The sequence below is a fragment of the Rheinheimera sp. genome, from assembly GCF_036782235.1.
Lineage (GTDB): Bacteria > Pseudomonadota > Gammaproteobacteria > Enterobacterales > Alteromonadaceae > Pararheinheimera.
In genome coordinates, this window is sequence record NZ_DAIPZL010000001.1 from 351,504 (window position 1) to 409,174 (window position 57,671).

The 57,671-nt window shown below is 49.9% G+C and carries 49 protein-coding genes (1 of these 49 only partly in view); 13 read left to right on the top strand and 36 right to left on the bottom strand.

Annotated features, from left to right (window positions below):
* Together V7P87_RS01495 and rnk are read left to right on the top strand one after the other, a co-directional pair.
* On the top strand, window positions 1–642 hold the 3' end of the coding sequence (locus V7P87_RS01495) for a methyl-accepting chemotaxis protein (protein ID WP_333795844.1). The gene continues 1,059 nt to the left of window position 1, outside the view; only the last 642 of its 1,701 coding nucleotides appear in the window; its start codon lies off the left edge, out of view; its stop codon occupies window positions 640–642.
* A gap of 409 nt (window positions 643–1,051) precedes the next feature.
* Window positions 1,052–1,462, top strand: a complete 411-nt coding sequence (gene rnk, locus V7P87_RS01500; protein ID WP_333795845.1) for a nucleoside diphosphate kinase regulator — start codon at window positions 1,052–1,054, stop codon at window positions 1,460–1,462.
* A gap of 70 nt (window positions 1,463–1,532) precedes the next feature.
* On the opposite strand, the gene V7P87_RS01505 is transcribed toward rnk, so the two are convergent.
* From V7P87_RS01505 to V7P87_RS01520, 4 genes are all read right to left on the bottom strand, one after another.
* Window positions 1,533–2,435: a prenyltransferase gene (locus V7P87_RS01505; protein ID WP_333795846.1), complete on the bottom strand. Its 903-nt coding sequence runs from the start codon at window positions 2,433–2,435 to the stop codon at window positions 1,533–1,535.
* Between the two features lie 209 nt (window positions 2,436–2,644).
* Complete coding sequence (locus tag V7P87_RS01510; RefSeq protein ID WP_333795847.1) at window positions 2,645–4,462, bottom strand: S8 family serine peptidase; 1,818 nt, start codon at window positions 4,460–4,462, stop codon at window positions 2,645–2,647.
* Window positions 4,463–4,786: 324 nt separating this feature from the next.
* Window positions 4,787–5,563: a hypothetical protein gene (locus tag V7P87_RS01515; RefSeq protein ID WP_333795848.1), complete on the bottom strand. Its 777-nt coding sequence runs from the start codon at window positions 5,561–5,563 to the stop codon at window positions 4,787–4,789.
* 464 nt (window positions 5,564–6,027) lie between these two features.
* Window positions 6,028–7,209: an NAD(P)/FAD-dependent oxidoreductase gene (locus tag V7P87_RS01520; protein WP_333795969.1), complete on the bottom strand. Its 1,182-nt coding sequence runs from the start codon at window positions 7,207–7,209 to the stop codon at window positions 6,028–6,030.
* A 519-nt stretch (window positions 7,210–7,728) separates the two neighbouring features.
* Here V7P87_RS01520 and V7P87_RS01525 point away from each other — a divergent pair.
* On the top strand, window positions 7,729–9,402 hold the full coding sequence (locus tag V7P87_RS01525; RefSeq protein WP_333795849.1) for a S8 family peptidase: 1,674 nt from the start codon (window positions 7,729–7,731) through the stop codon (window positions 9,400–9,402).
* A gap of 67 nt (window positions 9,403–9,469) precedes the next feature.
* On the opposite strand, the gene waaA is transcribed toward V7P87_RS01525, so the two are convergent.
* From waaA to V7P87_RS01540, 3 genes are all read right to left on the bottom strand, one after another.
* A complete protein-coding gene (gene waaA, locus V7P87_RS01530) occupies window positions 9,470–11,521 on the bottom strand; it encodes a lipid IV(A) 3-deoxy-D-manno-octulosonic acid transferase (RefSeq protein ID WP_333795850.1) in 2,052 nt (683 codons plus the stop codon).
* A gap of 189 nt (window positions 11,522–11,710) precedes the next feature.
* Complete coding sequence (locus V7P87_RS01535; RefSeq protein WP_333795851.1) at window positions 11,711–12,469, bottom strand: glycosyltransferase family 25 protein; 759 nt, start codon at window positions 12,467–12,469, stop codon at window positions 11,711–11,713.
* Between the two features lie 16 nt (window positions 12,470–12,485).
* Window positions 12,486–13,229, bottom strand: coding sequence for a hypothetical protein (locus V7P87_RS01540; RefSeq protein ID WP_296297829.1), 744 nt, complete (start codon window positions 13,227–13,229; stop codon window positions 12,486–12,488).
* Between the two features lie 285 nt (window positions 13,230–13,514).
* Between V7P87_RS01540 and V7P87_RS01545 the strand changes: the two genes are divergently transcribed.
* Complete coding sequence (locus V7P87_RS01545; RefSeq protein WP_333795852.1) at window positions 13,515–14,039, top strand: DUF1569 domain-containing protein; 525 nt, start codon at window positions 13,515–13,517, stop codon at window positions 14,037–14,039.
* A gap of 93 nt (window positions 14,040–14,132) precedes the next feature.
* Here the strand turns inward: V7P87_RS01545 and pmbA are convergent, their stop codons facing one another.
* Window positions 14,133–15,479 (bottom strand): metalloprotease PmbA, encoded by a 1,347-nt coding sequence (gene pmbA / locus V7P87_RS01550; protein ID WP_333795853.1) that lies wholly within the window; start codon window positions 15,477–15,479, stop codon window positions 14,133–14,135.
* Window positions 15,480–15,615: 136 nt separating this feature from the next.
* On the opposite strand from pmbA, the gene yjgA reads away from it, so the two are divergent.
* Window positions 15,616–16,143 (top strand): ribosome biogenesis factor YjgA, encoded by a 528-nt coding sequence (gene yjgA, locus V7P87_RS01555; protein ID WP_260655450.1) that lies wholly within the window; start codon window positions 15,616–15,618, stop codon window positions 16,141–16,143.
* A gap of 108 nt (window positions 16,144–16,251) precedes the next feature.
* On the opposite strand, the gene V7P87_RS01560 is transcribed toward yjgA, so the two are convergent.
* Window positions 16,252–17,058 (bottom strand): PhzF family phenazine biosynthesis protein, encoded by an 807-nt coding sequence (locus V7P87_RS01560; RefSeq protein ID WP_333795854.1) that lies wholly within the window; start codon window positions 17,056–17,058, stop codon window positions 16,252–16,254.
* A gap of 101 nt (window positions 17,059–17,159) precedes the next feature.
* On the bottom strand, window positions 17,160–18,506 hold the full coding sequence (pssA, locus tag V7P87_RS01565) for a CDP-diacylglycerol--serine O-phosphatidyltransferase (RefSeq protein ID WP_333795855.1): 1,347 nt from the start codon (window positions 18,504–18,506) through the stop codon (window positions 17,160–17,162).
* Between the two features lie 267 nt (window positions 18,507–18,773).
* Between pssA and V7P87_RS01570 the strand changes: the two genes are divergently transcribed.
* Window positions 18,774–19,250: a DUF4124 domain-containing protein gene (locus V7P87_RS01570; protein ID WP_333795856.1), complete on the top strand. Its 477-nt coding sequence runs from the start codon at window positions 18,774–18,776 to the stop codon at window positions 19,248–19,250.
* 119 nt (window positions 19,251–19,369) lie between these two features.
* Here V7P87_RS01570 and tldD read toward each other — a convergent pair whose 3' ends face one another.
* The 24 genes from tldD to V7P87_RS01690 form a co-directional block, all read right to left on the bottom strand.
* Window positions 19,370–20,809, bottom strand: a complete 1,440-nt coding sequence (gene tldD / locus V7P87_RS01575; protein ID WP_333795970.1) for a metalloprotease TldD — start codon at window positions 20,807–20,809, stop codon at window positions 19,370–19,372.
* A gap of 14 nt (window positions 20,810–20,823) precedes the next feature.
* Window positions 20,824–21,705, bottom strand: a complete 882-nt coding sequence (locus V7P87_RS01580; RefSeq protein WP_333795857.1) for a carbon-nitrogen hydrolase family protein — start codon at window positions 21,703–21,705, stop codon at window positions 20,824–20,826.
* Window positions 21,705–25,847, bottom strand: coding sequence for a YhdP family protein (locus tag V7P87_RS01585; protein WP_333795858.1), 4,143 nt, complete (start codon window positions 25,845–25,847; stop codon window positions 21,705–21,707). The genes V7P87_RS01580 and V7P87_RS01585 overlap by 1 nt, the downstream gene beginning before the upstream one ends.
* A complete protein-coding gene (gene rng / locus V7P87_RS01590; protein WP_333795859.1) occupies window positions 25,847–27,313 on the bottom strand; it encodes a ribonuclease G in 1,467 nt (488 codons plus the stop codon). Before rng ends, V7P87_RS01585 begins: the two co-directional genes overlap by 1 nt.
* A complete protein-coding gene (locus V7P87_RS01595) occupies window positions 27,313–27,885 on the bottom strand; it encodes a Maf family protein (RefSeq protein ID WP_333795860.1) in 573 nt (190 codons plus the stop codon). Before V7P87_RS01595 ends, rng begins: the two co-directional genes overlap by 1 nt.
* A gap of 1 nt (window position 27,886) precedes the next feature.
* Window positions 27,887–28,369, bottom strand: coding sequence for a rod shape-determining protein MreD (gene mreD, locus V7P87_RS01600; protein WP_333795861.1), 483 nt, complete (start codon window positions 28,367–28,369; stop codon window positions 27,887–27,889).
* Window positions 28,369–29,253 carry a rod shape-determining protein MreC gene (mreC, locus tag V7P87_RS01605; RefSeq protein WP_333795862.1) on the bottom strand — a complete coding sequence of 295 codons (885 nt, stop codon included), beginning with the start codon at window positions 29,251–29,253 and terminating at the stop codon, window positions 28,369–28,371. Before mreC ends, mreD begins: the two co-directional genes overlap by 1 nt.
* 25 nt (window positions 29,254–29,278) lie before the next feature.
* Window positions 29,279–30,322, bottom strand: a complete 1,044-nt coding sequence (locus V7P87_RS01610) for a rod shape-determining protein (protein ID WP_260655439.1) — start codon at window positions 30,320–30,322, stop codon at window positions 29,279–29,281.
* Between the two features lie 224 nt (window positions 30,323–30,546).
* Entirely contained in the window at window positions 30,547–33,153 is a 2,607-nt protein-coding gene (locus V7P87_RS01615) for a DUF6701 domain-containing protein (RefSeq protein WP_333795863.1), read from the bottom strand.
* The gene (locus V7P87_RS01620; protein WP_333795864.1) at window positions 33,153–33,554 is read right to left on the bottom strand and encodes a type II secretory pathway component; all 402 of its coding nucleotides are present in this window, start codon (window positions 33,552–33,554) and stop codon (window positions 33,153–33,155) included. Before V7P87_RS01620 ends, V7P87_RS01615 begins: the two co-directional genes overlap by 1 nt.
* A gap of 22 nt (window positions 33,555–33,576) precedes the next feature.
* Window positions 33,577–34,437: a PilW family protein gene (locus V7P87_RS01625; RefSeq protein ID WP_333795865.1), complete on the bottom strand. Its 861-nt coding sequence runs from the start codon at window positions 34,435–34,437 to the stop codon at window positions 33,577–33,579.
* Window positions 34,437–35,012 (bottom strand): type IV pilus modification PilV family protein, encoded by a 576-nt coding sequence (locus V7P87_RS01630; RefSeq protein ID WP_333795866.1) that lies wholly within the window; start codon window positions 35,010–35,012, stop codon window positions 34,437–34,439. Before V7P87_RS01630 ends, V7P87_RS01625 begins: the two co-directional genes overlap by 1 nt.
* Window positions 35,006–35,488: a prepilin-type N-terminal cleavage/methylation domain-containing protein gene (locus V7P87_RS01635; protein WP_333795867.1), complete on the bottom strand. Its 483-nt coding sequence runs from the start codon at window positions 35,486–35,488 to the stop codon at window positions 35,006–35,008. Before V7P87_RS01635 ends, V7P87_RS01630 begins: the two co-directional genes overlap by 7 nt.
* Before the next feature lie 27 nt (window positions 35,489–35,515).
* The gene (locus tag V7P87_RS01640; protein ID WP_333795868.1) at window positions 35,516–35,995 is read right to left on the bottom strand and encodes a prepilin-type N-terminal cleavage/methylation domain-containing protein; all 480 of its coding nucleotides are present in this window, start codon (window positions 35,993–35,995) and stop codon (window positions 35,516–35,518) included.
* 71 nt (window positions 35,996–36,066) lie between these two features.
* Window positions 36,067–36,621: a prepilin-type N-terminal cleavage/methylation domain-containing protein gene (locus V7P87_RS01645; protein ID WP_333795869.1), complete on the bottom strand. Its 555-nt coding sequence runs from the start codon at window positions 36,619–36,621 to the stop codon at window positions 36,067–36,069.
* 89 nt (window positions 36,622–36,710) lie between these two features.
* Window positions 36,711–37,934 (bottom strand): type II secretion system F family protein, encoded by a 1,224-nt coding sequence (locus V7P87_RS01650; protein ID WP_333795870.1) that lies wholly within the window; start codon window positions 37,932–37,934, stop codon window positions 36,711–36,713.
* Window positions 37,934–39,670 carry a GspE/PulE family protein gene (locus tag V7P87_RS01655; RefSeq protein ID WP_333795871.1) on the bottom strand — a complete coding sequence of 579 codons (1,737 nt, stop codon included), beginning with the start codon at window positions 39,668–39,670 and terminating at the stop codon, window positions 37,934–37,936. The genes V7P87_RS01650 and V7P87_RS01655 overlap by 1 nt, the downstream gene beginning before the upstream one ends.
* A gap of 4 nt (window positions 39,671–39,674) precedes the next feature.
* A complete protein-coding gene (locus V7P87_RS01660) occupies window positions 39,675–40,970 on the bottom strand; it encodes a hypothetical protein (RefSeq protein ID WP_333795872.1) in 1,296 nt (431 codons plus the stop codon).
* Window positions 40,967–41,869: an ExeA family protein gene (locus V7P87_RS01665; RefSeq protein WP_333795873.1), complete on the bottom strand. Its 903-nt coding sequence runs from the start codon at window positions 41,867–41,869 to the stop codon at window positions 40,967–40,969. Before V7P87_RS01665 ends, V7P87_RS01660 begins: the two co-directional genes overlap by 4 nt.
* Window positions 41,870–41,875: 6 nt before the next feature.
* On the bottom strand, window positions 41,876–43,531 hold the full coding sequence (mshL, locus tag V7P87_RS01670; RefSeq protein ID WP_333795874.1) for a pilus (MSHA type) biogenesis protein MshL: 1,656 nt from the start codon (window positions 43,529–43,531) through the stop codon (window positions 41,876–41,878).
* An 8-nt stretch (window positions 43,532–43,539) separates the two neighbouring features.
* Window positions 43,540–43,854, bottom strand: a complete 315-nt coding sequence (locus V7P87_RS01675; RefSeq protein ID WP_333795875.1) for a hypothetical protein — start codon at window positions 43,852–43,854, stop codon at window positions 43,540–43,542.
* Window positions 43,832–44,479 (bottom strand): type II secretion system protein GspM, encoded by a 648-nt coding sequence (gene gspM, locus V7P87_RS01680; RefSeq protein ID WP_333795876.1) that lies wholly within the window; start codon window positions 44,477–44,479, stop codon window positions 43,832–43,834. Before gspM ends, V7P87_RS01675 begins: the two co-directional genes overlap by 23 nt.
* Window positions 44,476–45,201, bottom strand: coding sequence for a PilN domain-containing protein (locus V7P87_RS01685; protein ID WP_333795877.1), 726 nt, complete (start codon window positions 45,199–45,201; stop codon window positions 44,476–44,478). The genes gspM and V7P87_RS01685 overlap by 4 nt, the downstream gene beginning before the upstream one ends.
* Complete coding sequence (locus V7P87_RS01690; RefSeq protein WP_333795878.1) at window positions 45,185–46,144, bottom strand: hypothetical protein; 960 nt, start codon at window positions 46,142–46,144, stop codon at window positions 45,185–45,187. The genes V7P87_RS01685 and V7P87_RS01690 overlap by 17 nt, the downstream gene beginning before the upstream one ends.
* Before the next feature lie 55 nt (window positions 46,145–46,199).
* On the opposite strand from V7P87_RS01690, the gene V7P87_RS01695 reads away from it, so the two are divergent.
* Window positions 46,200–47,150 carry a 1-aminocyclopropane-1-carboxylate deaminase/D-cysteine desulfhydrase gene (locus V7P87_RS01695; protein ID WP_333795879.1) on the top strand — a complete coding sequence of 317 codons (951 nt, stop codon included), beginning with the start codon at window positions 46,200–46,202 and terminating at the stop codon, window positions 47,148–47,150.
* Here V7P87_RS01695 and V7P87_RS01700 read toward each other — a convergent pair.
* Together V7P87_RS01700 and V7P87_RS01705 are read right to left on the bottom strand one after the other, a co-directional pair.
* Window positions 47,125–48,756: an EAL domain-containing protein gene (locus V7P87_RS01700; RefSeq protein ID WP_333795880.1), complete on the bottom strand. Its 1,632-nt coding sequence runs from the start codon at window positions 48,754–48,756 to the stop codon at window positions 47,125–47,127. The two genes, V7P87_RS01695 and V7P87_RS01700, sit on opposite strands and share 26 nt — an antisense overlap.
* 66 nt (window positions 48,757–48,822) lie before the next feature.
* Window positions 48,823–50,256, bottom strand: a complete 1,434-nt coding sequence (locus V7P87_RS01705) for an alanine/glycine:cation symporter family protein (RefSeq protein ID WP_333795881.1) — start codon at window positions 50,254–50,256, stop codon at window positions 48,823–48,825.
* A gap of 634 nt (window positions 50,257–50,890) precedes the next feature.
* Between V7P87_RS01705 and V7P87_RS01710 the strand changes: the two genes are divergently transcribed.
* From V7P87_RS01710 to V7P87_RS01735, 6 genes are all read left to right on the top strand, one after another.
* Window positions 50,891–51,049, top strand: coding sequence for a hypothetical protein (locus V7P87_RS01710; RefSeq protein ID WP_333795882.1), 159 nt, complete (start codon window positions 50,891–50,893; stop codon window positions 51,047–51,049).
* A gap of 64 nt (window positions 51,050–51,113) precedes the next feature.
* The gene (locus V7P87_RS01715; RefSeq protein ID WP_333795883.1) at window positions 51,114–51,746 is read left to right on the top strand and encodes a hypothetical protein; all 633 of its coding nucleotides are present in this window, start codon (window positions 51,114–51,116) and stop codon (window positions 51,744–51,746) included.
* Between the two features lie 16 nt (window positions 51,747–51,762).
* Complete coding sequence (locus V7P87_RS01720; RefSeq protein WP_333795884.1) at window positions 51,763–52,788, top strand: radical SAM protein; 1,026 nt, start codon at window positions 51,763–51,765, stop codon at window positions 52,786–52,788.
* On the top strand, window positions 52,769–55,192 hold the full coding sequence (locus tag V7P87_RS01725) for an alpha/beta hydrolase family protein (RefSeq protein ID WP_333795885.1): 2,424 nt from the start codon (window positions 52,769–52,771) through the stop codon (window positions 55,190–55,192). The genes V7P87_RS01720 and V7P87_RS01725 overlap by 20 nt, the downstream gene beginning before the upstream one ends.
* Before the next feature lie 112 nt (window positions 55,193–55,304).
* Window positions 55,305–57,431 (top strand): winged helix-turn-helix domain-containing protein, encoded by a 2,127-nt coding sequence (locus tag V7P87_RS01730; protein ID WP_333795886.1) that lies wholly within the window; start codon window positions 55,305–55,307, stop codon window positions 57,429–57,431.
* Window positions 57,432–57,522: 91 nt separating this feature from the next.
* Entirely contained in the window at window positions 57,523–57,663 is a 141-nt protein-coding gene (locus V7P87_RS01735; RefSeq protein WP_333795887.1) for a hypothetical protein, read from the top strand.
* Window positions 57,664–57,671: the final 8 nt, after the last annotated feature.

Below are 57,671 nucleotides of genomic sequence, written 5' to 3' on the forward strand. Positions count from 1 at the left end.
GCCACGGCCGAAGCCGCCCATGGTGAACAGGCGGTGTCGGAAACCAAAAATGCCATCAGCACCCTAGGCCATAAACTGCACGATGTGGCTGAATTGATCACCGAACTGAACCGCCACGGTGAAGCTGTTGGCACTGTCACCGACGTGATCCGTGCTATTGCCGAACAAACCAATCTGCTGGCACTCAACGCCGCTATTGAAGCCGCCAGAGCCGGTGAACAGGGCCGGGGTTTTGCCGTGGTAGCCGACGAAGTGCGCACTCTGGCCAGCCGTTCACAAAGCTCCACTGAAGATATCAGCAAAAGAATTGAAGGTATCCGCCAGGGCGCCGGCACCGCAGTGCAGGCCATGGCAGCCAGCGAGCAGGATACCCAAAGCACTATTCACCGCTCTGATGAAGCCGGTACTGCGCTGCAACGTATCTGCGCTGCTATTACCAGCATTGTGGATGTCAACGACCAGCTGGCAAGCGCCACCGAACAACTGGCCACAGTGTCGTCCATGATCAGTGGCAATATGGAAAAAATTGCCAGTGCGGTGGAATACAGTGCCGGGCAAAGCCAGCAATTAAGCAGCGCCAGCCATCAACTGCAACTGATGGCTGATCAGATGCAACAGGAAATGGCACGTTATCAGCTGTAATCTGTTGTGCTGCGGGCCGCAGCAGCAAAGGCAGCGCTGGGGTAATGCGGATCCCGCCACAGCGTTGCCTTAAGCAGCCAAATGTTTTATGGTGCCAATACAAATTACTGCCTTAAGCGGAGTGCCCTTTGGCAACCACAGGCCTGTTGTTCTCTCCAGTTTGCTTTTCAGCTGCATTGCCAGCTGTCTTGCCAGTTATCAGCCCTGCCTGAGCCGGTGCTTTGGCAGCGTCGGCCTGCCTGAATTTATCTTTAGTGTCAGAGTCAAAAAGCTGACTGATAAAAAACAAAAACAGTAAAACACCAGCAAAGAGCACAGGGATTTCCCGGATTAGTAACCCACACAACCGCCGTTGTTTTGCGGTTGCACAGATTCAAAAACGTCATCAACCCCGATAAAAGGAGCTGTTATGCAGCCAAAACCAGACATTATGTTATCCAGCCTTGATATTGCCAGACTTGAGCATCTGCTGAGCCAGTTACCGCCTCACAGCCCTGAAGTCGAGTTGTTAGAACAGGAACTGGAAAGAGCCATTATCGTTGAACCTGCTGAAATGCCGCCCGACCGGGTGACGATGAATAGCAGGGTCAGTTTTAGTGTAGGTTCGTCGTCACAACCTCAGACCCTTACTTTGGTATATCCAAAAGATCTAGATCAGAGTGGCGAAAAAATTTCGGTGCTGGCGCCTGTAGGCAGCGCTATTTTGGGTTTGGCGGTTGGCGATGAAATTGCCTGGCCAACGCCTGCTGATCCGGCGCAGAAAATCCGCATCACGGCTATTGTCTATCAGCCGGAACAAGCAGGCGATTTACACCGTTAACACAAGACTCCGGCCTGCATGGCTGTCATGTACGTTATGCACGTCATGCAGAGATGCAGGCCTGATATCACTAAACAGCAGGGGTTTTGCTCCCATATAAAGCCAGCAGTAACAATAAAGGACATAAATGCACCAGCAATACATTTAGCGCCAAAGCTGGCACTAAGTCTGTGTTTTGCTGTAACGCTTGGTTGATTCGGTGCCACAACAGCAAAAATACCGGCAAAGTCAGCAACACACTCAGGCAGAACCAGGGCAAAAGCGCAAACCACACCGCCAGACTGAGCAACAGATAGACCAACAGGTACAAAGCAGCAAAAAGCTTTGCGCTAGTCGCCAATCCCCATACTATCGGCAGATGCCGCCGGCCAACCTGACGATCGGCCTCTACATCCGGAAACTGATTCAGCAACAACAAGTTACTGCACAACAACAGCAAAATAACGGCGATAACCGCAGCACCTGCGGTCAGTTGCGCCCCCAACGCCCAGAGCGCACCTAAAAACATCAGTACACCAAAACCCACACCAGGCGCCAATAAACATAACAAAGGGGAACGCTGCAGATATTGGGTATAGCCGTAAAGCAGCAGCACACCGGGAATACCAATCCACAAAGCTTTGCCACCAAGTTGCCAGGTCAGGTAAAGCCCGATGCCAATCACCAGCAATAAAGTCACCAGTGCCAGCAGCAGCGCAGCCCCGGCATAAGCAGGTTGTTGTGGCAAAGTACCACTACCACCACTAAAAGGTGTGCGACTGGTCAGCAAATCAAGACCAGAGCGAAAGTCAAAATATTCGTTAAAAGCATTGACGCTGATATGGGCACAAAGCGCCAGCAATAGCACCAACCCAAGCTGCGGCTGTTGTATCTCTGCCCCCTGATAACGTGCTCTGACGGCCGCCAAAGCAATGGTGAGCAATGTTAAACTCAGAAAATTCCAGCGGGATACTCCCAGCAATACTTTGAACATCCATCTCTCCGCTTTGGTGTTTTGAACCATAACCTGTCATCAGGCCACACAGCTTACCTGATTTTAACGCTGCCATAAAAAAAGGCAGCCGACCGGCTGCCTTTACGTTAACAACAACTTGGTGCATCACTGCACTGCGCGCAAGGGCGTCTGTTGTACAGTGATGCGGGTGTTTACCCTCTTTGTAAACACGGTAAGCTCAACAGGGATTAATAAACCACTGTCTGAGTAGAGCTACATACTGTGGTACCAGCGTTACATACTTTGTAGTTGTAAGTGCCGCGTACTGACAGTGTATCTGTGTATAAACCGTCGTTGGCTGTAGTCACCAGTTTGGCGTTGTTACGGAATACATCCACAGAACTGCCAGTGGCGTTTGCCCACTTCAGATCAACCAGACGTTTACCTTTGCTGCTGTAAGATACGGCAGACAGAGTAATGGCAGAACCGCCACCCGAAGTACCACAACCCTGCGCAACCAGGTAATCGTGGGCAGCTTTAGCCTGTACAATACCGTAACCGAAGTACACATCTTTACCGGCAGCACCAGAGTCTTTAGCCGTTGCTTTTAATGCAGAACGGATTTGCTCACCAGTACATGAAGGATGGTTTGACCATACCAGAGCAGCGACACCTGAAACAGCTGGTGTTGCCATTGAAGTACCACTCATATAACCATAATCACCACCTTCGATAGCAACAGTGGCTGAAGTAGCCGCCAGCAGCGCTGCGCGGTCTTCAAAAGCTGCACCTACAGCAGGGATACGGGTGGTATTGGCAGTGCCTTCACCCAGAGTGCCGTATAACATGCCGGCAACGTTGTTGATCAGAATGGCACCGATACCACCTGAAGTCTGACAGTTTTTCACTTTGTCATGGAAAGAGATCACACCACGGTCAATCACACAGATTTTACCGGCTGCGCCTGAGTTCACAGTTTCAGCAGTACCCATAAAGAAGGTTGCGCCAGAAGCTGTGCCTACGTTTTCCATGGCAGAAGCAGCAAAAGCACCGTTGCTGGTGGTCAGGCTGGCAACAGTGGCCATACCTGCTGGGTAAGTAGACAGGGTATCAACACCACCAGCTGTTACTTCCACACAGATTTTTTCATTGGTTGTTGCAGTTTTGCCTGAGCCAGAAGTACAGCTAGGGAACTGAGAGAAATCAGCAATATTGTTGTTGGCATCGTTGGCACCAACCATCATTACTGATGTATAGCCAGCCGGGTATGAACGAACGTTGTTACCGTCGTTACCAGCTGCTGCAACCACTAAACCGCCACCATCAACAAAACTCTGGAAAGCATTTGATTCAGTGGTGTTAGAACCGCCACCGCCTAAGCTCATGCTGATGATCTTGGCGCCTGCTGCTTTACATTTTTGTGCTGCGTAAGCGAGATCTGAAGAATAACCCCAGCCTGAGGCATTAAATACTTTGATAATGTGCATTGGCACGCCAGGCGCCATACCCACTACACCAACGCCGTTATCAGCTGCACCTATAGTACCAGCGACGTGCGTACCGTGTGGGCCGCCGTTCACATCCCAGCGACCAGTGCCGCTGTCGTTGTCACCAGTGATGCTGCCCCATTCGAAGTCGATGTTGCTGCGATCCAGACCTGAGTCGATTACACAAACTTTTGGTGCAGCACCCAGGTTAAAAGCAACCTGTTTGACCTGAGACTGATACACAGCATAAGGTGTCAGCTGGTCAACCATTGGGTTGCCGGCATCATCGTTGTACAGTGCCATTGGCGTACGTTTAAAGTCTTGTTCCACCAGTTTGATATGTGGGTTCTTTAAAATGCCTTTGATTTCGTCAAAAGATTTGCCTTCAAACTCAACTGAAATAAAACCATCAGCTTCCAGTTTTACTTCACCGCCTAACTGGCGGGATAAAGCGGTCACAATACCTTTGTTGGCATTGTCTACTTGCAGGATGACCCGTTCTGACGCCTGAGCTGCCTGGGTATAACTAACGGCCGCCAGCACTGCTGCTGCGATTGGAGCCACTTTTTTGAAATTCATAACTACGATTCCTGTTGCATGTGTCAAGGGTGTGTGTTGTTTTGTGGGGCATCCTGCCGCATATTTTGTAAAGCCTAACGCAAATCTACATTAGGTTATGCTTAATAAATGACATATTCGACTCATCACTGCAATAGGGTATTACAACAATTTTTACAGTCGTAATTAAATGTAAAAATAAAGGGAACAGGGTACAAGCTTGATGTAGCAAGGGCTGGAAGCGGTTACTTTTTGATCGGAACAAGCAGGAAAATATCATAAAAAAAATCCCGGCCTGAACATCTGGCCGGGATTCTAAATCGGAGAACGGTTTTAACAATACAATTAGCGACGCAGCTGGCGACGGCGGTACAAAGCCAACAGTGCCATACCTAACAACGCCAGATAGCCGGGTTCAGAGACCTGAGTGGGCAGGAAAGGGTCACGGGCCCACAACGAAATGTTAGATAAGCCAGCAGGCTGGCCACTTTTGGTCACTAGCGTTTTAGACAGGTCAAATTTACCGCCAAATTCATATTTAATATCGCCTGCCAAAATTGGATCCAAACCTAATTGTGACAAGGTGAAATTGTAAATGGCAAAGCCATTACCACCTTTAAATACCACGGCAACCTGGTCAAAAAATGAACCACCCAGCAGTTGGAGCAACAATTCAGGTTGAGTGGAAGGTGGGGTAAACTTCCAGAAACCGGAGATAAAGTTCACACAAGTACCATAGGTACCATCGACCGTCGCACTGCAGCTGAATAAATCATCAACAAACTGGTACACCAAATCCGGATTGTCATTCGGGATAGTTGCCCCTTTAAAACCCTGACCGTTATCTTTACCCATATAAACCCAACCCGGGTCATCTGCAGTGCCATCGTTGTCTAAATCCAATAATTCCGGATCAAAAGCACCTGCGACCCAAAGACCGGTCTGCATATTAAACCAGCCATCATCTTCATACCCTAAGTTGTCGCCTGGTAATGTCATATCACTATTGTTACCCATCACTAAACCATAACAGTCATTGGCATAGACGGGAGCAAGCTCAGGCGGGATTGGCTGTTGTGGTTGACCTGCCGGCTCCAAGGCCCGCAAATAAGTGAGCTCCATATCTGTGAGCTTACAGGTCTGCAGGTCAACAAAGTTTGCGGAGTCATCGCCGCCAGAATTTATATTTGCAGCCAGTGCAGAAGTACTGACCAGGCAGCATGCCAGCATCAGAGATTTGAGCGTGAATGTTCTGTTAATCATAGGACCTCCTAATTTATACTAAGCTAATACAGCATGCGCCGTGCCAGATAAAAAAGCTGAACAAAAACAGTGAATTAATAATCGACTATTGAAGCTGTGTAAAAATTCTCGACGATTAAAAATGTTATTAAATCAAACACTTTACTAACAACTTCAACCGACGCAGTAAAACTGCTTTGAGTCAGGTCAGGCAAATTCAGGAGGAGGATGAAAGCCGGCAGCTCGGCCGGCAATACAGGAGTCAGCAATAACTTCAGCGAAGTTTTAAAGGGTAACATTGCTGGATGCGCTCAAACCACACAACAGCCCGTCAACTCAGGCTTTTAACAATATTGCCCTGCCACCCAGCCGGAACTCCAGGCCCACTGAAAGTTGTAACCACCAAGCCAGCCGGTAACGTCTACCACTTCGCCAATAAAATACAAACCCGGTTGTTTTTTTGCTTCCATGGTTTTGGACGATAACTCATCGGTATCTACACCGCCCAAAGTGACTTCTGCAGTACGGTAACCTTCAGTGCCATTGGGTTTAAACACAAAATGATGTAATAAGTCGGCAATGCGCTGGCTGCTTTTTGGGTTGAGTGCTTTGAGCGGCTGATTTGCCAGCAGATTTTGCGCCAGCAGTTTTTCAACAAGCCGCTTGGGCAACAACCGTGACAACGCAGTTTTCAGCTCCTGCTCCGGATGCTTTTGCTGCGCTTCTGTCAGAAATTCAAAGATATTCTGCTGAGGTGATAGATTTACCACCACCTCATCCCCAGGTTGCCAGAACGACGACACCTGCAAAATGGCCGGGCCACTTAAACCGCGGTGGGTAAACAGCATATCTTCCGGAAACAGCACATCATTGGCCTCTGCCGTTACCGGCAAGGACACACCGCTGATTTCTTCATAAACGGCTTTATCATCGGGTTGCCAGGTCAGGGGCACCAAACCGGCCCGCACTGGCAACACCTTTAAACCAAACTGCTCCGCCAGCTGAAAACCAAAAGCTGTGGCACCTAAATTTGGCAGACTTAAACCACCACTGGCCACCACTAAACTCTGGCAACTGCGGGTGAGACCCTTGCTTTGCAGCTGGTACTGGCCGTCGCTAAAAGTAACCGTCTGGATCTCCTGCTGCAGCGCTATCTGCACCCCGGCTTTGTCACATTCCTGCTGCAGCATGTCGACAATGTCTTTGGCACTGTTGTCACAAAACAGCTGGCCGAGCGTTTTTTCGTGATAAGGGATCTGATATTGCTGCACCAACGCCAGAAAATCCCACTGGGTATACCTGCTTAAGGCAGACTTACAGAAGTGTTTGTTTTGCGATAAAAAATTGGCCGGGCTGGCGTACATATTGGTGAAGTTACAACGACCCCCACCCGACATCAGGATTTTACGGCCAATACGTTTGCCATTATCAAGCACCAGCGTTTTACGGCCTCTTTTGGCGGCTTCTATGGCACAAAACAAGCCGGCAGCACCGGCACCTATCACTATCACATCCCACTGCTGCATCAGCATTTGCACTCTTTCATCATCACCAAGGCGCTATTGTCGGCGACTGTCCGCAGAAAGGCAATTTCACCGGCCGGATCTGTGAAAAATGCCAATTTGATGACAAAACAGATCCAACTGCGATCTTTTTTTATTACTTTTTGATATACCTTATTCCATTAACAACATTGTATACAGTTGTAACTGTTTGTAACACAAGCTCGAGCAGCTCTGGCTTACAGCAAGATCAGGGGCTTGTGCCGTAACTGGCTATTTATCAGGATATCCCGACATCCGCTCCATGGCGAACCTAATAAAGGTAAAGTTGTTAAATTACATCTCTTTACATTGGTAACATATTGATGAATTATTGCGCAGCCTGCCCCATTCATAAAAACTACGGCAGGAAACTCCAGGCAAATAACCAAAAAATAAGTTGTGAGAATTCCCATGCAAAACAGAGCGTTCCATTTACATAAAATCGCCCTCGCGACCCTTTCAGCGCTGTGCTTATCTGCTCAGGCTGCCGAAGTACCAGATTTGTTAACAGTACCAACCCTGAGCAACGCTACAGTAGCTCAGGAACTCCACACTCAGTTTATTGTGTCACTGAAAGGTCAGACTCAGGGTGGCGAAAACAGCCTGCAACAAGAACAGGCGTTAAATGCAAAGTTACATGTTGAAGAAACTTTATCGGCACTGGCTGGTAGCGAACTGCAATACGTGCGTGCAAGTGCTGTGGGTGGCCGTCACATTGTGCGTGCAGAACGTCGTCTCAGCGAAAAAGAGAAAAAAGAAATGATGGCCAACCTGGCCAAAGACGGCAATGTTGAGCTGGTTGAAGAAGACCGTATTTTAACTATTAACGCAGTGCCAAACGACACTCAATATGCCAGCCAGTGGCATTATTATGAAAGCACTGGCGGCCTGCGTGCGCCTGCAGCCTGGGATAGCGCCACTGGTTCAGGCGTGGTTGTCGCAGTATTAGATACAGGCTACCGTCCACATGCCGATTTAAATGCCAATATCCTGCCAGGCTACGACATGATCTCTGATAGTTTTGTCGGTAACGACGGCAACGGCCGTGACTCTGACGCCCGAGATCCAGGTGACTGGGTTGCTGTGGGAGCCTGTGGTGGTGGTCAACCAACTCAAGCTCAAAACTCCAGCTGGCACGGTACACATGTTGCCGGCACCATTGCTGCCGTAACCAATAACGGTACTGGTGTTGCTGGCGTTGCCTATCAGGCCAAAGTTGTGCCGGTTCGTGTGTTAGGTAAATGTGGTGGTTACACTTCAGATATCGCCGACGGTATTATCTGGGCTTCAGGCGGTACCGTCTCTGGTGTACCAGCCAACGCCAACCCGGCTAAAGTGATCAACATGAGCCTTGGCGGTTCAGGTGCCTGTGACTCTACCACTCAGGCTGCTATTAACTCTGCCCGTTCACGTGGCACTGTAGTCGTGATTGCTTCAGGTAACGACAATGACAACGCCAATAACTACAACCCTGGTAACTGTGCCGGCGTAGTGAACGTAGCTTCAACAAACCGCAATGGTGGCCGTGCTTATTATTCTAACTACGGTACTTCTATTGACGTGGCAGCGCCTGGCGGTGCCATGAACTCAGCCAACGACAGCAATGGTGTATTGTCTACTTATAACTCTGGCACCACAGTACCTGGTTCAGACAGCTACGGTTACTCTCAGGGTACTTCTATGGCTGCGCCACATGTAGCCGGTGTAGCTGCTTTAATTCTGCAGAAAAAACCAACGGCAACGCCAGATGAAGTGGAATCAATCTTAAAAACCACCACCCGTGCTTTCCCGGCTACCTGCACCAGCTGTGGTACAGGTATTGTTGACGCCGCTGCTGCGGTGGCTAAAGCAGCTGGCACTACCGGTGGTACTACTCCAGTGACTTCTCAGGTGACCAATATCAGCGTGGCTTCTGGCAGCTGGAAATATTACACCCTGACAGTCCCAAGTGGTAAAACCAACCTGACCATCAGCATCAGCGGTGGCACAGGTGATGCCGACCTCTATGTCCGTCGTGGTGCGAACCCAACCACCAGCACTTACGATTGCCGCCCATACAAAACCGGCAGCACTGAAAGCTGCAGCTTCACCAACCCTGTGGCCGATACTTACCATATAGGTATCCGTGGTTACACTGCAGTGTCTGGTTTAACACTGAACACTTCTTACCAATAAGAAAAACTGCATAGAATAAGGGCGCCTGTTGGCGCCCTTTTTTATCTGCGGCAGAACAACTGAACTTTTATGCCTGATAACCGGCCAGCAATAAAGCCCAGTCGGATTCCTGCCAATAAAATGGTCTGGCTTTTTCCCCTGCTAACCTGGCTTCTTTGCGCAATGACCTTAACAACCTGTCCATAGTGCCTTGCTGCCAGTCTTGCCCAGGCCGGAAGGCACATTTATCAAAGTCCAGCAGCCAGAATTTACCTTGTGGGTCCAGCAACATATTGTGGCAGTTCATATCTGAGTGGTAAGCCTGAGCCTGGTGAAACTGTTTTAACATAGCCCCCAGTTGTTGCCACTCGATGGCCGTTAAAGCCCTTTGTTGTAATAAATGGCAAATATCAATACTACCCGGAATAAGCTCCAGCAAAATATCAGCGCTATAGCCTAAACCCCGTTTTGTATATAACGCCGCCACAGGTTTGGGTACCGGCAACCCCAGTTGCACCATCTGCTGTAACATGGCAAATTCAGCCATAGCCCGGCTTTTGGCCAATGGCACAGCAAAAAACCAATCTTTGTTCATTTTGCCAATTAAACCACCGCGGTAATAATGGCGCAGCACCCATTGTTCAGTATTGGCTTGGACAAACCATACAGTGTTGCGCCCGCTTGACTGGCCAGTCACCGCATTTTGTTGCTGCCAGAATGCCGCCTGAAATAGCTTTTTATCAGCCTTCGCAAAACCACCGGCAGCCAATAACTGCGGGTCAAACCAAATATCGGCACCAGCTTCTTTTTGATGCAAATGGTGTACTCCTGTTGTTGGCAATAACCTTGTAACTGTCTGAAGCACCTTTGCTGTGGCGCCCCCCTGCTGCTGGTAAAGCGCTAACCCCTGGGCCGCCATCTGCTGACGTGCGGTCTTATCACAGAGCAAATTTACCGTACTTTGTGCTAGCTCTTCGGCATTTTTCACAAAACTCACAGCCTGCTTGCGCTCAAGCTGTTTAAAAGCCAGAGCAAAATTAAACACATAAGGGCCGGATTGAATAGCTTTCCCCAGGCTCATCGGTTCCAGCGGATTATGCCCGCCCCGCTCTATAAGCGAACCACCGACAAAAACCACATCGGCCAGCTGATACCACAGCATCAGCTCGCCCATTGAATCGCCCAGCAACACCTGAGTGGTAGGCAACAAGGGTTGCTGGCTACTGCGTCTGACCAGCGAAAATCCAGCTTGTGCTACCTGTGCTGCCACTGTGTCAAAACGATCCGGATGGCGCGGCACCAAAATCAGCAGCGTGTCAGGTTTAAGCTTTAACAGCTGCTGAAAAGCGGCCAGAATTTGTTCATCTTCACCAGCATGGGTACTGCCAGCCACCCAGACCGGACGACCTTGTAACTGCGCCTGAAAGTCTGTTGCCTGCTCCATCAGCGCTCTGTTCTGCTGCACTTCAAATTTCAGATTGCCGGTATTTTGCACTTTTTTACCGCTGTCCTGTTTAGCCACTTTGTTGCCAAGCAAAGTTAAAAAACGGCGGCGGCTGTTATTGTCCTGCGTCAGAATCACCTTCAGCTGTGCCAGCATCGGCTGCACCAGCGGCATAAAACGACGATAACCCCGGGCAGAACGGGCGGATAAACGGGCATTGACCAACACCACAGGAATAGCGGCCTGGTGACATTGCCGGATGAGATTCGGCCAAAGTTCAGTTTCCAGTAAAAGCACCAACTGTGGCGCCAGTTTTTTCAGCAAACGCTGATTGCTGCCTGGTGTGTCAAAAGGCAAATAATAATGAAACACGCTGTCGCCAAAATTGGCTTTGATGCGGGCCGAGCCTGTGGGTGTGGTGCAAGTGACAGTGACAGGTAAATCCGGGTAAGTGGCCAGCAGCTGTTTAATCAGCGGCGTTGCCGCCACCACTTCGCCCATAGACACCGCATGCACCACAATGCCACCGGCCGCTTCCGGGGGAATAGGCTGATAACAAAAACGTTCGGCAAAACGCTGCCGGTAAGCAGGGTCTGCTTTACTGCGGTAAATAAACAGCAGCAACATTGGAAAACGCAGCAGATACAGCAGCAGGCTATAGGTCACAATGCCCAAAGGGAATAAAAATCGCGACAAAACACAAATCCAGCACAATAAAGTTGGGAGCGATCATACTGTGCGCCGCAGTACATTACCAGAATAGTGCCATTAAGCCGTGCAAAGGCAGCCAAACAAAGCATAAAAAAGGAGCTGAATTCAGCTCCTTTTTTTAATCTTGCCACTGTTTTGGCACTGGTTCAGGCCGATAATCAGCGACAACAGCTTTTATTTTTTCGCCTGCAGATAAGCAAGCAAGCCGTAATGGCGCAGGTTGTGCCATAAATTTTGCCAGCTAAAACATAAACGGCTTTTATAAAACAAGGGCCGGTTCACAGCTTGTTTCTGATGTGGGTTGATCAGGCTTTCAAATTCCAGCTCTGGCCGAAACGGTAAAGGCTGCACGCCCATCACGTCAATGCCTAAATCAAAGCTGTATTGCAGTTGCACGTCCACAGGGCGGTAAAAGGGCTGCATCTTCTCAAGCAGTAATTTTGCGCCTGCTAAACTCACCGCCTGCGCCACAGTCGACACCGGCATTTTCTGATAATGCACCAGCGAAAAACCATGAGCCATAGGCTCACGCTGTAACACAGGTTGTTGTTTATTCGGCATCGCCAGTTTCAGATAATGCCAAGGCTGCTGCAACTGACGGATAGCATCCACTAATGCCGCTAAATCACACTGCAGAATAAAATCGTCTTCGAGAATAATGGCAAAGTCGAGCTGCTGCGCCACAATTTGCTGCCAACACCAGATGTGACTGATATAACAGCCTTTTTCACCAGGGCGCAGCATTTTGTGGTAATGCTTTTTATTGAGTTCCAGCGAATAATACTGGCTGAGCTGCGCTTCGCTCATCACCCGGCCGTCAGCGGCGCTGATGCGCTCCACCACAATGTCCGGGTAAGGCGCAAACTGTGCCACCGCATGCTGATAACGCTCGACCGACTGGTCGAGGTTAATCACAAAAACTTTCATTTTCATGCAACAAGCGCCCGGCTCAACGCCACAGATCCGCAACCCACTGCACTGGCAGCACACGGCGGTACCATTTGCCGCTGACGCCTAAAATGGCATCAGGCGGGTTTGGTTTGCCGTGGAAAGCAACAATTTTGGCGCCTTCAGGAATAGTGGCAGGTTTAAAGAAACTCATAATGCCTTTTGGCATACAGTGGCGTTTAAAGCTGACACACCAGCCGGCCGGCCAGTATTGCAACTTGCCTTGTTTGTTCAGATAACTGGTGACATATTCCTGCTCGTTACGCACAGAAGCCAGAACTTTGTCTTTGTTATTCTTCAGGTTTTCGATTAAATCGGCATGGGCGCCAATGTTAAAACGGTACACTGAGGTGTTGCCGGTTTCATCTTTTTTGTCCCACTCTTTAATGACACGGAACTCGCCTTCAGGCTCAAAAAAACAATCGATATTGCCAACTATCACCACGTCCAAGTCGATAAACAAAGTCGGGCCTGTTAAATCGTATAAAGGGTCGGCAAAACTGGTGACTTTTAACCAGCCGTGACCAAAACTCCATGGCTCGCGGTTGTCAAAATCGGCAAAACCTACTTTAGGAATATCTTTTACTTCCACTTTGCTGGCATCAATACCTTCGGCGTCATCTGTCAGACAGATAAAACGAAATGGTAATGTCAGGTTGCGGCTGACCATGTTGTACAGCTTGTTTACGTAATCCGGGCCGTATTTTTTGCCCCATTTGATACACAGAATATTGACTTGGCTCATAACATTTCCCGTTTTAACGCCTGTAACCGCTGTTTTTATGCAGTGTGACGTGCAAGTTTATCATAAGAAAAACAAAATCTACGCTGGAATTTCTCTGTGCTACTACAAGAGCAGCAGTAACACAAGCGGCAATACTGGCAGCAGCAGCGCTATTCAGGGCATACTGCAAAATAAAGCGGCATTGTGCCAGTCTTGGCTGACAACCGGCTGAATCCACTCAAATTGCAGCCGCATTTGTTTAGTTTGAACTGCAGCCGCAACAATCACCGCCTCAGGGGCAAAAGCATGAACAGAAGACAATTTATCACCATCAGCACCCTCAGTGTTGCCGGTTTAGCCCTTGGCGGCACAGTGCTTGGCAATGGCAGGAATTTTGATTTAACTGAGCTTTATCAAAAACTTAAAAGCCTGCAAGGCAAAACTCTTGCGAGCAGCGGCGACTGGAACCCAGCGCAAATCTTCCGACACTGCGCCCAGAGTATTCAGGGTTCTTTAACAGGTTTTCCGCTGCAAAAATCGCCGTTTTTTCAGCACACAGCCGGCAAACTGGCGCTTTTTAGTTTTAAAGCAGCAGGCGCTATGACGCATCCTTTGGCAGAGCCTATTCCGGGCATGGCGGCACTTGAGCCTAACGAGGATCCACAACAGGCGCTGACTGCACTGCTGCAAACGCTGGAGCTGTTTATTCAGCACAGCAGCACAGGTGCTACCTTAGCACCGCATTTTGCTTATGGCGCTTTAAATACCACCGATTATCAGGCCGCCCACTGGCTGCATCTGCACAATCATTTAAGTCAAATAAGCATTTAAGCCAAATCACTGTCATTTAAAGCTTTGGTAACAACTGGCCTTAAGAAAAACAAAAAACCAGCCGCAGCTGGTTTTTTGCAGCCAATTCAGCACTTAATGCCCGGCAATTTGCATCTGGCCAATCAGCACTGAACCTGTTAACACACCACCTCTTTTATCCACGTCGTTGCCAATGGCGGCTATGTCAAAAAACATGTCTTTGAGATTACCGGCAATGGTGATTTCCGACACCGGATACTGAATTTGGCCATGTTCCACCCAAAAACCGGCGGCGCCACGCGAATAATCACCTGTCACGCTATTCACACCCTGGCCCATCAGTTCGGTTACCAATAAACCTGTGCCCATATCTCTGAGCAGCTGGGCCAAATCGGCGTTGCCATGGCTGACCATCCAGTTATGAATACCACCGGCATGGCCTGAACTTGGCAGCCCCAGTTTGCGGCCGGAATAGCTGGTGGTCAGATACTGATTCAGCACACCATCAGTGATGATCTGGCGGTCGCGGGTTTTTACCCCTTCACTGTCAAAAGGACTGCTGGCCAGGCCGCGTAATAAGTGCGGTTGTTCAATAATATTCACTTTTGACGACAACACCGGCTGGCCGACTTTATCCAGTAAAAAACTGGATTTACGGTAAATAGCACCGCCGCTAATCGCCGACACCAAATGACCAAACAAACTGCTGGCAATGTCGGCGCGGAAAATGACCGGCACTTTTTGCGTGCCCAGTTTGCGGCTATTGAGCCGGTTTACGGTTTCCAGCGCAGCTTCACGGCCTACCTGCGCCGGGTCAAGCAACAAACCCAGTTCGCGGCTGACGGTGTAGCTGTAATCGCGCTGCATATCGTCGCCTTCTTCACCTATGACAGAACAGCTGAAACTGTGACGGCTGCTGGGATAACCCACCAGCTGACCATGGCTGTTGCCATACACTTTTAACCCCTGATGGGACGAAAAGGACGCGCCGTCAGAGTTGGTAATACGGGAGTCTGTGGCAAAAGCAGCTTCTTCAGCCGCAATACAAATGGCAATAGCCTGCTCGGTGCTGATATCCCCCGGATGAAATAAATCCAAATCCGGTGGTGAAAATTCCAGCGCGTCTTTATCAGCCACGCCGGCGCAAGGATCTTCTGAGGTATAACGGGCAATGTCTATTGCCGCTTCTACGGTGCGTTTCAGTGCAGCCGGGCTTAAATCGGCGGTTGAGGCCGAACCTTTGCGCTGGCCAACATAGACACTGATACCAAGGCCACCATCCTGATTAAATTCAACAGTTTCCACTTCACCATGACGGGTTTCTACACTTAAACCCCGGGTGCGGTTCATCGAAGCTTCGGCGCTGCTGGCGCCCAGTTGTTTGGCATGTGCCAGCACCTGGCTGACTGCGGCTTTGACTTCGTCAATTTCTTGCCAAATGGTAGGAGAATTGCTGCTCATCGCTGATTTTATTTCCGTTTGTCACGCTTTGGCGCAAGCTTATCACAGCCTTGCCAACCCTGCCGCAGCTTCAATGCGACGCAGCAGGGCTTTTTTGATATACTTGCCGCAATTTTATGGTGGAAAAAACAGACTTATGGCAGATATTACCGATTTTACCCATGGCGACGACTGGGACCGCGAAGAAGGCAAAAGCAAAACTCAGATCAAAAAAGAAATGCAGGCCCTGCAGGAACTGGGTGAAGAGCTGGTTGCCTTAAGTGCCGCCAACCGCGCTAAACTCCCGCTGGATGCCGAATTACTGGACGCGCTGCAACTGGCTGACAAGCTGGTGCGTAAACATGAAGCCTTGCGCCGTCATATTCAGTTTATCGGCCGCTTAATGCGCACCCGCGATTTAGAACCTTTGCAACGGGCTCTGGCTGTGGTGCGTAATACCAACCAGGCCGCGACCCGCAAATTCCACCTGGTGGAAGACTGGCGCGACAAGCTGATTGCCAGCAACGACGCCCTGACCGAATTTGTGGCTGAATACCCTGAGGTGGATGTACAGCAGCTGCGCACGCTTATTCGTAACGCCAAAAAAGAACAGGAAAAAAACCAGCCGCCTAAAGCTTTCCGCGAGCTGTTTCAGCTGATCAAACCTTTTATTCTGGAAGAATAATGAAGGCTGTTGCCCTCTGAACACTGCAGGGCTAAGCACCAATAAAAAACGCCTGATAAATCAGGCGTTTTTTATTTTGAAGCAACGGCTTAAGCAGTTGTTTAAAAGCTACAGCTGAATTTGCCCCTGCAGATACATTACCGCTTGCCCCGACACCAGCACTCTGTCTTGTTGTAATTCACAGCGCAATACACCACCGCGTTTGGATGCCTGATAAGCCAGCAGCTCAGTTTTACCCAGCTGCGCCGCCCAATAAGGCGCCAATCCGGCGTGAATAGAGCCTGTGACCGGATCTTCATCACCACCATTGGCCGGCCAAAAATAACGGCTGACAAAATCGTATTGGCCTTCTGCAAAACCAGTGCCTGGTGCAGTCACCACCACATCCCAGGGGCCAAGCTGTTTTAATAACTGCATGTCCGGTGTTAAAGCGGTCACAGTGGCAGCGTCTTGATAAACCGCAAACCAGGCCTGCTCACTTCGCAGCACTTGCACAGGCGTGGCACCAAGACCTTTTAATAAAGCAGCAGGCACATCAGCCACCGGCAACGCAGGGCGCTCTGGGAAATTCATCTGCAGCCAGTCGCCTTGTTTTTTTACCGTTAAATCGCCAACAACTTTGGTGCTAAACCTAAGTTCCGTGAGTTCAGGCTTTAACTGAAACAATACAAAAGCCGAAGCCAGGGTGGCGTGGCCACAAAAATCAATTTCAGTGATTGGTGAAAACCAACGGATAAAATAATGGCCATCAGCAAGTTCAAGCAAATATGCTGTTTCCGACAGATTGTTTTCCTGTGCTATCGCCAGCAGTTCAGTGTCACCGAGCCAGGCACTGAGCGGCACCACAGCTGCGGCATTGCCACTAAAGCGTTGGTTGGTAAAAGCATCCACCTGATAAATTGCCAGTTTTTGCATTATGCCTCCAAAAGCGTCCGGCTCTCTCTGCCGCTCTGTAAAGTGACGGCACCTCTTGTCAAATCATCCGTCAGATTGTGTTTATCAAAAAAAACGGCTGATTAAATCAGCCGCTTTAACACTAAATCGACGCCTACCCCTTTGATTTTGCTGAGCAGCTTTTTCACCTGCTCAGGGTAGTCCCGCATCATTTCTATCTGGGTGTAATGACGGATGGTGCTGGTATTGGCCAGAATAATCTGTTGTTCATGCTGCAGTTGTGGCTGCAGCTGTCCAAGCTCGTCGTCTACCAGAATGCCATTTTCAAAATCCAGCGCAAAAGCACGGGGATTCAGGTTGTGGCCGGTAAACAAATGCCGCACGCCATCCACACTGATACCTTTGAGATGATAACTGTTGTCTTCATGGCGCCATAACCGCACATCAAGCAAACCGGCATCAATGAATTTTTGGTTGTTTTTCACAAACTTGCGCAAAATAGTTTCGTACAGATAAGGTAAACCACCAATACGGTTAAACTTTTGCCCGGGCGGAATATAAAAGTCGTTGGCCGTTTTATCACCGACCACAATACAAAGTTTCACACCGCGTTTTAAACATTTGCGCAGCGCTTTGGCCAACACTGGCGGCGGATTAAAATAAGGGGTGTAAATTAATACTTCGCGTTCGGCCAGCGCCAGCATCGCCAGAATACTTTGATTCAGCTGGTTATTCAGCCGCCCCATCCCCATCAGCAAGCTGGCATTTAAAGGCCCGGGCTGCGACTGCCCTTTGAGCAAATAACGGCAACTACGGGCATGTTTTAACCAGCTGCGGTGTGCCGTTTTATAAGCCTGGGCTATGTCCTGCTCAGGTGCCAGCAAACTCTGCACTACATCCAGATTACCCAATGCTTCCTGATGGCCAGCGGCAAATGCATCGGCCAGCTGTTTATTGTCAATCTGCAGATAACGGTCGGCACGGTAACGTTGTTGTTCGGCCAGATAAATGTTGTTCAGCGAAGCGCCGCTGTAAAACAGGCTGTCATCAAACACAAAACCTTTTAAATGCAGCACACCAAAAAGCTCGCGTTTTTTTACCGGCACACCATAAATATGGATTTGTTCTTTATATTCAGCGGCAATAGCACGGTAGAAGTCGGCATTGGTGCGGCCGCCACTCTGACCAATCAAACCCCGGCGGGCGCGGTGAAAATCAACATACACCCGCACATCCAGTGCCGGATTCTGCTGTTTGGCCTGATACAAAGCCCGCAAAATTTGTTCACCCGCCTCGTCGGCCTGTAAATACAAAGCTGTGATCACAATACGCTGACGCGCTTGTGCTATCAGTGCCAGCACCCGCTCTTTATATTCAGTGGCAGAACAAAATACCTGCACTGCAGCAGCATCAATAGCGGTTCGGGGTAAGGCGGCCAGACGGCGTTTGTTCAGCAAATTTTGTAACATAAGTTCGATCTGTTCTCGTGGATAATGCAGCCGCCTTGCGGCTGACAGCGAGATAACTGAAGTCTCTGCGTTTTTATAGTCGGGCTATTATGTGCGAAATAGCCTGCTTAGGCAAAAGGTTGGCGTTGTCCGGCTTATTTTTGCGTCTGAAATAGCGCGGCAACAGGGTGAATTCCGGCGCTCGGCAGACAAAAAACTTAAGCGTCAGAGCGGAATATGCCATACTCGGCGCCAGCAATCGAACCTCCAACCCTGATGTTTGTACTTATGAAACAGCTTCAAGTTTTTGTTGTGCTGCTGGCCTGCGCCCTGCCAGGCGCTGAAGCCGCAGTTTATAAATGTGAAAAAGACGGTGTCACCACCTTTAGTCAAACCCCTTGTGGTCAGGACGCCCAAACTACCGACTACACCACTGTTGGCCAGCAGCGGGAAAACAAACCCACTGTCGTGGTGAAAAAAGACCCAAACGAGGTGGATCTTTACATTCAACAGCGGCAACTGAAACGCAAAATCCAGCAGCTGACGAAAAAGAAAGAAGACAAAATTGCCGAACGTAATAAAGAAATGAACGCCATTCGCGACAAACAAATGACGGTCAAAAACAATGAAGTGGCAGGTGCCAGTTATCTGCAAAGTCTGGCGCAGGAAATGGCCGCTGTGGTGCAGGCCTACGACACTGAAATTAAGTCTATCGACGGCGAGATCCTGCAGTTACAACAGCAGCTGGATAAAACCCAGCCTTAAGCGGCCAGGTGGCGCAGCTTTTGATGCGCTTTTTATGTTAACCAATAGCACCTCAACAGCAAGACAAACAACAAAAAAGCCAGCTATTGCTGGCTTTTTTGTGCGCATGGCCTGATAAATCAGGCGGTGCCGCCCACTGTCATGCCATCCAGTTTTAAGGTTGGCTGGCCCACACCTACAGGCACACTCTGGCCTTGTTTGCCACAAACGCCAACGCCAGTGTCCAGCGCCAGATCGTTCCCCACCATAGACACTTGCTGCATGGCTTCAGGGCCATTGCCAATCAGGGTAGCGCCTTTAATTGGCGTGGTGATTTTGCCGTTTTCAATTAAATAAGCTTCACTGGCAGAAAACACAAACTTGCCGCTGGTGATATCTACCTGGCCACCACCGAAGTTGGGCGCATAAATGCCTTTTTTCACCGATGCAATAATTTCTTCCGGCTCGTAGTCGCCGGCCAGCATATAGGTATTGGTCATCCGTGGCATGGGCAAATGGGCAAAAGACTCACGCCGGCCATTGCCGGTCGGCGCCACATTCATCAGCATGGCGTTGTGTTTATCCTGGATATAACCTTTCAAAATACCTTTTTCAATCAGAACGTTATGCTGACTCTTTGTGCCTTCATCATCAATATTCATTGAACCACGGCGATGGGCCAAAGTGCCGTCGTCCACTATGGTGCAGTGTTTGGACGCTACTTGCTCGCCAATACGGCCGGAAAAAGTTGAAGCCCCTTTGCGGTTAAAATCGCCTTCCAGACCATGGCCTACGGCTTCGTGTAATAACACACCTGGCCAGCCTGAACCCAGCACCACCGGCATCATGCCGGCCGGCGCGTCCACCGCCAATAAATTTACCTGCGCCTGACGCACCGCTTCGCGGGCATAGCCCATCCAGCGGGGTTCACCGTTCACCAGTTCAGAAAAATAACTGTAATCGGTGCGGCCACCACCACCGGCACCACCGCGCTCACGCCGGCCGTTGTCGTTTAATAACACCGAACAATTCAGCCGCACCAGCGGACGGATATCAGAGGCATAAGTGCCGTCGCTGGCCGCCACCAGCACTTCTTCATAGACACCGGACAGGCTCACCATCACCTGCTCTGCTTTGGCATCCAGGCTGCGGATAAAAGCTTCAATCTGATGTAAAAGCGCTACTTTTTCAGTGTTCCCAAGGCTTTGCAGCGGCTCTACCGGCAGATAAATCTGGCTGTTGCCGGATTTTTTAAACGCCTGCACCTGACCCTGCTGACCCACAGCAGCAATACCACGGGCGGCACTGGCCGCCTGTTTTAATGCAGCAGCGGAAATATCGTCGGCATAGGCAAAACCGGTTTTTTCGCCGCTGATGGCCCGAACCCCAACCCCTCTTTCAATATTAAAAGAGCCGTCTTTGACCAGACCATCTTCCAGCCCCCAGGATTCGTGCACACTGGACTGAAAATATAAATCGGCATAATCCAGCTGATGTGAAAACAGATAACCCAAAGTCTGATTCAGATCGGCGGCAGTTAAGTCACTGGCCTCAATCAGGTTCTGTTCAACGGTCTGCATAATGACGGCATTATTCATAAAAGCTCACTTAAAAAACGGTTATGCTCAGCCAGCGGCATACGCTGACGAAGACTAAAAACTTGTTGTAAATCAATATCAACACTGATTGCCCCCACGGCAGTGCCGGCATCGGCCAGCACCAGACCCCAGGGGTCGATAATTAAACTGTGGCCATAAGTTTGGCGGCCATTGGCATGAGTGCCGGTTTGTGCCGGCGCTATGACAAAACACTGGTTTTCAATGGCGCGTGCTCTGAGCAGTGTATGCCAATGTGCCTCGCCCGTCACTGTGGTAAAGGCAGAAGGCAGCGCCAGCACATTCATACCTGCGTTGCGCTGCGCCTGAAATAAACCCGGAAAGCGCATATCGTAACAAATGGCCAGGCCCAGCTTCAGCTCGCCTAAATCGGCCACTGTCACTTTATTACCAGCCTGAGTTTTCGCCGATTCCAGATAACGGCCTGTGCTGTCGGCCACTGCAGCATCAAATAAATGAATTTTCTGATAATCGGCAATCAGCTTGCCAGCTGGTGTAAACAACAGGCTGCTGGCAGCAAAACGCTGAGGATCGCTGGTGGTGGTTGGCAAGGTGCCCACCAGCAGATAAGTGTCAAACTCTGTCGCCAGTGCCGCCAATTGCTGCTGCAGCGGGCCCTGACCTAACGGCTCCTGCAACTCTAAGTTCGCATCGGCCGCACCATCAAAACATAAAGCCCCTTCGGGCAGCACCACAAGCTGCTTCAGCCCTGCTGGTTTTTGCGCAAGTGCCAACAGCTGGGTCCGAATCGCCTGAAGGTTTTGCTTTGCATCAGGCTGACTGCACATTTGCAGCGCCACCAACCGCCACTCTGATGCAGCCGCTTTACGGTCTCTCTGTTGCTGCGGGCTTGGGTTCATCAGCCTGGCTCCTGCTTAAATTGATACGGGATCTTGCCATGCGCTGCCGACGACTCACTAACGGCAGCATCCTCAATCGGCTTTGTCTGTGCCGGCTCTATTTCGGGCTTGGCTTCCGGCTTGAATTGCGGCTCTGCTTGTGGCTTAGCTTCCGGCATCAGCGGAAACTCTTGAAAACTGTCGCTGGGTGTTGCCGGTGATAGATCCTGCAATAATTCGCGTTTTAACGGCACAGGAGCCGCCGGGTCGGCTGGCAACAAAGGTTGTGGCTCAGGCGCGGTTTTGGGCAGGGTAATTTGTTTACTGTCCCTTTTCACTTCGGTGACCACAGGGTTGTCCAAATCGCCGGTCACAGTAAAATTAATTTTTGAAATCACTTCAGCCGACTGGAACATTTCGTCCAGCGCATAAGCCGCAACACCAGAAACCGGATTGACCATCCAGGCCAGAATCACCGGAATACTGGAGGTGACTTTGGGCGAAAAGCTCATCTGATAATCCAGCTGCCGTGCTTTTAAATTGGCAAAACCACGCATTTCAATGTCACCGGCGGCACCAATAACTTCGGTATTATTGGTATAAGCCACACCTTCGGTCAGCGTCATGCTGCCACTCATTTTGCTAAAGAAAAAACCTTTGGCAAACACATCCCGAAAATCCAGTCTGAGCTTACGTACCAGCGAATCTAAACTTAACAACGAAAATATCCGTGCGCCGCCGTCACTGACATCCGACAAAGAACCATCGCCAAACTGCCAGCTCAGCTCACCATTCAGACTGTGCCGGTTCCACTGAAATGGCGCGCCCTGCCAGGCCATATCGCGAAAGCTCAGCTCTGCTTTGCTGCCGGCCAAACTGCTGCTGATATCGTATTCACTGAGCAACTGACCAAAAGATGGGCTGCTGAGCTTACCGCTGAAACTGGACTGGCCTATGTGCTGATCCCGTTGCCACTGACCGCTGATGTCCCAGCGATGTCCCTGATAATTGCTGTTAAAACGCTGCAGTGTCCAGCTTTGGCCATCACTGACACTTTTCAGCTTTAATTCACCCAGCCGGAAATGACCAATGGTGCATTGCTGACAGTGAAGCTCAAGCGGCGGTAACTCAGCCAGCCAGTTCATCGGTGTCAGTTTGGCAAAAGCCTCAGCTTCCAGCGCGGCATAATCGGGTTTTTCCGCGCTGTCCGGATCTAACAATAAGGCAGCCTTTAACTCAGCTGCGGCTAAGTCTTTGGCTTCCTGCTCAGCAAACACCAACGCCAGCCGTTCCAGGTTGGCTTGAATGCCCTGGTTTTCCGAATCATGAAACAGCTGCAAGCTGCCTTTGGCTTCAGTGGCAGTTAAATCCAGCAACCAGTGATCACTCTTTGGCACAAAACTAAAATTGGTTTTGTGTAAAAACACATCATCAAATAAATGCAGCTCGGCCACTTTGCCACTGACCAGCGACAAAGGCGGCATGATGTTGTTGTCGTCGCTGGCTGAACTGATTTGTTGTTGGATCAGCGTCAGCCAGGGCACAAAGTCGGCTTTGGCCAAATCCAGCTCAATTTCAAAACCCGGTTTAAGCTGCGCACTGGCCTGGCCCAGGCTTAATAAAGCCGCGCTGATCTGGCCGCTGTCCTGCTCCAGCCGCGCCAGAAAACGCAAAGCATCACCGTATTTTAACGTGATATCCGAGCCTTGCTGATTGCCTTTGGCTTCAATCAGCACAGTGGCACCATCAGCCGGTGTTTTGCCAAAAGGATCGGGTAAGCGCAGCTCAGCCGCAGCTAAATCCACCAGTACAGTCGACTGATAAGAAAAGCCTTCATCCGGCAACTTGATATCCAGCTGCCAGTCAAAAAATGCCGTGCCTGTGCCCAGTTCCTGCCAGGGCTCTGCCACCAAAGCCAGCAGTTTGCCGGTTTCATGTTCACCTTTGGCGGTTAAATTCAGCTGATAACCATCCTGCTGCTGGGCACCTTTTAAACTGGCAAGCAGTGGGATGCCCTGACTGACCAGTTTCAGCTGCTCACTGCTGATTTGGTCGTTGATAAAGCTCAGCCGCCCTTCCACCTGTTCGACCGCAACTGCCGGGGCTTTGATGTGCAAATTATTGGCAAAAAAATCGACGTCGCCACGGGCCACCACACCGGCTTCTTTTAAGCCAATATCCAGCCTGACTTTGGCATCCACCAGACCGTCCACACCGAGATAATCCAGGGTTGCACCCACTGAACCACTGAGTGGGGATGCCAGCATCAAAGCTGTCACCCCTTCAGCTCTGGTCTGGGTTTGAATATCTATCAACAAGGTGTCGGCGTGAAATAAATCCGGAATACTGGCGGTGACACCGTCATTGAGCTCCAGCTCAAACAACAAACCGGCCTGACTCTGGATCAACATCGAGGCGTTTTCAAATAACAGCTCAGCGCGCATCTGTTTGATATCAGGCCAGTTCGCATCAAAAGAAAACTCAGCGTTGTCGACCAGCGCCAACGCCTGAAACTTGCCTTCACCACCACGATAAGGAAAATCAGCAAAAGCGCCCTGCCAAAGCACTCTGGCATGCGGAATATGGCCACTGATAAGCGCCGGGCGCAGATAATCAATGACAGACTGCGGCATATGCCGCACCGGAAAATAATGCTGTGCGTCGGCAACAGGCACAGAGCGCAGCTCGGCCAGCAGCGTCATGCCGGCCTTATCACCAAGCTCAAGCACCATTTCGGTATCCAGCTCCAATTCCGGGTGACGCAATGCCAGCCGTGGAATTTGCACCCGCCATTGCCCGTCCTGCTGCAGCACTTCCAGCTGCCCACTGAGCTGCTGATAAGGGGTGGCACGACTAAAAGCGTCCCCCCAGCGCAGCTCACCATCCTGGGCGGTTAAATCAAGGCGGATATAATCTTTGCTGGCGCTAAAGTGGCCACTGATCCCGGTTAAACCCGGCACGTCGTCCACAGGTTTTGACGTTAAATCAATAAAATCGCCACCTAAAAACCAGCCGTTGTCACTAAGGCTGAGTGCCAGCTGGGTTAATCTTGCGTCTGCTTCAAAAGCCAGAATGGACTGTAAAGCTGATAAATCTTCCGCCAACAAACGCGCCAGTGGCACCATGGCAGACAGCTGAAACTGCTGCAGCGCGCCACTGTACACCCCTTGTTCGTGCGACAACTGCAGCTGTAAGTCGTGCCAGCTTTGTTCGCCACTTTGCAGCGTTAAAGCAGAGGACGACAACAACCAGCCTTGGGCTGTTGGCCGCCACAACAACTGCCCTTGTCCCAGACTCAGCTGCTCAGTTTTGCCTTCATGGCGCCACACCAGCCGGTTCTGCGCCAGCTGAATTTGAATTTGTTGCAGGCTGCCGGCTTCAATATCGCCCCATGCCTGAAAGTTAATATCGGCGCGGCTAAGTTTTTTACTTTGTGGCAGCAGTTGTTCAAACCAGGGCAACACATCCAGCTCGCGGCTGGACAAATACAGTTGCCCCCGGCTTTTTGCTAAAGTTTCACCATATAAATCAAGTACAAAAGAACTGGTATTGGTGGTGACACCATGGATGGCGACCTCACCTGAGCCTTGATGACGGCGACCTTCATTGCGCCAGGCCAGCCGCGAAATGGCAATCACAATATCGGGAGTAAATTCACTTTTCAGCCGCAGTTCGCTGTCTACCAGCGTAAAGTTTTTCAGCTGTCGGAATAACAGTTGTTCAACGGCACCCAGTAGCGGTTCGTCGCTGCTGCTATCGTTTTTTTGTGGTAATAACTGCCGGCTGTCGAGCTGGTATTTCAGGCCACTGAGTTCAAAATGTTCAGCTTTTAATGACAAACTGCTGAGGCTGCCCCAAAAATCCAGCCGGATCCGGGTTTCACCCACCTGCAACAGCGGCTGGCCCTTGCCATCCTGCACTGCCACCCGCTGCAGCAATAAAGCCGGGCCACTGCTTTGCCAGCCTGCACTGAGCTGGCCAATCTGTACTTTGGCACCGTAGCGATCGGCAATCAGTTGTTCAATATCGGTTTTATAACCTTCAGCGTAAGGCAGGCCAAGACGCAGCAGCGTCACTACTGTGGCCAATAATACCAGCGCCAGCGCCAGCAAAGGCCAGCCATGGTGCAGGCATAAAAACGCAAAACGCTGCAGTTTTTGCACTACATCATCACCACATCAAACTGTTCCTGGGTGTACTGTGGCTCTATCACCACACTGATTTGTTTACCAATAAACACCTCAAGTTCCGCCATGCTGTGATATTCGTCATTGATCAGCGCATCTTTAACGGCAGGCGAAGCGTACACGGTAAATTTGTCAGCGGCATAAGCGCGGTTCACCCGGACAATTTCACGCAGAATTTCAAAACAAACAGTTTCCACTGTTTTTAAGGTGCCCCGGCCATCACAGACCGGGCATTCGGTGCAAAGCACATGCTCTAAACTTTCGCGGGTGCGTTTGCGTGTCATTTCCACCAAACCCAAGGCAGAAAAACCATGAATATTGGTTTTGGTTTTATCCCGCGCCAGCGCCACTTCCAGGCTGTGTAACACCCGTTTTTGGTGTTCTTCACTTTGCATATCAATAAAGTCGATAATGATAATGCCGCCTAAATTACGTAGCCGCAGCTGCCTCGCTATGGCCTGAGTGGCTTCGATATTGGTGTTAAAAATGGTTTCTTCGAGATTACGATGCCCAACAAAAGCGCCGGTGTTAACGTCGATGGTGGTCATGGCTTCGGTTTGGTCGATAATGAGGTAACCCCCACTTTTGAGCGGTACTTTTCTATCCAGCGCCCGCTGAATTTCGTTTTCCACATCAAATAAATCAAATACCGGCCGCTCCCCCGGATAATATTCCAGCTTGGGTGTCATGGTTGGCACAAATTCTTCGGTAAAAGCGTGTAAGGCCTGATACGTTAGTTTGGAATCAACCCGCACCCGCTCTAAGTCGCTGCCAACAAAGTCCCGCAGAATACGAAAAGCCAAAGTTAAATCTTCATATAACATGGCTTCTTTGCGGTGTTTTTGTTTGCGTTTCTGAATTTTGCTCCACAGCTGTTTTAAAAAACGGGCATCCTGCACCAGCTCAATTTCACAGGCGCCTTCGGCAGCGGTGCGCACAATAAAACCGCCGTTGTCATCATCAAGGCAGCTGCTGACAATGTCTTTTAAGCGCTGACGTTCTTCTTCACTTTCAATGCGTTGTGACACCCCAACATGAGGCGAGCCTGGCATAAACACCAGATAACGGGAAGGTAAGGTAATGTCAGTGGTCAGGCGCGCGCCTTTGGTACCAAGTGGGTCTTTCACCACCTGCACCAGTAAATATTGGCCTTCATGCACCAATAAACGGATGTCTTTGACGGCACTGACTTTCATTTCAATGTCGCTGGCGTCGCGCTGCACTATGTCGGATGCGTGTAAAAAAGCGGCTTTATCCAGACCAATATCGACAAAAGCGGCCTGCATGCCAGGTAATACCCGGCTGATTTTGCCGATATAAATATTGCCAACCAGGCCATGCTTGGCCTGACGTTCAATATGCACTTCCTGCAACACGCCGTTTTCAATCAGCGCCACCCGGGTTTCGCTTGGCGTGACGTTTAATAACAGTTCTGCACTCATCAGTTATCCTGCAGCTTGGTCAGCAGTTGTGCGGTTTCGTATAAGGGTAGCCCGACCACCGCAAAATAACTGCCGGCAATTTTTGGAATAAAACGCCCGGCCAGCCCCTGAATACCATAACCACCGGCTTTGTCGGCCGGCTCGCCGCTGTGCCAGTAGTCCAGCATCTGCTGCCTGGACAATTCACAAAACCACACCTCGGTTTTGACAGTATCCGACCAGATCTGCGGCTCTGTCGCCAATGCTATCGCGGTGTACACCTGATGCTGCCGGTTGGACAACAACGACATCATCCGTAAAAAGTCGGTTTGATCGGCAGGCTTCCCCAGCACTTCACCGTCCACCACTACAATAGTGTCGGCACCCAGCACCGGCAGTTTGTGACTGCCCTGTTGTGCAGCCAGGCCGGCAGCGGCCTTTTGCCTTGCCAGTCGCAGCACATAGTCGGTGGCGGCTTCACCGGGCAATTGGGTTTCGTCGATATCACCGCGCACCAGCTCAAACTCTACCCCAAGCTGGGATAACAGTTCACGGCGACGGGGAGATGCAGAAGCAAGGGCTATTTTGAGCATATTATTGAATTTTAAATTGACGCCTGGTACGGCGTAAAAACCAGAATAAATAAGGCCAGACAATCATGCCGGTCACCACAGGCCACAAATAAGCGGCACGGAAATACACACCGGTCAGGAAATGACTGAACCAGAACACCACCAGATGGTACAGCGCCAGCAGCAAGCCTAACAACAGGCTTTGTTGCAGAACCGAAAAATTTCTGATTTTCAAATGGTTAGACGCCACAATAAAACAAATCAGCGAATAACCAAAGGCGTTGACACCAAGCACAGTGCCTACCATCACATCCACCAGAAAACCCAGCACAAAAGCAGTGCCGATACTGGCGCGGTGAGGTAAAGCCAGCACCCAATAACAAAGTACCAGCAAAGGCCAGTCCGGGCGGAATAACTTCACCGCCGAAGGCAGAGGCATCACGTTCAGCAATAACGCCAGCACCAAACTCAGATGAATAATTAAAAAACGCCAGGAGTTTTGCATCAGTCCTGTCCTTGTTCAGCTTGATTCAGCTCTTCAACAATTTGTGGATCAGCACTGCTGATACCGCGGTGTGGCCAGACTAACAAGGCATAACGAATACGATCCAGCTTGGCATAAGGTTCGGCCATCACTTGCAAAAACGGTTGACGGGCATCACGATGCACCCGCACCACTTTGGCCACCGGATAACCCTCTGGAAAGACGCCATCAAGGCCAGAGGTTAATAATCTGTCACCTTCAGTGATATCGGTGCTGTGCGGTAAATGAATTAACCGCAGCAAGTCCGACTGGCCAATACCTTCAGCCACTACACTCTGGCCGGTGCGTTCCACCCGCGCCGAGATGGCGTGAGTATTGTCGGCAATTAACAAAGCGCGGCTGCTGGTCGGGCCTACACTCACCACCTGACCTAACACACCTAAGTCATCGAGCAAAGGCTGCCCCACTATCACACCGTCCCGTGAGCCTTTATTCAACACTATTTGATGACTAAAGGGATGACTGTACACCGCCAGCACTTCAGCAATTAATCTTTTGCCTTCAGTGACCGGGCTGGCGCCAAGCAAAGCGCGCAATCTGTCGTTTTCCTGCTGCAGAAACTGCAAACGTTGCAGCTGACCGTTTTGCAACAGCAGAGTGTTTTTTAAAGTGCGGTTTTCTTCCAGCAGTTTTTGTTGGGACATAAATTGTTCGGACGCGCCAAACACCATGTCCTGTGGCAGGTTGGCCAGATAAAACAGCGGACTGACGGTTGCCGTCAGGTAACCCCGCAGTTGAACTGAGCTGTTGGTGTAATGATCAAGGGTAATAAGCCCAATGCTCGCCAGCAGGGCTAAAAACAACCGCAGTGGCAACGATGGGCCACGATCAAGTAAAGGTTTCATGGCTAACCCTGCGCAGCGTGTTCAGTTAGTCGTAACTGAACACGTCGCCGCCGTGCATATCGATCATTTCCAGGGCTTTACCACCACCACGGGCCACACAGGTCAGTGGATCTTCGGCAACCACCACCGGAATACCGGTTTCTTCCATCAACAGACGGTCTAAGTCACGCAATAAAGCGCCACCACCGGTCAGCACCATACCACGCTCAGAAATATCAGACGCCAGCTCTGGCGGAGACTGCTCGAGCGCCACCATCACGGCAGACACAATACCGGCCAGTGGCTCTTGTAAGGCTTCCAGAATTTCGTTGCTGGTCATGGTGAAACTGCGTGGCACACCTTCGGCCAGGTTACGGCCGCGCACTTCAATTTCCAGAATTTCGTCGCTTGGGTAAGCAGAACCAATTTCGGTTTTAATACGTTCAGCTGTGGCTTCACCAATCAGGATGCCGTAGTTACGGCGGATATAGTTGATGATGGCATCGTCAAACTTGTCACCACCAATGCGCACTGAAGACGAATACACCACACCGTTTAACGAGATAATAGCCACTTCAGTGGTACCACCACCAATGTCCACCACCATAGAACCTGTGGCTTCTGACACTGGTAAACCAGCACCAATGGCCGCTGCCATTGGCTCGTCAATTAAATACACTTCACGGGCTCCTGCGCCCTGAGCCGATTCACGGATGGCACGGCGTTCAACCTGGGTAGAACCACAAGGCACACAGACCAGCACGCGTGGGCTTGGGCGCAGGAAACTATTGCTATGTGCTTGTTTAATAAAATGCTGCAGCATTTTTTCAGTGACGTAGAAGTCGGCAATAACACCGTCTTTCATCGGACGGATGGCTTTAATATTGCCTGGGGTACGGCCTAACATGCGTTTGGCAGCATGACCTACCGCAGCCACTGTTTTAGGACCACCGGCCCGTTCCTGACGAATCGCAACCACTGAAGGTTCGTTCAGCACTATGCCTTGGTCTTTTACATAAATCAGGGTGTTGGCTGTGCCCAGGTCAATTGACAGGTCGTTGGAAAATAAACCGCGTAATTTTTTTAACATGAAAAGAATTAATCCTACTTAATGGGGCGCCAACAACAGTCGGGTGCGCTGAATTCAGCCAAATGGGTCCCGACAAGACAAAAAAGTGCGCATATTTTAAGTAACAATGCGCCAAGAAAATAGCTCTATCTTACACATTTACAAAATTAAACCAAGCACGGCGCCAAAGCACAGCTTAACCGGTGCTGCAGCTATGACTACAGCACGGCATTTTGGTTGCGTTTTTAATTTTCCCGCCAGAAAATTTGCCTGTTATTACCACGGAAACTGCCAAACACAGCTTCAGCTTTGGGGTTTTCCAGCGTCGGGCCGTTGTTTGGGTCCCAGTCATACTGCAGCCAGGGGGCGTCACTGAGCTGATACTCAAGCGGATAACGGCTTTCTACTCCTGGTGCTCCTAATAACAAATCAAAAGCGTTGCTTAAACCTTGTTGCAAAGTAGCGGTATTACCCGATGCTGTAATCACCGGCCGGCCTGTGCTGTCGATGATTAAACGTGCAGCCTCCACCGGGCTACAGGAGTCTTGACCGTTGTGCACAAATAAACTGCCATTATAATATTCTGCTTTAAGTTGCACCGGCAGATTATGCTGCTCCGAGCCCAGTGCGTTCATCAACTGCAAACGGCCATAACGCCAGTCAAGGTTGCTCGTATGCAATACCTTGGCGCTGCAATTAGCGGCTGCAACACAATCAGCCGTGGTGGAGGTATTTAAATCCAGTGCATCCAGTTTTGTCACAGCACCGTCATTGTCATTGAGCATGACACCAAGTTTGAACTGCTGAAACGGACCGTCCGGCAGTGCTGTGCTGGGCGTGGTGGCAGGCACCGCCAATCTGGAAAAAGTAACGGGCAAAGCCACCTGACTCGCCTTACCGGCATTCCAGTTTAACAACTTGGGCAGCGGTGGATTACCACTGATCAATCTGTTGCTTCTATCCACACCATCATTATTATTTTCGGCCACCAAAGTAGCGGTGGCTTTGGCAAAACTGCCCAGATAGTTGTTGGTGACAGCCCCCAGCTGATTGCGGGCTTCCAGCTCAAAATTTAACTTTGCATACTGGTTCATATAACTAAAGTTGCCACAAGCCGGATTTACACTGCTGCTGGCCAGCACAAAACTAGCCGGTACCAGCCGGCCAAGCGCAGGCGCAGCATTTGGCATTGAGCTTTTCAGTTTGATACTGACGCCGAGATAAGGCTGGTTACTCAGCTCGTTACTGCCAAGATGAAATACCCCCACTTCATCAATATTCACAGCCACTGTGGTACTGGCACTGGCCGAGGCCGGGTGGTTGTACTGGACCGGGGTTAAATTGCCATGGATAGCACCAGCCGCCAGGTCGGGTGCCAACACTTTGTGTTGTAGCGGAATATTATTCAGGCTAAAGGAAGGGGTGCTGCTGTTATCACAAAAATTGCTGTCAGTGTCACTTTGCCAGCCGTGGGCGCTGATGGTGGTATTAAAATTCACACCTGCTTTGGTGAGCACAGCGCAGTTTTCGTCGGCTAGGGCACAATGCACAGGCGCCTGCAGACATAACCCGGCCGGATAACTGACAAATAAATCAGCGCCACTGAGGACCAGGCCGTTGTCGCTAGTGGCCGCAGAACCTGTGTAACGGGCGTTGAGTCTGAGCTGACCGGCATCACTGTAATTCACCGCAATAGTGGCTTCACCACTGGCGTTAAAACTAAGCGGCAGATCCAGACCGGTCGCAAAACCAGTACCGATATTTTGCCCTGCTACAGTAACGGCACGCAGCGGGCTGGCAGCTGGTGTGGCGGGACTGACATAATCCGACCAAAAACGCACAGTACGGCTGACATTGGCAAAAGCGGGCACGCATTGCTGCGTGTTGTCAGCAGTTTTTACCGCCGTGACTTTAATACTAGCTTCAGGTTTGGCTGCCAGCTTATCCGGCACTTCAAACACTAAACCGGCATCGGCAAAAGTCACATTACAGTTGGCCGCCGACAACGTACTGCCGTTATGGCATAAGGTGACACTGCCGGCTTTTTTTGCTGGCGTGGAGCTACTCACCCCAACTGTTACAGTAGTGGCCGTTGTTTGTTGTAAAGTGGCTGTGGCAGTACCGCCACTAAAATTCAGCACATTGCCGGACAAACCAGTGCCACTGACCCAACCTGAAGCCGGCTGCAAAGTTGCCGCAACAGTGCTGGTAATTAACTGGCTGCAAGAGGCATTGGCACAGGCTTTAATAGTAAAAGTTTCGTTTTTACAGGTGAGCGCCTGACCAGAATAAGCAAGTTCAAAATGATCAATCTGACTGGTTGCCGCGCCATTACACACCACCCCGCCCTGCAAACGGGTTAAAGCCGATGGGTTATAAGTGGCGTTTGAATTATTCCAGCCGCTAATATCCCCTTTGGCGGTTAACCCCCCATTGATACTGGCGTTATTACTAAAAAATACTGCACCACCTACCAGCACAAAACCGCGGATCACTGAGTTGTTAAAGACCGTCAGATTGCCTGTGACCACAATCAACAGGTTTTCTGGCGGGCCACTGGCATTTAACAACACACTGTTATTCAGTTGCAGGTCGCCATTGACAAAAATCCGGGTGGTGGCTCCCGTGGTCGTCAACACCGTATTGTTTGGGATCACATGGCTGCCAATTCGGTAGTCACCAGGGCCAAAAGTGCCGGAAAAACTATTTATGTTGGTGGTATTGGGCACTGAATAACTGACCGAAGCCGGCACAGCACTGTACTCAGTGACAGCCCTGGGCCAGATATCCACGCATTCTTCGGCATGAAGCCAGGCGGAGCACAATGTTAATAACAACAGCAACACACGCATTAATAAGCCTCCATCCGCACCACTCTGCTGGTACTGATATCGCCAGCCAGACAACGGCCTTCACTTTGCAGCGCATATAAAGGCCTGCCGCTGTTATCGGGGTTTTGCACCTGCTGGCAGCTTAAAGTGGCACTGCAGCCATTCAGGCCCGCGGTGGTAAAACTCATATTAGGGCTTACTGCAGCACAGCTGCTGGTGCCTGTCAGTGGAAAGAGCTGCACTAAACCGGCTTGTAAACCCGACTGCGCCGCATTAAAAGCCCTGTTGCCCTGCACTTCGTAACTGACGGCAATGCTGCTGCTCACCAGTTGCCGGCCTAAAAATAAAATCAGCGCTGACATCAGCACAATCACAAAAAGCGCCATCACCAGCGCACTGCCACGCTGTTGAAAATTTTGCATAGTAACTTCAGGGTCTGTGTATTCAGGGTACATTTGGAATATGCACCTCATGGTTAAAAAACAAATCCTGCCCCTGCGAAACCGCCGGACTAAAACGCCAGAACAAATGCAAAATTGCACTGCGGTTGAGGCTGGCACCACTGTAACTAAAGACCGCTTCGCTGCTGCTGTTTGAAAGCCCCACTGCCAATAATTCACCACTGACCAGCGGCGGTAACGGCTGCACCACGAAAAAACCATAATTACTGTAACGGCGAAGCTCTGCGCCAACCCGGCAAATACTGACCGGCTGGTCAGCCAGATAAAAACGCCGCTGTGGTGATTCAGTAACAAAACTGGCCTGCAAGGCGCCAATATTGGCAAGACTCACCCTGCTGGTATGCGCATTGCCATCGGCATCGTCCGGAGCATTTTGCGCCGCAGCTACATCGGCACTACGGCCCTGATTTAACGCATATATATGGCTGGCATCCGTTGGATATACGGTCAGGCGTTGGCCGGGCTGCGCTGTCCAGCCGGTGTTCAGGCTGGTGACACCAATCCAGTTCCGACGGTTAGGATAGAGCGGCAAGTCGCGGTAAATCCCACTTTGCGCCAAAGGGGCAAATTCAACACAACTCACTGAATTATCTGCATTGGCGCTAACCCGCACACTGCCCGGCACTGCAGCACGCACTTCACGCACCACCCGCTCCAGCGCAAAACGGCTTTGTTGCAACACCTGCTGCACGGCATTCGCGTCCATATACATACCGGCACCCAGGCGCAGATAACTGGTCAGCCCCACCGCCAGAATGCCCAAAAGCAGCATCACCACAATCAGCTCCACCAGGGTAACCCCCCGCTGATACCATACAGTGTTACTAAGCTTGGGCGCCGGCATTACCAATTCCCCTTATAACCGGCAAATACAATAGGATCTCCGCCGGGGGGGGTCACTGTCAGGGTGATTTTTTTAGCGTTATTGTTGGCAAGGCCAAGCTCAGTACCGGCATAACTTACCAGCACTGCCACCTGATAATTTTTATATTGGTCGGCCAGGCTCTGATTGAGCACATTCACCAGACTGGCGCCGTCCACATTCAGACAATGAAAATCATCGACATCGTCATAAAGGTCACGGCTGGCTTCTTCAGTGGCAACCGACATACCAGAGGCTGGGCAAGCGGGCAAAGTGGCAATACAGGCACTGGCGCCTGATTCACCACAGCGTAATAAGGTATTGCCGCGACTGGAGTTTTCATCAAAACTCATGGCCATCATTTCGTTCATCAGGCTATGGCCCAGTTCAGCCGCGCGCACCTGATGCCAGGGTTCAGTGCTGCGTACCAGCATAGGCCCCATAATCTGGCTGATCATTAAAATGGCAATCGCCAGCACCACCATGCCGACAATCAGCTCAATCAGCGTAAAACCGCGCTGCAGCTTTTGCCCTGGTTTTAACATCAGCTTTAACATGAGCTTTGGTATCCGCTGGCGGCAATACAAAAACTGGCCTGCTGGCCTGCTCTGGTCAGGTCGATTTGGCAACCACCGGCACAGCTACCTTGTGGCCGGCCCCAGCTGTCAAATCTTAATAACAGCGGCAATACGCCGATGCTGACGGTCACGCCCGCCTGACTTAAATCAATTTGTTGTGGATTATTGGCATCAAAAGAAAAACCGGCGGATGGCAAACAAGGGTCTGAGCTGGCAGGGCCAGCCGCTGTGGAGGTGATCACCAGCGTTGGGCAAAGGCTACTGAGGCTGGCGGTATCCTGCATACTTTGCAGCTGAATTTGCCGGCTTAAACTTAACAGCTGGTCACGCTGTGCCAGCACTGTTTCTGCATCTGCGGTAAAAAATTTGGGTAAAGCGGTGACAGCCAGAATGCCGCCAATCAGCAAAACCACCACCAGTTCCACCAGAGTAAAGCCGGTTGATTTTGCATTCATCAGCAACATCCTGACCTGCAGGCTGGATTAACAGCCTTGTGTTTGCAATGTAATAGTTGGTTTGGCACCCTGACTTGCTGCCTCAACATACAACAACTGACAAGCCTTGGTAGCGTCAGTCTCATAACTCAGAGCTTCCGGAGTAATGACGACTGTGTTAGCTGGTGCTGCAGTGGTACTACTATCATCAATCACTGTCCATTCAGTGGTCGCCAGATCTAAAACCTCGCCTATATCATCCACTGTGGCGGCAGTGTAGCCATAAACCACATTGACCGCAGGATTTGTCAGCAGCGCTGTTGCGTCTTTTTCTTTACTTTGTAGCAAAGCTTTGCTGTACACCATAGCATTAGCCGACTCCAGCGAGCCTTTTAAGGCGCTTAAGGTCGAGGCTTTAGCATCACCAGATAAATTTAAAAACTTTGGTGCTGCTGTGATGGCTAAAATGCCCAAAATCACAATCACTATCACCAGCTCAACTAAGGTAAAACCCTGATTTTTTTTCATAACGACTCTCTGTGCTCAAATGAACTGCTGCAAGGTGCAGAACAGCCTTGCAGCACAACTTTATTAACCAATTAAGGTTTATTTAAAAACGAACTAACCTGGCCCGTTACTGGGCTATAGGTAAAGCCATTGCTGGTGTTGTTGTCGGTTGGCGCTGCAGTTAAACCTGCCGTCTGGTGGTAGATGCAAAGACCACCAGCGCTACGCACATAAAAGCTCACGGCAGCCAACTCTGCAGCAGTTGCAGCTGTGGTGCTGGAGCTCGGTGATTGCTGGAAAATGGTATTTAATACGGTCTGACAAGCAGCAGCTGTCAGGTTAGCCGCAGTTACACCACCAGCCGGAAAACCATTGGCGGTGGCAACAGATACATTGACGCCGTCATAGTTCACATCAACCACACCACCGGTACCAGCCGGACGGCCAGCCACTTCCCAGGCGGCGCGCACCAGGCCTACAGCGGAGGCAAAACCACCAGCAGTGCCTTCAACAGACACGTTTTCCGCCTGTTTAGTCACATTTAAAAAACGTGGCAATGCAGTGGCTGCTAATAAACCGAGAATAATAATGACGATCACAAGCTCAATTAAGGTAAAACCTTGTTGCCGGCCCGACATGCTGTTCATATGGTCTGCTCCAGAAAATTAGAAGTTAAGTTATTGTGTGTTATATCAGTAATTAATGACAGCTTTTGGCTTTATTGCCAAGTGCTGTTTTAACCACTCTTTTTATAGGCACTGAGCATATCCCACATTGGGGTAAAGATACCCAGCGCCAGGATCAACACCATGACCGCCACTATCACTATCAGGATAGGTTCGATTTTGGCGGTCAGGCTTTTTAAATCAAACGCCACTTCCCTTTCGTAAAACAGCGCTACTTCCTGCAGCATATCGTCGACTTGCCCTGTTTCTTCACCAACCGCCAGCATTTGCATCACCAGCGGGGTAAATAAATTACTCTGGCCCGACACCCGCACCAGACTTTCGCCACGTTCTATGTTACGCCGCATTTCACGGATTTTTTCGCCCATGTAGTCGTTATCCACAGCGTCCGCCACCAGACTGAGCGCTGAGGTGAGCGGCACACCGGCTTTGAGCATCAGCGAAAAACTGCGGGCATAACGGCCCAGCGTGGCTCTGTTAATAATGTCGCCCATAATAGGCAATCTGAGCTTGAGCTTGCTCCAGCGATAACTGCCGGAAGGGCTTTGTAAATAACGGTATAACGCAAAAGCGCCGGCTGCTGTACCGAGCAATAACCAGGGCCAGTAGTTAATAAAAAAGCCCGAGGTGGCCAGCAGCACCTGAGTGGCCCAGGGCAACTCGGCATTAAATTTGGCAAACATATTGGCAAATTGTGGGATCACCAGAATGTTCAGGATCACCATGGCGATAACAATAGCGGTTAACACAAAAATTGGATAACGGGTGGCCTGGCTGATTTGTTTGCGCGTTTCCTGTTCCTGTTCAAAATAATCCGACAGCTGCAAAAAAGCTTCGTCCAACCGGCCGGTGTTCTCCCCCACATGCACAATACTGACAATAAGCCGGTTAAATACTTTGGGATGACTGGCGAGCGCCACGGATAAATTACGGCCTTTTTCCAGCTGGTCAGCAAGGTCGGATAACACCACCCGCAGCGATTTGGACGCTGTGCTTTCGGCCAGGCCACGGATAGCGCGGATAATAGGAATACCGGCCTTCATCAACGAATACATCTGGCGCGAGAATACAATCAGCTCGGTCAAGCCCACCTGAGGCCCGCCCAGCTTCAGCTGCCAAACCGAACTACCGGCTTCCGGCTGCAATTCTATTTTTAATGGGATCAGCCCACGCCGGCTGAGTAAATCCGCTGCCGCCATTTCATTGGCCGCTTCGAGCACACCATTTTGTGGCTGGCCCTGATGGTCACGGGCGGCATAACGGAAATTGGCCATTAACTCACGGCTCCTTCTGATGGCGCCATATCATCAAGCTCAACATATTCCGACACTTTAATCACTTCTTCCAGTGTGGTGATGCCTTGCTGGGCATAGTCGAGCGCCATATTACCCAGGGTTTTAAAGTCACTGTTCTGATAAGCAATATGGGCAAAATCTTCGGCGTCGTTGCGGCGCAGGGCATCGGCCAGAGGTTTATTGATCACCAAAAGTTCAAACACACCCACCCGGCCTTTATAACCACTGTAGTTACAGGACTGACAACCACGGCCCTGCCAGAATTTCAGACCATCACGGGCTTTAAAATGTTTTAACCAGGTTTGTTCCAGCTCGTCGGGCTGGTAAGGCTGTTTGCAATGTGGGCAAATACGCCGCACCAGCCGCTGCGCCAAAATAGCGCGCAAAGCACTGGCCACCAGATAAGGCGCAGCGCCCATATCAATCAGGCGCAACGTACTGGTGACAGCGTCGTTGGTGTGTAAGGTTGAAAGTACCAGGTGACCTGTTAATGCACCCCGTAAGCCCATTTCAGCTGTTTCCTGGTCGCGCATTTCACCGACCATCAGAATATCCGGGTCCTGGCGCAAGCTGGTACGTAGCACACTGGCAAAGTCGAGACCAATTTTATGGTTAATCTGCACCTGATTAATCCGTGGCAAACGGTATTCCACCGGATCTTCAACGGTGATAATTTTTACGCCGGCCTGATTTAGCTCGCTGAGCACCCCATACAAAGTGGTGGTTTTGCCCGAACCTGTGGGCCCTGTGACCAGCACCATACCGTGTGGACTCTGGATAATACGCCGCAGTTTGCTTAATAAGTGTTCCGGCATACCGGTTTCATCCAGCGACAATAAACCGGCCGACTGATCCAGCAAACGCATCACCACCGACTCGCCGTACTGCACCGGCATGGTCGACATCCGCACATCAATGGTGTGGCCTTTGACTTTAATCTGAAAACGGCCATCCTGCGGCAGCCGTTTTTCCGAAATATCCAAAGCCGCCATCAGCTTTAACCGCAGCACCAAAGCCGAAGCAATACCGGTTTCTTTTAAAATGCTTTCCTGCAGCACACCGTCCACCCTTTGCCGGATGCGCAGCACCTGCTCGTCAGGTTCAATATGAATATCGGAAGCGCGCACCTGCACCGCATCTTCAAATAACGACTGCAACAGCCGCACTATGGTATTGTCTTTGTCGTTGTCGCTACTTAATGCAGAAAAATCAATGGCATCTGTGTCTTCGTATTCTTCCTGCAGCTGATGTGCAATGCTTTCAATTTCTTTGGTGCGCCGGTACAGGTTGTTAAAAGCCTCAATCAGCTGGCTTTCCCGCACCACGGCAATTTCAATCAGTTTGGGTTCCAGCAGCGGTGCTATCTGGTCCAGAATAGACAAGTCGGCCGGGTCACTCATGCCGAGTAACACCGACTCTCCTCTGTCTTCCAACACCAGGGCTCTTAACCTGCGGGCGTGCACTTCCGGCAATAACTGCGCTGCTTTGGGGTCAATCCGGCGCTGACTGATATCTAAAAAGGACACATTTAACTGCTGCGCCAAAAACTGTAATAACTGATCTTCAGTTAAAAAAGCCAAATCAATCAGACTGGCACCCAGTTTTCGGCCTGTGGTTTTTTGTTCGGCCAGAGCACGGCTCAGTTGTTGTTCGGTGATGATGCCTTCATGCACCAACAAATCACCAAGTCGCATTTTTAAACGGGGTCTTTGCATCGGTTCACTCTGCTGTGGCTAAACGTTGCTGAATAAATTGTACTGTGGCGGCCGACAAACCGCCTGCGGTTAAAGCCCGCTGATACGCCTGTTTGGCCTGTGGTAACCGGCCAAGTTGTTCCAGCACCAACGCCTGGCCAAGCCAGCCCCGGCTAAAACCAGGCTGTATCGTGGTGAGCTGTTGCCAGGCCAGCAAGGCAGCATCCAGCTTTTGTTGTTGCTGCAGCGCATTGGCTTTGAGTTGTAATACTTCAGCGTTGCTTACTGCGCTGCTGATTTGATTCAGCGCAATTTCGGCTCCAGCCCAGTTTTTTTGCACACTGGCCAGGCGTGCCTGCTGCAATAACAACAGATCTGAACTCAGTCGCTGCCCGGCACAAAGCTGCAGCAGTTGCTGCAGCGACTGCCACTGTTGTAACTGACGGTAACTTTCCGCCAGCCACTCATAACCCAGGACATCATTAGGTGACAGCTCAATATATTGCTGCGCTTTTTCGCCAAGCAGCGCATAACTGGCGCTGGCCAGGGCCGCTGTGGCCTGTGTTTTTAGCCGCGCTAACTGCGCAGTTTTATCAAACACCACCTGCTCAACCTGCATCGAAGAAGGCGCCTGCGCTGCAGTTTGTGCTGCTGTGTTATCAGCAACAAAAGGCTCTGCTTTGGCTGCCGGATATACCTGACTGCTGCCCTCAGGCTCTGAAGCCCAGACCGCCAAAGCTTTTTGTTCAGCCAGTGCGGTTGTGGCCGTGGCGGGTTCGGCTGCTGCAGTTTCGGTTGAGCGCACTTCAGCCGGCCCTGATTCAGCTTGTGGCGTCGCTGTTTGGACTGCTGCGGTCACGGCCTGCAGCGCTGCCGGGGCTTCTGAACCAGCTTCGGCCGCTTTTATTGCCGCAGGCGCTGACTGAATTGCCGCCTGCTCTGATTGATTAGCAGTGCTCTGGTTTTGCTGCGGCACAGCAATTTGGCTTTGTGCTGTTGCCACCGGCTCTTGCTCCGCTAAAGCGACGGACGTTGGGCTCTGGCTGCTGTCAGACTTTGCATTTTGCCTTGTATTTGGGCTTGTATTTAAAGGCGTTGCCACCTCTGGTTGTGGCGATAACAGTGCCAGCATCCGGCTTAGCCGCTCTGGTGCCAGCAGGCTAAATCCGCCGCCAATCACCAGCAAAGCACAAAGCCCCCATAACAGCTTGTTGCTTCGCCCTGACGGCCTGGGCAGGCTGGGTCTTTGGTTCACCACAGGCTGGCCTTTTTTGCCTTGTTGTTGGTCCAGATCTTTCAGCATCTGGTTAATAACACTCACCACCAGCCTCCCGGTAACCAGTACCACAATGCCAACAGCGCTGCCGGTGCCAGCAGCGGCCACCAGAAGCCTGAGTTGTGCGGTTTGCCGGCCTGTACATCGTCGGTGTCGCGGGCGGCCTGCATCACCTGATAACAACCAATTTGCTGCAGCGCTTTGCCATATCCCAGCATCAGCGCTTTATGCGCCAGAATGTTAATCAGCCTTGGGATCCCCCTGCTGTAATAATGCAATAACCACAAGGCGGTGCGGCTAAACAGTTGCGACGCGCCGGCCAGCTGCAGACGGGCATTCACATAACAAGCCACCTGAGCGCGGTTTAATACCGACAAATCATAAGAAAAGCTGATGCGCTGGCGTAATTGTCGGAACTGATACAAAGCCAAACGCTGATTCAGTTCAGGCTGGCCAAACAGCACCACCTGCAACAATTTACGTTGTTCGGTTTCCAGATTGGTCAGTAGCCGCAAGGCTTCTAAGGTTTCATCCGGCAAAGCCTGGGCTTCATCAATCAGCAGCACCACTTGTTTTTGCTGTTGTGCCAAGAGCACCAGCTGGCGTTGCAGCAGCTGGGTCAGTTGCTGCGGGTCGATATTGGCGGAATGTTTTAAACCAAGCTCCAGCGCTAAAGCCCAGCGCAGCTCCAGCGGCGACAAATGCGGGTCCGGGATATAAGCCAGCGCAAAATGCTCAGGTGCTTCCTGCAATAATTTGCGGCACAGCAGGGTTTTGCCTGTGCCGACTTCGCCTGTAACTTTAATAAACCCTTCACCTTGCGAAAGCGCCACGGTCAGCACGGCCATAGCCTGCTGATGGATAGGTAAATCCACATAAAATGCCGTGTTGGGCGTCAGGCCAAAAGGCGCTGCGCTCATGCCGTAGTGCGCAAGGTACATCATCAGCCGTTACCGCTGGGCCGCCCAGTCCTGCACCTGGCTGCCCGACTGCTGAATTTGCTGCTGCCAGACGCCGCTTTGCACTACTGTAGGTTTGAGTAAAATCACCAGCTCTTTTTTCTTTTCGGTTTTGCTCATTGATTTAAATAACGAACCCACCACCGGAATCGACATCAGGCCAGGCACACCACTTTCAGTGTCGCTGATCACTGTTTGCATCAGGCCACCAATCACTACAATTTCGCCGTTGCTGGCTTTGATAATAGTGTCCGACTCGCGGATATTACTTTGTGCCAGTGGCAATACAATTCTTTCATCACTGAGCTGCACTGTTTTGGTTTGTTCAGCGGTTTCGGTCACTGACGGATGCACATGCAAAATCACCTGACCGTTCTGGTCTATTTGTGGTGTGACATCGAGCGCAATACCGGAGAAAAACGGCTGCAAAATCACCGTCGGTGTGGTGTTTTGCACGCCGTTAGCGGCTGTGGTGGTATTGCTGGAAATTTCAGTGACAAAATATTCGTCCTGACCCACTTTAATCACCGCTTTTTGGTTGTTAATAGCGGTCACTCTTGGGCTTGACAGCACCTGGGCATCACCCTGGGTTTCCAGCAGGCTAATTACACCGCTAAAGTCGGCGTTCTGAAACGAAATACTGGTGAGGCCACCAATGGCCGTGTTAATTGGGTTGCCAAAGTTACCGGCGGCATTGCTGATGCGCAAGCTGGTGGAATCGATATTGGTCAGCGCATTTTGCCAGTTGATGCCTTGCTGATAATCATCACTTAAGGTCACTTCAATAATTTTGGCTTCGAGAATCACCTGGCGCTGCAGATGTTGTTCCGACTGGGTTAAAAACGCCCTGACTGCGGCTATTTCATCCGGCATGCCACGCACTGTGACTAAACCGGCCTGAGGTGACACCACCACAGTACGTTGTTCCCCGCCTCCCAAAATACCGGCCACAGCTTTTTCCAGATCTTTCCAGAAGTCGGTTTTGCTGCCGCTTTGGATCATACTGCCGTTAAATTGCTGATTATTCTGCTGGCCGTTATTGAGGTTGTTGTCGTTAAAACCATTTTGGTTATTCTGGCCACCCTGATTATTACGGTTATTGCCGTTTCTGTTGCTTTGGCTGTCCTGCGACACGCCACCGGAGTTCACCGCAATTGACGACATGCCCATCCGCTGCATCAGCAGATAATTGACCGCTATGGTTTCGGTACGCAGACCAGCCGGATACACCTGCCAGACATTGCCTTGCTGACGGATATCAAAACCGTACATTTGCTGCACCACCTGCATCACTTCCGGCAAAGTCACCTGTTTCAGTTGCAGGCTGATTTGGCCCTGCACATCGGGGTGCACCACTATGCTTTGTTCAGTGTCTGCTACCAGGGAAGCAAAAAAGTCGGGCATAGCCACATTCAGCGCCGACACATTCAAGCGGGGCAATAACAGATTGGCTGTTGCCGGCGCCATAGGGGTCAGCAGTTCGTCTGTGACTGCGGCCGGCACTTCCAGCGGTGCTGCTGTTGGTGCGGCCTGCTGTTGTAATTTGCCAAGTTCAGCACTGGTATTACTGGCCGCCTTCGGAGCTTCAATACTCTGACAGGCGCTAAGCGCGATGATACTGGCGAGTAAACTGAGTTTTGTGCGCATAAGGTTCACTACTTTGTTGTGCTGTTAAATAAATTCAGCTGCAGCCGTTTTTCGCCTTGCTGCAGTATCACCTTTCCGGCGCTGATACTCTGCACCTGATAAGGCCCCACTTTGTCGCCTGTTTTGACCAGCACGCCGTTAATCAGCGCCTGATAGCTACGACCGTCACTGCGGATCAGGCTAAGCCTGGGTGCAGGTTCGGCGGCTTGTACTGCGGCACTCTCTGGCTGTATCTGTGCTTCAGGTGCAGTTGGATCGGCAACACTGCCGCTGCTGCACAGCAACAACAGCGCCGCCAGCTTAAATTTGCAGATAGCTGTCATGTTCACTTACCGTTTCAAGTTCAAGCTCAAGTTCAGCTTTAGGAAACTGACTGACTTTGTAACGCAGTTGCGACCAGTGCAGTTGCCATGGCAATTGTTCCAGCCGCGCCAGTAATTGTTGTAAAGCAGCATAACTGCCGGTAAACACCAGTTTGGTACCGTGGCGGTACAACAACGGCTGGCTGCTGTCCATGCCCGGCAAAGTCACCGCCTCTGCTGTTAAATTTTCCAGCGCCAGCAAACTAACCCCCTGCTGGCTGGCCAGTACGTCTTTGAGCAGCTGCACCATTTGTGCACCGCTGATATAACGGCCTGTCATAGCACGGATTTGCGCAAGCAACTGCTGCTGTTGACTGTCCATGGCATTAATTTGTGCCTGCAGCTGCTCGTCCGGATCCTGTTGTAACGCCTGCTGCACTGCATCTATCTGCTGTTGCAGCACCTGCAGCTGTTTGGTGCTTTGCTGATGTTGTTGCTGCTGTTTTTTTGCTTCAGACCAAAGTGGCTCTACGCCATAGAGCACACCACACCATAACAGCAGCACTACAACTGCAGCGCTGATGAAATAACGCTCGCGCAGCTGAAATTGTAAAAAACGCTCTTCCCATTGTTGCATCAGGCTCATGGTTGCCCCCCGCTGCTGCCATTATTTTTTAGCGTTTGGGCAGCTTCTGCTGCTGGCGACGATGCCGCTGGTGCTGCGTTGTTGACCGCAGGCGCAGTGGCCGCTGGTTGTTGCAATAAAGCGGTCAAATCCTGCGCTGTTTTCTGTTTGGCGGACACCAAAAACTGCCGGTATGCCCCATCAGCCACAGGCTCCAGTTTAACCAGACTAAATTCCAGCCCCTGCAAACCAGGTGCGTTGCCAAGCGCTGTTAACCAGGCGGGTACCAATGCCGCATCCCTGGTGATACCAGCAAATTGTTCGCTGCCACCCAAGGCAAAACCGGTCAGCCACAAGCCTTTCGGGTCAATATCGGACAGATGCTGCATCACTTTGGCATACTGCGGCGGGGTTTTATTATTTTCCTGTTGCAGATAACTTAACAGCTGCTGCTTTTGCGCAATACTTTGCTGCAACACACTGGCTTGTTGTTGCAACTGGGCCGAAGGCTGACGGGCTGCCAACGCTTGCTGATACTGTTCCAGCTCTTTAACTTTATGCTGTTGTTGAGTCTGCGCCAGCGCAACCTGCGCTCTGGCCGTGCTTAACTGCTGATAAGCCAAACCACCAGTCGCCACTAATAACAACAACAGCAGTGACGTGGCTCTGACCAGCTGTGGCAGCGTCATTTTGTCCTGACGCGGCTGTAGTGCCGCCTGATATAAATTAACCCTGAGCTTCATTGGCCTGCTCCCCGGCTTGGATCAACTCGATGGCGCCCGCCATGGTTAACCAATAATCCTGTTGCTCTGCGGCGCTGAGTTTGGGCATCCAACGGGCCAGCTCCAGCATGCCCACCTGACTAAAGCCATTGTCGGCAAAATAACGCACTATCTCCGGCAGCTGTGGGCTGGCTATCTGAAATAAAATTTCTTTAACCGGCGCCTGACGCAGCTGCCCTTCGAAATAATCCAGCGAACGCTGCACTTCCAACAATAAATTATCCAGCATACCCTGGCGCAGTTCGGTCATTTCATATTGATCAATGCGGTTAAAACCACGCAACTTACGCGAAAAATACAGCATGCCCTGCTTGATGATCTGCAAGCTCAGCTCCTGCCCCGGTTGATGCACCAGTAACATCACAGCACTGTTTTGCACCGGAATTAAGTTACGTGGCAACCATTCTTCCGGCTGAATATTGGCAAGCTGGATATTTTTGCGTTGCAAAGTACGGCATAGCTCAAGCAAGCTGCTTTTTGACGTGACGACGACGTTGATCCGTGCGCCCTGAGTGCTGGTATGTTCGGGTAAATCAAGATAATCCAATAACATATCTTCAACCGGCACTGTGGTGAGTTCCCGTACCAGCCAGGGCAGCGCCTGCAACATTTCTTCGGATTTGACGGCGGGTTTATCCAGCTGCACCAGCTGATATCTGTCGCTGCTCAGCACCAGACAAAGTTCGGTACCTGAGGGCAATTCATTGCATAGCTGCAACAACATCGTTTGGAGATCGTCATTGTTACCGGGCAGCAGGGTTTCTACTTTCAGTACCTTTAAACCGGCGCTTTGTAATAACACCAGTTTCAGATAATCATTGTGCAAATGCACGGCCGCCACATGCGCGGCAGCTTTGGAACTGGACTGACCAAATTTGATCATACCGGCTAACTTTTCAAACATGATTCAGCCCTGAGACTATGTATAATCTGCTGTTTGTTGTTCCCGGGGTGCTGAAATGTCCGATCCGTTTTATCAGCTGCAATGGCAGCTCCTTGTTGACCCCCTGCTCACAGCACGGCAAATCCAGATTTGGGTTGCCACACTCAGCTGCCGGGTGCCTGACATTGCCGGGAATAAATGGTTAAAACTAAAGTATCACATCCAGCAAATACAACAACATAACAAAAAGGGAATTCTGAGTTTTGGCGGTGCCTTTTCCAATCATCTGGTTGCTTTAGCGGCGGCCGGCCAGCATTTTGGTTTTCATACTGTTGGCATAGTGCGCTCGTCCGCCCCTGATTGGCACAACCCAACCCTGACCCGTTGCCGTGAACTTGGTATGCAGCTGCAGTTTGTGCAGCCAGAACAATATCGGCAAAAACAACAACCAGAGTTTTTGGCCTGGCTGCAAAGCCAATATCCGGATTTTCTGTTTGTACCCGAAGGCGGCAGCAGTCCATTGGCCTTGCCCGGGCTGGCCGAACTTCCCATCACCCGGACACCGGCGGGCACCGCCAGCCTGATTGCCTGCGCAACCGCAAGCGGCGGTACTCTGGCTGGTTTAATTGCCGCCCATCCAGACACTTCGGTGTTGGGTATTTCAGTGGTCAAAGACAGCTCCTTGCCAGATCGCATTGACCAGTTATTGCCGGTTCAGCATTCCAACTGGCAACTGCGTCAGGAGCAAAGCCAAAAGCCTTATGGCAAATTTACGCAGCAGACCTTGCAGTTCTGTCTGGATTTGGCACAGCAGCAGATTTACACCGAACCAGTTTACAGCGGCAAAGCACTGCACAGTTTAGTGGGCTGGGCGCAACAAGGGGATTTTGCGCCGGGTAGCCATATTGCATTTTTCCACACCGGCGGTTTGCAGGGTCTTGCAGGGCTTTATTATCGCGGTTTGATTAACCAGCAACAGTATCAGCTGTTGCTGGGGTCTGTTAATGTGGCTGGTCCTGCGGAATAATTTGCGACAAGGGCTGACTAAAATAATAACCCTGAGCGCCACTGACCCCGAGCTTTTGCAGCACCTGCCATTCTTTGAGGCTCTCAACGCCTGTGGCGATCACCCGCACCCCTTTGTTGGTATTACAGCTGATTAAACCCCGGACAAATAATTGTTGTTCCAGCTGTAAATCCAGATGCCGCACCACAGAAGGATGCAACTTAATGGCGTCAACCTTCAGCTCATCCAGATAAGGGCAAGGCTCTATCGACAAACCGACATGGTCGATGATCAGCGCAAAACCCTGCTGCTGCAAATGCGCTAATACAGGTTTTAACTTGCGGTAATTTTTCTGCAGATGATATTCGTCCACCTCCAGCGCAAACTGCCGGGACTGAATTTGCTCTTGCGCCAGCATCTCACCCAACCACTGCAACCAATCTTTGCTGAGCAGGGTTTCCACCGCCAGATTGACACTACACCTGTTGTTGCCGAAGTTTTCCAGCTGGCATAATTTTGCCGCTTTGAGCAACACATACTGGTCAATGGCCTGGGTTAAACCACAGTTGGCTGCCATCGGCAAAAATACCGCTGCGTTGAGTTTATCGCCTTCGCTGCTGTGCAACCGCACCAGCACTTCATGCTGGATCACATCATGTTGCTCCCAGGAAAACACCGGTTGAAAAGATAAAATCAGCCGCTGTTCTTTTAATGCGTTACTGAGTTCAGTGCGCCACCAGACCGAACCTTTAATTTTAGGTTTATGGTTGGGGTAAAAGCCATAAGCAGCATTGGGTCCCTGTAGCTGCGCTGTTTTTAGCGCCATATCGGCTTCAGCCATCAGCTGATAAGGGGCCTGCCCCTGCTGATAAATGACATAACCAATATGCAAAACGTCAAAATCGAGGTAATCGGCAAAATAACTGGAGCGGCTTAAAATAGAGGCCATCCGGTCGCCCATGGTTTCGGCATCTTTTTGCGTCAGGCCAGGCAACAACACCGCTAAGTCATTGTCGGCAATGCGGGCCAACACGGTTTGGGGCAAATGAGCACACAGCTGGGTTAATAACTCGGCACAGCCTGCCAGCCGCTGCACCTGCAATGGCAATTCCAGATACATCTCCGGATGACTCACCTGAATAAGAAACAAAGCGCCGGATGAGACTTCCTGTGGGTCATTCAGATAATGTTGCAGTTTGCTTTCAAAATAGATGCGGTTACCAATGGCCAGATCGTGGTCGATCAGCCCCTGCACCCGCACCAGATGACGGATTTCCTGCTCACGACGCGCCTGCGCCTGCTGATTTTGCTGTAATAAGGTTAATTTACTGCTCAGGCTGTCCTGTTGTGACAGCGGTAAGTGCGCCTGCTGCATTAAAGCATCCAGCTGGGCGGATAAAGCGGCGATTTCCTGTTGTTGTTGCTGGTAGTGTTCCAGCCGCCCCAGCAATAACCAAAGCGGCAACAACAACATCACATCAAACAGCAAATAAGCCCAAAGCTCAAATGCCAGACCTGCCGCATTGGCTTTGCTGACCAACAACAAAGCCAGATTCGCCACCAGCAATAACAAACCTAAGCCAATCCAGCGTCCATACTGTTGCCATAAAATTCCCGGGTTCTGCACAATCACCTCCACGTTATTATTTCAGTGTTGTTGCCACACAGAATTTTGTCGAGCCAAGGCACGGATTTATCTGAGCTCTGCTACTGATGTTGCTTTTTGTGGAGCTCCGGCCGCTATTTTTCGCAAATACAGTTGCAGATCCTGTTTTACTTCCGGCAATAACAAATACAAAGCCAGAATATTCGGCACCGCCATCAGAAAAATCATCGAGTCGATAAAATCAAACACCGCCAGTACATTAGGTACAGCCCCCATAGCCACTACGGCACAAATCAGCACCTTATAACTGCGGATACTGTATTTATGTTCACCAAACAAATAGCCCCAGCCTTTCTGGCCATAATAAGCCCAGCTCACCACTGTGGAATAACCAAATAACAATAAAGCCACCATCAGCACCAGCGGAAACCAGTCAAACACCGAGGCAAAAGCCGAAGACGTCAGCTGCACACCGTCCAGTCCGGTTTGCAGATAAGCTCCGGTTAAAATAATCACCAAAGCCGAAATGGTACAAATCACCACAGTGTCGATAAAAGGCTCTAACAAACCAACAAAACCTTCGGAAACCGGGTCATTGGTGCGGGCGGCAGCATGGGCAATAGGTGAGGAGCCAATACCGGCTTCGTTGGAATAAGCGGCACGGCGAAATCCCTGGATCAACACGCCAATGACCCCACCATAAGCGGCTTCAGGGGCAAAAGCGCCTTTGACTATAGTGAGAAGTGCCCCAGGAATGTCTTGCCAGTGCAGCCCAATGATCACCAGCGCCGCGGCCAGATAAATACCACACATCAAAGGCACCAGTTTGCTGGTCACCCGGCCTATGCTTTTAATGCCACCGACAATAACCAGCGCCACCAGCACTGCATAAATAAAACCAAAGAGCCAGGCATTATCAAAACCTGTTACTGTTTTTACCTGCACAAAACCCTGATTCACATGCACAAAACCGGCAGAGCCAAACACACAGGCCACAGCAAAAAATCCGGCCAGGAATTTGCCCAGTCTGGGTAAATTATATTTTTCAAGCGCCGCTTTGATGTAATACATAGGGCCACCGGCCACAGTGCCGTCCGGCAAAATCTGCCGGTATTTCACCGCCAGCGTACATTCCACAAACTTGGTGGTCATGCCCAAAAAACCAGCCACTATCATCCAGAAGGTGGCACCAGGGCCACCCAGGGTAATAGCCACAGCCACACCGGCAATATTGCCGGTGCCGACAGTGCCGGATAAAGCCGCTGATAATGCCTGAAACTGGCTGATCTCGCCTTTGTCATTTTTATCGGCAAAATCCCCCCGCACTACACGCAACGCATGGCGAAAACCACGGATATTGATAAAACCAAGATAACAGGTAAACACTATGGCACCACACATCAGCCATAACACTGTGACAGGGATGGCAACACCCTGCACCTGAAATGAATAAAACACCACACTGGCAAGCGCCGTGCTGAATTGCTCAAAAGCCTGCTGAAAGCTGAACTCGCTGGACATCTGGAAATCTCTGGCTGCAAAAATCAGCACCTTACCACAAAATTTCCCGCCATTGCCCTGCCATCTTATTTACAAAACTTATCAGTTGATTCATATGACATTGGTTTTACCAGCTATCAGTGTCATCAGATTCAACTCAGCATTGGTGATATTCGTCGGTGAGGACACTCAGTCTGAGTGTATTGCAGCTGTTTCGCTGAGCCAGGTGCCAGGAACTTGAGTTGATGACAGCGACAAAAAGTCAGGGGAGCTTTCAGGCGCACCACACTGTCACCACTATGGCTTTTACTTTATTATTTTGGCGAGATATACCAGTGAATTGGGCTCTGCTGCTATCACTTTACCCGCATAACGATGTCCCATCGTATCGCACTTAACATCATCTTGATGCTCAAACTTCGCAAATTATTCTTATTCTTCCGATATCAATGTGCCACGCCTCAATGCTGATTTATTCGTGGATGACATCAATATTTCATTGAATAGCCAAAATTCTATTACCTGCTTTTTACCTGAGCCTCTCTGGCTATAGCACCTGTTCTATTTTACAGGTTTAAACATCATTCGTTCTGGTTATGCTGATATCGCATTTTTCAATTGCACTAGTAGATAAACAAACTAATAAAGGTGATTTATGAGTGAAGATAACAAAATACTGTTAGACGAAAATGGCGATTTAAAACTGAACGATGAATTCCTGGAAGATATTTCAGGCGGAAGCAACCCAGAAGAAGTTGATGAAGAGTGTTTATTTAACTGCTCCAACTCAAACTGCGGCTGCAAAGAGAAGTAGTGATATCTCATTCTCAGCAGGTTAACTTCAAAATTAACTTGCTGAGAACTCTCTGGTGATAATGATGATTAAAAAAATATTCATGGTTTTTTTATTGGCAATCCATTCATTTGGAATGAGCGCGCAAGAGAGATATATTGAAGGAAAGCACTATGTTGTTACGGATACCGGAGTCACATCAGAGTCAATAGAAGAGATTTTTTCATATTTTTGTGTTCATTGTTTTCGTTTTCAATCCACATTAAATCGCCTGGAACAACGGCTATCAGAACGTACTGTTATTGAAAAAACTTACATTAGTCATGTATCCAGCGAAGCGCCAGCGATCAACAGTTACCTTGCAAAGGTTCGTTTACTTGCCATTAAAAACAAGAGCGTTGACCAACTTGATCAAATAGTTTTTAACGCCTTTCATGTTGAAAAAAAAGACATATCCTCAGAAGAAAAAATAAATAAGATATTAATTGACTCAGGGTTAAACTCATTATTTTCTCAAAACCAATTACAGGAAAACGATATATCCGAGTCATTTATTAAATTAAAGGATAGAAATTTACAGCTTGTCAAAAATAAATCCATTGTATCTCTTCCAACATTAATCGTGAAAGGAAAGTACAGAATTAACATTTCCTCTTTAGATAAAAAAAATCTGGACGATGATCTTTACGACCTGATTAATCATCTGATGAACAAGTAAAAAGCCGAGGTGTAAAATGAGCATGGTTCAAGGTTTTGATAGAAAAGATGTCATGTACTCGTTAAGAAATGATATTTTTAACTTGATTCTTTTCCCTACCGAAGAGTGTAATTTCCGTTGCGTTTATTGTTATGAAGACTTTGAAGTTGGGAATATGCCAAGGTGGTTAGTTGACGCCGTAAAGCAGCTATTAACACACAAAGTAAAAAAACTAAAATGTCTTAGCCTTTCCTGGTTTGGTGGCGAGCCGCTGGTCGCAAAACAGATACTCTTTGAGATTGCAGAACACGCCTATGATTTATGTCAGCAATACGATTGCAAAATTATTGGTGACGTGACAACCAATGGTTTTCTGTTGGACACCACCACACTAGCCCGATTGGTCTCGCTGAATCAAACCCGTTTTCAGATTTCTATTGACGGTGATGAAGAAGTACATAATCAAACCAGGATTACAAAAAATGGCCGGGGGAGTTTTACCCGTATCTGGCAACGTTTAATGGATGCTGCTGCAACCGACTTAGAGTTCAACATTATTTTACGCATTCATGTAACCGATCTGAATCAAGACGCAATAGAGCGTTTTCTGAAGCTCTATCAGCAACACCTGGCCAATGACCCACGCTTTTCATTGTTTTTTAAAGCAATCTCAAACCTTGGTGGTGATCAGGACAAAGTACAGCAATTAATCAGCAAAAAAAGTGCCGCCCATTTTGTAGCTGAATTAAATGCCCGTTATTACGGCAATCAAGGCGATAAACCCAATTATATTTGCTACGCATCCAAACCAAACTCGCTGGCAGTCCGGGCAGATGGCAGCCTGAACAAATGCACTGTTGCTTTAAAGGATGATATTAATAAAGTCGGCCGAATCAATGAAGACGGTACTTTAAGTCTTCAACATCAAAAAATTGGCAGTTGGATTAGCGGCTTTGACACCCTTGATAAATGGCGTCTGGGTTGCCCTTTAAGTTACCTGAATGCTCATCCCGAAAAGAAAAATGTAACAGTCGGAGAGATCAATGTCATTCAGGTGGCGTAATTGGTCAGTTTGTATCAGTCGCTGTCTGCTCTGTGTTGTTGCGCTCACTGGCGGCCTGGTTGCCGCAGGGACTTCCGCAGATACCCCAGAGCAGCTGGCGCAACAGCGCTACCAGCAGTTGCTGCAAAATGTTGGTGCAGGATTGATGCGCTTATCACCAGACCAACAATGGCTGGTTCTGGCAAGTAAGAATGGTTACCCTTCTATCCATTCCAAAAGCAATGCAGCGCACATTGAACTGCTCGGACGTGAGTTTGATCGTGAGCGTCCTCTGGAGTCGGGCAGTCTATTGGCTGACAAACTCACATTAATTCAGTTAAACACCGGGCAAAGTACCGAGCTGTCGTTGCCGGATCGGCAAATAAATGATGTGTTTTGGGCGCCTGACTCCAAAAGCTTCGCGATGATTGGTGTGAGTGCAAAGGCTTTGGATGTCTGGCGCTTCAACCTGTCGGCGCAACAACCTGAATTCTGGTCTGAAATTGCCGTGTCCGGGCAATTAGACTCAGCTGCGATTGTCTGGTTGCCAGATAGCCAAAGTGTGGTGATCCGCCACAGTGCCATGCAACCCCTTGATACTTCAACAATGCAGACTGCCACACTACAGGTGACAAAAACGCAATCCGTGCAGACCAGAGTCTATCGTCATACCCTTGATTCCGAATTTGCACTGTTGAATTTTGCCGGCTTGCTACGCCAACAAGCAGTGCTGTTGCGTAAAAATGGCGAAAAACGGCCATTAACGGCTGAGCTGCTATTAGAGTCGATCAGTGTTTCCCCTGATGGGCGCTATTTGTTGGTGCAGCATTTTGCGGATGAAATACAACCAGGCGTCATGCTCAACCGGCTGGCACGCGAATATCAGATTGTCGAAATTGCAAACGGAAAAGTAAGTGCAATACTGCCCAAACTCCAGACGGATCAACAAGGTGCCAGAGAGGCAGACTCAGCAGCATCAGGCCCTCGTTTGTTGCAATGGCGTCCTGATGCGCCCGCGACTTTAGTTTGGGTGCAGAGTTTAGAACCACGCGGACACAAAGTGGCAGCGCAATACCGGGATGCAGTCATGTCGTTAGCGGCACCATTTAACGAATTATCCCAGGAACTATTCAAATCTCAATGGCGATTGCATCAGTTGTATCTGTCCGCCTATGGACGACTCATTTACACAGATTTTCACGCAGGGTTAAAACAGCTGAGATACTGGAGCCTGCAGTTCAATACAATTCATCAGACTCCGACACTGTTAACACAATACGACTATACCAACCAGGCTGAGTTTCCGGGCGAGTTGGTAACCCAGTCCCAGCCTGATGGACGAAATCAGTTGGTGAGTAAAAAATCTCAGGAAGTTTATTTCCTCGCAAAAGGACAACATCGTTGGGGAGATGGAGCTTATCTTATCCGGCAAGGGATAGAGCCCAAGGATCAGCTCACCATATTAAAACCCAATCATCAGCAACATAGTCAGACACCGGTTTATCTGCGCATACAAAACGATAGTGAATGGTTTATTGTCTCAACAGAGTCGGCCCAGCGCGCTCCGTCCTTGTGGCTTCACAAAAAAAATTCAGCAGATTTGCTGATTTATGATTGGCACTCCGAAGGGCTATCTCCGACGCCAAAGCCGGTTTTACTGGAATTTAAGCGTAATGATGGCGTGCAGATGTACAGCCAGTTATACCTGCCAAAGCTCAAGGGCAATGAGTTGTTACCCGCAGTGATTTGGCTCTATCCACGCGAATACCGTACACATCAGCAACAACCTAAACCATCGCAGCAAGAAATATTTGTGCCAATTGACCCGCTGGGTCCACTGGTCGCACTTGATGATGGTTTTGCCGTTGTCGATGCCAGTCATGCGCCGATCATCCGTCAGGATGGGCAAGAACCGAATGACACCTTTATGCACCAGCAGCAGCAAAATATCTCGGCGTTAATTACCGCGCTAAAGAATACTGGCCGTGTTGATACCAGTCGCCTGGTGTTGATGGGACACTCTTACGGCGCATTCAGTGCGTTAAGTTTGCTGACCGGGCGCGCTGATTTTCGCTGTGCTATCGCACGCAGCGGTGCATACAATCGTTCGCTAACGCCGCTGGGTTTTCAAGGTGAAAAACGCACTTTATGGCAGGCACCTGAGTTGTATCAGCGCATGTCGCCATTTTTTGATGCCGATAAAATTAAAACACCGGTGTTACTGATCCATGGCATGGCCGATGAAAATCCAGGCACTTCGCCTTTGCAGTCTGAAATGATGTTTCAGGCACTTCAGGCAAACAAACAGCATGCCAAGCTATTGTTATTAAAGAAAGAACGCCACGTGTATCGTTATCAGGAAACCATAAAACAGATGCTGACAGAGCAATCTGGCTGGTTACGGGAGTGTGCCCAGCTCAATTAACTCCGACGGAACTACTTTAGGCACAAGTCATCAGCTCACCTGGTTTTATCACTTGCCCAACAGGTAATTGACAGGTAATAATGCCATTAAATTTTTGTGGCTTTTTTGGTGTATGTCCAAAGTTATCTTGGGTGATTTTGTTCTCGATACCAGTAGTAACCTGCTGTTTTCCGGTGATATTGAATTAGGAGCAGAACCCAAGGTACTTGAGCTGCTGGCTTATTTGTATCGCAACCGGGATCGCTACAGCAGCCTGCAGGAATTGCATGATCAGGTTTGGCCTGGTCGTGTTGTCAGCGATACCGCGGTCCGGGGAACCATTAAGAAGCTGCGCACGCTGTTGGGCGACAGCGATATTGCCGAACCCAAATACATCAAATCTCTGTCAAAGCGCGGTTACAAACTGATTTGTGACGTTGCCGATGTTCCTGTAGAACCAACAGAAAGCGTGAGCCTCACCGAAACGCATGCCGGCATGTTGCATGTGTCTGGGGGTTATGCCTTCACGTCAGGGCAGACAGACATTCACCGTCATCGGCCGGTTCGGCAGTTTGCTTTGGTTCTGCTGTTGTTTGCAAGTGCAGTCATGCTGTGGCTGGTATTGCTCTGGCAACAACAAACCCCTTTGTTTGAAGAGTCACCATTGTCCGGACAATTGATCCCGATGACGGTCGGAGAAAAACGCGGCCTGGCGGTATCTCCGGATGGGACTCATCTGGCCTTTATCGGCCGGCAAAACCAAAACGATCGCTGGCAAATTTATGTTATGAACCGGCAAAGCCGTGACATCCGCATTTTGCCAGTGGCCAGCCAGCAACCTTCGATGTTGCTGTTTGATGATGATCAATCCCTGCTAGTTGTTAATCAGAAGCTCGGAGATTCCGCCATCTATCATTTGCAGCTGGACAAAAGTATGCAGCTGGTGCGGGAAGAAACTGTGGCAAACTTCCCAATTATTTCTCATTTGAGCCCCGGAACCAGCAAAGGTCACTGGATAATTAATGCCGCTGACGAAGTGCAAGGCACCCTGAAGTTATATCAGTGGCAGGCAGGGTCAAAAGAATTAAAGCTGTTGCAGGCGCGAAGTAGCGCAATAGAGCATATATATCAATCCGTTTACTCCCCGTCGGGGCAGTGGTTAGCCAATACTGTACTGGTTAATGGTGTTGAGTTCAGATTGGAAGTTCAGGATGTTCAGTCAAAGCGTATCCTCTACTCTGCAAATACCCTGGGTCGGGTCGGTAAATTGGACTGGGTTGGTGAAGAGTCGCTGATTGCTCTGGATAAAAGCGGATTGGTTCTGGTTGAATTGGCATTCAACAGTCAAAGACTCATCATGAAACATGGCGAGGAAAAAATCGCCGATTTTTCTATCGTCGGGCCCGAGTCGCGGTTATTAATTCTGCAAAATGAATATTTGTCGGAACCGGTGTTTCGCGAGTTATTCCTTACTCCTGAAGTCTCTTTAAAACGTCTGGTCAACGTGCCACAGGGGGTGCGGATGATCAATTATGCCGACAATGAACAAGAGTATTTTGGCGTTTTTCAAACGCAAGATCATCGGTCTTTAGTGAAATACGATCAAACTGGTCATCGCAAAGAGGTCTTGTATAGCACTGATCAACAGTTAGAGTTATTGGAGTATCACCCAAAACAGCGTGTATTGTTATTGCGTGTTGGGCTGCAATTAATGCTGCTGAATCTGGAAAATAGCTCACTTGAGCTCATTTCGTCTTCTCAGAGTTATCTTGATAACCAAGCCGCTTTCTCTCTGGATGGCAACAAAGTTTATTTCGGTCAGTTAATTGCGGGGCAATGGGAACTGTTTCAATTTGAACGCGCCACAAAAAGTATTCGACCGCTGGTCAAAGGATACCGCTCTGTACGGGAAACTCCCCTTGGTTTTGTCGGCGCTATGGATCAGGGGGATTTATATTTGCTGGATCAGCAATTCCGTCAGATCAAACCTCTTGGCCATAGTATTAACACTGATTTCATCAGCCGTTGGTATATCAAGGGGCAACGGATAATCTGGAGTGATTTTGACTTGGCATCAACCAGGTTAAACCAACTGGATCTAGCAAGTGGCGAGTTAAAAAAAACCAATTTCCCGTTTGAAAAAATGCGTCCTCGTTTTGCTATTAACGACAATGGCAACCAAATACTGGTTTATAGCGTGGGGGCGCGTACCACCAATCTGCATCAAGTGGCTTTATCTGCGTTCATTACTAAAAAATAACAAATTAATCACAGTAAACTGAGCTTTTCGTTATTCTCTCAGCTCCTGTTTGCGGTCACCATTTTCCTGACCAACAATAAGGAGCGTTAACATGAAGAAAATCTTACTTGCGATATCCATCCTGTCATCCGCGGCATTTGCAGTAAATGCCGACACAGAAACACCTGACAAAGAATCAGACACTCCATTTACTATTTGTCAGGTTCTCGCCACCTGTGACAACGAAGATTAAAGACGGGA

Coding starts and splice junctions, on each gene's coding strand:
- V7P87_RS01595 (WP_333795860.1), bottom strand. CDS start 27,885: ATGCTCAAAATAGCCCTTGCTTCTGCATCTCCCCGTCGCCGTGAACTG.
- V7P87_RS01570 (WP_333795856.1), top strand. CDS start 18,774: ATGAAACAGCTTCAAGTTTTTGTTGTGCTGCTGGCCTGCGCCCTGCCA.
- V7P87_RS01705 (WP_333795881.1), bottom strand. CDS start 50,256: ATGTCCAGCGAGTTCAGCTTTCAGCAGGCTTTTGAGCAATTCAGCACG.
- V7P87_RS01615 (WP_333795863.1), bottom strand. CDS start 33,153: ATGCGTGTGTTGCTGTTGTTATTAACATTGTGCTCCGCCTGGCTTCAT.
- V7P87_RS01610 (WP_260655439.1), bottom strand. CDS start 30,322: ATGTTAAAAAAATTACGCGGTTTATTTTCCAACGACCTGTCAATTGAC.
- V7P87_RS01520 (WP_333795969.1), bottom strand. CDS start 7,209: ATGCAGCAGTGGGATGTGATAGTGATAGGTGCCGGTGCTGCCGGCTTG.
- gspM (WP_333795876.1), bottom strand. CDS start 44,479: ATGAGCCTGATGCAACAATGGGAAGAGCGTTTTTTACAATTTCAGCTG.
- V7P87_RS01580 (WP_333795857.1), bottom strand. CDS start 21,705: ATGAACCCAAGCCCGCAGCAACAGAGAGACCGTAAAGCGGCTGCATCA.
- V7P87_RS01515 (WP_333795848.1), bottom strand. CDS start 5,563: ATGGAGCTCACTTATTTGCGGGCCTTGGAGCCGGCAGGTCAACCACAA.
- V7P87_RS01710 (WP_333795882.1), top strand. CDS start 50,891: ATGAGTGAAGATAACAAAATACTGTTAGACGAAAATGGCGATTTAAAA.
- V7P87_RS01540 (WP_296297829.1), bottom strand. CDS start 13,229: ATGAGCCAAGTCAATATTCTGTGTATCAAATGGGGCAAAAAATACGGC.
- V7P87_RS01545 (WP_333795852.1), top strand. CDS start 13,515: ATGAACAGAAGACAATTTATCACCATCAGCACCCTCAGTGTTGCCGGT.
- V7P87_RS01645 (WP_333795869.1), bottom strand. CDS start 36,621: ATGAACAGCATGTCGGGCCGGCAACAAGGTTTTACCTTAATTGAGCTT.
- V7P87_RS01690 (WP_333795878.1), bottom strand. CDS start 46,144: ATGTTTGAAAAGTTAGCCGGTATGATCAAATTTGGTCAGTCCAGTTCC.
- V7P87_RS01535 (WP_333795851.1), bottom strand. CDS start 12,469: ATGAAAATGAAAGTTTTTGTGATTAACCTCGACCAGTCGGTCGAGCGT.
- pmbA (WP_333795853.1), bottom strand. CDS start 15,479: ATGAGCAGCAATTCTCCTACCATTTGGCAAGAAATTGACGAAGTCAAA.
- V7P87_RS01640 (WP_333795868.1), bottom strand. CDS start 35,995: ATGAAAAAAAATCAGGGTTTTACCTTAGTTGAGCTGGTGATAGTGATT.
- V7P87_RS01720 (WP_333795884.1), top strand. CDS start 51,763: ATGAGCATGGTTCAAGGTTTTGATAGAAAAGATGTCATGTACTCGTTA.
- V7P87_RS01685 (WP_333795877.1), bottom strand. CDS start 45,201: ATGAAGCTCAGGGTTAATTTATATCAGGCGGCACTACAGCCGCGTCAG.
- V7P87_RS01675 (WP_333795875.1), bottom strand. CDS start 43,854: ATGACAGCTATCTGCAAATTTAAGCTGGCGGCGCTGTTGTTGCTGTGC.
- V7P87_RS01695 (WP_333795879.1), top strand. CDS start 46,200: ATGTCCGATCCGTTTTATCAGCTGCAATGGCAGCTCCTTGTTGACCCC.
- V7P87_RS01730 (WP_333795886.1), top strand. CDS start 55,305: ATGTCCAAAGTTATCTTGGGTGATTTTGTTCTCGATACCAGTAGTAAC.
- mreD (WP_333795861.1), bottom strand. CDS start 28,369: ATGCAAAACTCCTGGCGTTTTTTAATTATTCATCTGAGTTTGGTGCTG.
- V7P87_RS01635 (WP_333795867.1), bottom strand. CDS start 35,488: ATGAATGCAAAATCAACCGGCTTTACTCTGGTGGAACTGGTGGTGGTT.
- V7P87_RS01715 (WP_333795883.1), top strand. CDS start 51,114: ATGATTAAAAAAATATTCATGGTTTTTTTATTGGCAATCCATTCATTT.
- V7P87_RS01620 (WP_333795864.1), bottom strand. CDS start 33,554: ATGCAAAATTTTCAACAGCGTGGCAGTGCGCTGGTGATGGCGCTTTTT.
- rng (WP_333795859.1), bottom strand. CDS start 27,313: ATGAGTGCAGAACTGTTATTAAACGTCACGCCAAGCGAAACCCGGGTG.
- pssA (WP_333795855.1), bottom strand. CDS start 18,506: ATGTTACAAAATTTGCTGAACAAACGCCGTCTGGCCGCCTTACCCCGA.
- V7P87_RS01735 (WP_333795887.1), top strand. CDS start 57,523: ATGAAGAAAATCTTACTTGCGATATCCATCCTGTCATCCGCGGCATTT.
- yjgA (WP_260655450.1), top strand. CDS start 15,616: ATGGCAGATATTACCGATTTTACCCATGGCGACGACTGGGACCGCGAA.
- mreC (WP_333795862.1), bottom strand. CDS start 29,253: ATGAAACCTTTACTTGATCGTGGCCCATCGTTGCCACTGCGGTTGTTT.
- rnk (WP_333795845.1), top strand. CDS start 1,052: ATGCAGCCAAAACCAGACATTATGTTATCCAGCCTTGATATTGCCAGA.
- tldD (WP_333795970.1), bottom strand. CDS start 20,809: ATGCAGACCGTTGAACAGAACCTGATTGAGGCCAGTGACTTAACTGCC.
- V7P87_RS01725 (WP_333795885.1), top strand. CDS start 52,769: ATGTCATTCAGGTGGCGTAATTGGTCAGTTTGTATCAGTCGCTGTCTG.
- V7P87_RS01665 (WP_333795873.1), bottom strand. CDS start 41,869: ATGATGTACCTTGCGCACTACGGCATGAGCGCAGCGCCTTTTGGCCTG.
- V7P87_RS01655 (WP_333795871.1), bottom strand. CDS start 39,670: ATGCAAAGACCCCGTTTAAAAATGCGACTTGGTGATTTGTTGGTGCAT.
- V7P87_RS01650 (WP_333795870.1), bottom strand. CDS start 37,934: ATGGCCAATTTCCGTTATGCCGCCCGTGACCATCAGGGCCAGCCACAA.
- V7P87_RS01560 (WP_333795854.1), bottom strand. CDS start 17,058: ATGCAAAAACTGGCAATTTATCAGGTGGATGCTTTTACCAACCAACGC.
- V7P87_RS01510 (WP_333795847.1), bottom strand. CDS start 4,462: ATGAATTTCAAAAAAGTGGCTCCAATCGCAGCAGCAGTGCTGGCGGCC.
- V7P87_RS01505 (WP_333795846.1), bottom strand. CDS start 2,435: ATGTTCAAAGTATTGCTGGGAGTATCCCGCTGGAATTTTCTGAGTTTA.
- V7P87_RS01630 (WP_333795866.1), bottom strand. CDS start 35,012: ATGTTAAAGCTGATGTTAAAACCAGGGCAAAAGCTGCAGCGCGGTTTT.
- V7P87_RS01625 (WP_333795865.1), bottom strand. CDS start 34,437: ATGCCGGCGCCCAAGCTTAGTAACACTGTATGGTATCAGCGGGGGGTT.
- mshL (WP_333795874.1), bottom strand. CDS start 43,531: ATGCGCACAAAACTCAGTTTACTCGCCAGTATCATCGCGCTTAGCGCC.